We start from the raw sequence: 48923 nt of genomic DNA, 5'->3' as shown, positions 1-48923 counted from the left end.
GGTCTCCGTTTCCGGAGACCGGGCCTTCGACTCTTGGTAGCGGGGACAGGATTTGAACCTGCGACCTCTGGGTTATGAGCCCAGCGAGCTACCGAGCTGCTCCACCCCGCGTCGGCTCTTCGAGGTTATCCCGGTATCGGGCGGGAGGCAAACCGGAGCCCCGCGCCCGTGAGGACGCGGGGCTCCGGACGGGCTCAGCCGCTCGGTGCGGGGCTGGGAGTCGCACTGGCCGGTGGACTCCCGCTCGCACTCGGACTGGCGCTCGCACTCGGACTTGCGCTCGGGGCCGGGGACGCCGTGGAGGCGGGCGTCCCGCCCTTCAGCTTGGCCAGGTCGTCCAGCGCCTTCTTGAGCGAGGTCTGCGCGTCGCCGTACGCCTTCCAGTCGGGCGGGTCCGCCGACAGCGCCTCCTGCGAGTCGTCGTACGCCCGCTGGGCCCGGTCGAGCGCCGACGTCAGCGCCGTGGAGTTCTCCGGCGGGGTGACCTGACCGGGCGGCTGGTTCGGCGTCTGCTCCGGCGGTGTGGCCACGGTGCCGCCGAACACCTGCTCCAGCGCGTTGCCGAGCGTGGGACCGAAGCCGACCTTCTCGCCGTACAGCACGAGCACCCGGCGGAGGGTCGGATACTTGCCCGATGTCTCCGCGCGCGGCTGGATGTAGACCGGCTCGACGTACAGGAGGCCGCCGCCGAAGGGCAGCGTGAGCAGGTTGCCGTACAGCACGTCGGTGCCGCCGCCGCGCAGCAGGTTGAGCTCGGTCGACACCGTGGTGTTCGACTCGAACAGGTTCTGCGCCTGTGGCGGACCCTGGATCGCGGTCGTGCTCGGCAACTGCAGGATCTCCAGTGGCGGGTTCGGCGTGGCCGCCGTGGCGTCGACCGCCATGAACGCCGCCATGTTCTGCCGCTGGTTGGGCACGAACGTGCTCGTCAGCGAGAAGCGCTCGGTGTCGCTGCCCGGCATCTTCATCGTGACGTAGTACGGCGGCTGCTTGCTCTTGCCGGTCGCCGGGTCCTCGGGGACCTTCCAGAAGTCCTGGCCGCTGAAGAACGCGTTGGCGTCGGTGACGTGGTAGGAGGTGAGGATCTCCCGCTGGGCCTTGAACAGGTCGGCCGGGTAGCGCAGGTGGCTGCGCAGCGCCGGGCTGATCTGCGAGGCCGGCTTGACGACCCCGCCGAAGGCCTTCTGCCAGGTCTTGAGCACCGGGTCGGACTCGTCCCAGGCGTACAGGGTCACCGTGCCGTCGTAGGCGTCCACGGTCGCCTTGACCGAGTTGCGGATGTAGTTGATCTCATCCCTGGGCACCTGCGGGACGCCGAGCCGGCTGCTCTGGACGTCGGTGGTCAGCGACTCCAGGCTCTTGCGCTCGGAGTAGGGGTAGGAGTTGGAGGTCGTGTACGCGTCCACGATCCACACGATCCGCCCGTTCACCACGGCCGGGTACGGGTCGCGGTCCAGCGTGAGGAACGGCGCGACCTGCTGGATGCGCTCCACCGGCTCGCGGTTGTAGAGGATCCGGGACTCGGAGTTGATGTTCGAGTTCAGCAGCAGGTTGGTCTCGCCGTACTTCACCGTGTAGAGCAGCCGGCGGAAGAAGTTCCCGATCGAGACTCCGCCCTTGCCCTCGTAGGTGTTGTTGACCTGGCCGGTGTTGTTCTGCTGGTCGGCGCCCGCCTGTCCCTGCTGGGGGTAGTCCAGCTCGATCGGCTTGGCCGAGTCGGGCCCTCCGACGATCGAGTAGTCGGGCGAGTTCTCGCCGAAGTAGATGCGGGGCTCGTAGTCGCCGAGGTCGCCGACCGGCGGGATGTCGCGCTCGCTGAACTCCGGCAGGCCGCTGCTGTCCACCTTGTTGCCGGGCGCGGCGACGAAGCCGAAACCGTGCGTGTAGACCAGGTGATCGTTGATCCAGTTGCGCTGCCCGTCCGGGGGGCGGCCGATCTCGCGGACCGCCACCACCGTGTCGCGCGGCTTGCCGTCGACGGGATACCTGTCGATGTCGAGCTGCTCGGGGAACTGGTAGTAACCGCGGATCTGCTGCTTCTGCTGGAACGTCGGCGACAGCAGGCTCGGGTCGAGCAGGCGCATGCCGGGGATGGCCGACGCCTCGGTCTGCAGTACGGACGCGTCGGTGTCGGTCTTGGCGCTGTACTCCGTGACCTTCGCCGTGTCGACTCCGTAGGCTTTTCGGGTCGCGTCGATGTTGCGCTGGATGTACGCCTGCTCCTTGCTCTGCTGGTTCGGCTTGACCTGGAACTGCTCGACCAGCGAGGGGTAGACGGTGCCGATCAGGACCGCCGACAGCACGAGCAGCCCGAACGCCACACCCGGGAACATCCCGCCCGGCCTGATGACGCCGGCGAAGAAGATCAGCGCGCAGATGAGGGAGATGACCGCGAGGATCCCCTTGGCCGGGAGCACCGCGTGCACGTCGGTGTACGACGCGCCGAAGACCTTGCCGCGGTCGGAGAAGACCAGGCTGTACCTGTCGAGCCAGTAGGCCGCGGCCTTGAGCAGCACGAACACGCCGAGCAGCACCGACAGGTGCGACCGGGCGGCCCGGGTGGCGTGCACCCCTCCGGGCGAGGAGATCCGGAACCCGCCGTAGAGGTAGTGCACGATCACGGCCGCGATGATCGACAGGACCACGGCCGTGAACAGGAAGTTCAGCAGCATCCGCAGGAACGGAATCGTGAACACGAAGAACGACAGGTCGAGGCCGAACTGCGCGTCCTTCTGGCCGAAGGGCGTGCGGTTCGCGAACTCCAGCCAGGTCCTCCACTGCCCGGCCGTGGACGAGCCCGTGAACAGGGCCAGGACGCCCAAGCCGACCAGGAAGACCAGCCGCCGGTGCGGGTCGAGGGCCACCCGGTAGCGGTCGGCGCCCTGTGGCGCCCCGAACATCCCCGGCCCGAACATCGGACGGGTGCGGTGCGCGAGCACCATGTTGCCGCCCACGACGGCGATCATCAGGGCGGCGCCCACGACGAACAGCACCACCTGGGTGAGCAACATCGTGGAGAACACCGAGGAGAAGTTCACCGAGTCGTACCAGAGGTAGTCGGTGTAGATCCCCGAGAAGATCAGCAGTAACACGACGATCGCCACGACGGCGATCAGAACGGGTATCAGAAGGCGCGGCCGTCGGGGCAAGCGCACCGCCCGTCCGGCTCCGGGGCTCCGGAAGCTCAACGCTCAACCCCTTGTCTCAGATTGGCAGGGCCATGATTGTCAGAGGGCAACGGTCCGTGCTTGGAAACCTACACTGCGACCGGCGTGGTCGTGGTAACAGATCTGATCGTTCTCGTGACGCCCTCCGCCTCAAGACAGGCAGGTCACGGCCCCCGCGCGCACGGCGTACGCTCAGCCGGCCGGGCAGGCGGGAACCTCGCCCGAGTGGTCGCGCAGGGCGTCGATCGCCTTGATCGCGCCGTCCAGGGTCTCGACCCGCACCAGGCGCAGCCCCGCGGGCGCGGCCTTGACGGCGTCGGCGCAGTTGCCGGCGGGTGTGAGGAAGACCGTCGCGCCGGCCCGGCGCGCGCCGACCATCTTCTGCTCGATCCCGCCGATCGGGCCGACCTGGCCGGCCGGGTCGATCGTCCCGGTGCCCGCGATCGACATGCCTCCGGTGAGCGCCCCCGGCGTCAGCTTGTCGTAGATGCCCAGCGAGAACATCAGGCCCGCGCTCGGCCCCCCGACCTCGCCGACGCTGATGTCGACCTTGAACGGGAACCGGTAGCCCGACCGCATCTGGACGCCGACCTTGGACTTGCCGTCCTTGCCCGCCACGGTGCCGACCGGCACCTGCGTCGTGGCGCCGTCGCGCCTGACCGCGAACGTCACCTGCTCGCCCGGCTTGTGGCGCTGCACGGACGACGCGACGGACTCGAGCTCGCCCACCGCGGTGCCGTCCACCGCCGTGATCTCGTCGCCCGGCTTGAGCTTCCCGTCGGCCGGCGCCCCCTTGTCGGTCTTCGCCACGGTCACCACCTTCTCGATGGGGATCTTCAGCGCGTTCAGCGCGGCGGCGGTGGCCGACTGCTGCGAGTCGGTCATCTCCTGCGTGTTCTGCTCCTCGACCTGCTGGGCGGAGGTGGACTTCGGGAACAGCGTCTCCTCCGGCACCACGGCGACCGTCGGATCGAGCCAGCCGCGCAGCGCGGTGAGCAGGTCGAGACGGTTGTCCGGCCCGCCCCGGTACGCGACGGTGACCAGGCTCAGCCTGCCCTGCGTGGGATAGGTCTCACGGCCCGAGATCGTGATAACCGGTTTGCCCTTGACGTCCCCGATCGTGTTCTCCGTGGGACCGGGGCTCAGCACGACGTACGGCACCGGCAGCATGGCGCCGATCACGGCCAACGCGAGCGCGAGGAAGCCCGCGACCAGCAGGGTCAGAGCGCGTCGGGACATGGACGAACTCTATGCGTTCCGGGCTCCGGGCATTTCGCGGGCGCTAGTCGCAGGCGCCGACCCACTCGGCGTCTCCGTCGGCGAACACCTGGTGCTTCCAGATAGGCACCTCGTGCTTGAGGTCGTCGATCAGCCTGCGGCAGGCCTCGAACGCCTCGCCCCGGTGAGGGCAGGCGGCCGCGACGACGACGGCGATCTCCCCCAGGCGCAGGTCGCCCACCCGGTGGACGGCCGCCAGCGCCGTCACCCGATGGTCGGCCGCCACCTTCTCGGCGACCCTGCGCAGGTGCTCCTCGGCGGACGGGTGCGCCGAGTACGACAGGAGCGTCACCGGCCTGCCGCCGTCCTGCTCGCGTACGGTGCCGACGAAGACCGCCGTGCCCCCGGCGGCGTGGTCCTCCACCGCGCCCAGCACCTCGTCCACGGACAGCGGGGTGTCGCGAATGCCCAGCAATCGGATGACGTCCACGTCCCCGAGGTTAGTGCCTGAGCCCGATCAGGTGCGGCGCTTGCGGCGGGCGGCGCGGACGATCGCGGCCGTGCCGATGACCGCGACGGTCGCGCCCGCGGCGGTGATCGTGGCCTCCTTGCCCGACAGGCGGCGGCCGACGACCGCGTGCCTGCCCTCGCACAGTTCGAGCAGCTCCCGCAGGGCGGCCTCGTTGGTCCAGGCCGGCTTCCAGCCCGCCTCCCGCAGCGCCACGCCGTCGACCACCCAGGGATAGACCACGTAGTGCAGGTCGGTCGCGGCGGTCGGCGTGATGCCGAGCCGGTGCAGGCGCTGCGCGGTGCCGAACGTCACACCCGCCGGCAGCTCGAACCGCTTCAGGCCTGAGATCTCCTCCACCTGCTCCATCTCCAGCCAGCCCTCGGAGCCGACCGCCACGACCCCGCCGACCCTGCCCAGGGCGGCGGCCTCCAGCGCGGACACCAGGTCGTCGACGTGGCAGAACTGCCAGCGCGGCAGGCACCCCTTCACCACCAGCAGCCGCGGCGCCTCGAAGTGGCGGGTGATGACGGTGTCGACGCCCGGCCCGACCAGGGCGGCCGGCCGCAGCACGGTCACCTCCAGGCCGGGGTGCGCCCGCAGCGACCGCCGCACCAGGGCCTCGATCTCCAGGTGGTCGCCCACCAGGCCGGTGTCGGGCTCGGCCGCGACCGGGGCGTCCTCGGGCAGGGGCACCGGGTTGTCGGCGGCGGCGCCGTACACCATCGCGCTCGTCACCAGCACGACCCGCCGCACCCGGGCCGCGGCGCAGGCCGTGAGCACGGTCTGGGCGGCGCGCAGGTTGTAGCGGCGGCGCTCGGCGGGATCGGTGTCGAGCGACTCGTCCGTCCCGAGATGCACCAGGACATCCACATCGGAGATCCGGTTCGCCAAGAGCGGATCACGAATGTCCAGGACCCGCCAGGTGACGTCCGGAATGTCGCCGCGCTGCTCGTCGATGGCCACCACGCGGCGGAAATCCGCAGACGAGGCCACCTTCGCGAGGAACGCCCGGCCGAGACCGGAGGCGGCGCCGGTGACGGCGACGACGGGGGGACGCAGGCGTTTCGAGGTAGGCACGAGGTCCTCACTTTGCACTGATCCGCCCCACGGCGGATAACGTGGCGGATGTGGACTCCTCCATCCTGCACGAGGTGGCGCGGTGACTGACCTGCCAGGTCGCGAAAACGACCCCAACGACAACCCGTTCGCCATGTTCGGCAGCCCGGAGCAGATCGCCGCGGCCATGCGGCAGTTCGCCGACATGCTGTCCGCCTCACCGGAGGCCGGGCCCGTCAACTGGGACATGGCGAAGAACATCGCACGGCACGCCGTGGTCGCCGAGGGCGATCCGAGCGTTATGGAGGGCGAGCGACGCCAGATCGTCGAGGCCCTCAACCTGGCCGACCTGTGGCTCAACGAGGTGACCACGCTGCCGAGCGGCGTGACCACCCCGCAGGCCTGGAGCCGGTCGGAGTGGATCGAGAAGACGATCCCGGTCTGGAAGCAGCTGTGCGATCCCGTCGCCGCCCAGATGGTGGAGACGATGGGTGGCACGCTCGGCGCGTCGGGCCTGCCGCCCGAGGCGCAGGCCATGGCCGGGCCGCTCATGGGCATGCTCAAGCAGATGGGCAGCATGATGGTCGGCCAGCAGATCGGCCAGGCCCTCGGCTCGCTCGCCCGCGAGGTGGTCGGCTCCTCCGACATCGGCCTGCCCCTGTCGGACACCGCCGCTCTGCTGCCCGGAGGCGTCGCCGCCTTCAGCAGCGGCCTGGAGACGCCCTCGGACGAGATCCGCCTCTACCTCGCGCTGCGCGAGGCGGCGCACCACCGGCTCTTCCAGCACGTCCCGTGGCTGCGGGCGCACCTGCTCGGCGCGGTCGAGGAGTACGCCCAGGGCATCACGGTGGACGTGTCCGCGCTGCAGGACAAGCTCCAGGGGCTCGACCTCAGCGACCCGGAGCGGATCCAGGAGGTCCTGGGCGGCGGCGAGCTGCTCAAGCCCGAGGAGACCGAGCGGCAGAAGGCCGCGCTCACCCGTCTGGAGACCGCGCTCGCGCTGGTCGAGGGCTGGGTGGCCACGGTGGTCGACGCCGCCGCCGAGGGCAAGCTCCCGTCCGCCGCGGCACTGGCCGAGACCGTACGGCGCCGCCGGGCCACGGGCGGCCCGGCCGAGCGGACCTTCGCCACGCTGGTGGGCCTGGAGCTGCGCCCGAGACGGCTGCGTGAGGCGGCCGCCCTGTGGAAGGCGCTGGGCGACGAGCGCGGGATCGACGGCAGGGACGCCGTCTGGGGTCACCCCGACCTGATGCCCACCGCGGACGACCTGGACAACCCGGGGCCGTTCGTTAAGGGCGAGGCCGAGTTCGACCTGTCCGCGCTGGAAGAGCCCAAGGAACCGGGCTCCGACGGGGAGAGCGGCGAGTAGGGCCACTCACACGGACTCCGGCCGGGGCCGCCGCCCCGCGACACGCGCTTTTGTGTGCCGGTTTGTTTGCCGGGCCTCCTTCCGTCGTCGGAACGCGCGTGTCCGCGGGTTCGCCGGCTGTCGGTAGGCTGCGCCGGTGAGCCTGCATCGTGACGCGCAAGCCGTACTGGCCGGATGGGTCGCGCCCACCCCCGAGGAGGAGCGGCTCCGCGAGGAGTTCCTGACGCACCTGCGCGGCCACGAGGACGCGATGTGGCGCGAGTGCGCTCCCGGCCATCTCACGGCGACGACGGCCGTCCTGTCGCACGACGGCGAACGGGTGCTGCTGACCCTGCATCCCAAGGCCGGGATGTGGCTGCCCATGGGCGGGCACTGCGAGGCGTCCGACACCACGCTCGCGCAGGTCGCCCTGCGCGAGGCCACCGAGGAGTCGGGCATTTCCGGGCTGGTCCTGCTGGACGGCCCGCTCGCCCTCGACCGGCACAAGGTCTGGTGCCACCCGCCGCACAGCTGGCATCTGGACGTCGAGTACGGCGCGGTCGCGCCGCCGGGGGCCGAGGCGGTGATCAGCGACGAGTCCCTCGACCTGCGCTGGTTCCCGGTGGAGGAGATCCCGGAGCTGAGCGACGAGGCCACCAGGCGGCTGGCCCGCCGCGCCCGGTCCCTGTGCCGCGCCTGACATCTCAGGAGGGCGCGCCATCTGACCCTGGCCTATGGTCGGCCTGACTTCTGCACGGTTTGTGCACGTCACCCTTACACCCCCTTTCGCGACCGGTGGCTAGGGTCGGGTCGTGACCAAGGTTGACGTGGGCGGCGAGATCGTCTCTCCCCCACGCCGGAGGCTCCGGGTCTCCCCGCTCCTGGCGTGGATCGCGGTGGCGCCGTTCGCGGTCTGGGCGGTGGCCCGGCTCGCCGGCGTCGAAAGGGGCCCGGGCATCGCGTTGATGACCGGCACGCCGTACGTCGCGGCCGCGTCGCTCCTGGCGGTGCTGATCGCTCTGGCCGCCCGCCGCGCGGCGGTGATCGCGGTGGCGGTGGCGGCGTCGGTCCTCCTGGCGGCCGTGGTGCTGCCCCGCGCGGCCGGCTCGGCCCCCACGGCCTCCGGGCCGACGCTCCGGATCCTCACGGTCAACCTCTTCTTCGGCGCGGGCGACGCCGCGACCGTGGTGGACCTCGTACGCAGGCTCGATCCGGACGTGCTCAACACCCAGGAGCTCACCCCCGAGGCCGTCCGGGCGCTGGACGCGGCGGGCGTGGGGAGGCTGCTGCCGTACCGGCACCTGGAGGACGGGCCGGGGCCCTCGGGCAGCGGGATCTACGCGCGCCACCCCCTGACCGAGGCGCCCGACTTCGCGCCCGAGGGCGGCCACAACATGCCGAGGGCCCGGCTCACCCTGCCGTCGGGGCCGCCCGTCGAGATCGTCGACGTGCACACCCTCGCCCCGCTGGGCCGCGACGTGACCCAGTGGACCGCCGACCTGGCGGCGCTCCCGGCGGCGTCCCCCGGCGTCGTACGCGTCCTGGCCGGCGACTTCAACGCGAGCCTCGATCACGCCGCCCTGCGCGCGGTGCTCGGGCGGGGCTACGCGGACGCGGCCGACGCGACCGGCGACGGCCTGACCACCACCTGGCCGGCCGACAGGCGCTTCCCGCCGTTGATCACGATCGACCACGTGCTGTACGACCAGCGGGCGTCGGCGGTGAGCACAAGCGTTCACCGGGTCCCGGGCAGCGACCACCGGGCGTTCTTCGCCGAGCTTCGCCTGCCAGAACGGCTGTGACTCAGGTCAGCAGGGCCCGGGTGTTGTCCCAGCCTTCGAGGCCGGGGTCGAGACGGGCCACGTCCTGCGGTTTCCTGAGCCGGTGCCAGCCGGGGCCGGTGGCGACCATGCGGCGGCCCGGCGCCCGGCGGCGCATCGCCGCGACCACATCGGGCTCGTCGAGATCGGGCGCGGCCCACTCGGGGACCGGCAGGCGCGCCGCCACGGCGACGGCGCCGCCGCCCTCGGCCGGGCAGACCGCGAGGTGCGCCCGGCCGAGCTCCCGGAAGAGCTTTCCGATCAGCAGGGGCGGCAGGTCGGGCGCGTCGGCGCTGACGACCACCGCCTCCCCCTCCTGAGGCAGCGCCGCGAAGGCGTCGGCGGGTGAGGCGATCGGCAGGACGGGCGTGCCCGGCCAGGCGATGTCCTCGAGCCCCGGCACTCCGGCGGACAGGATCACCGGCCGCACCAGTTCGAGCCCGGCGACCATCTCGTAGGTGTCCTCGGCCATCGCCGTCAGGAACTCCGCCGGGTCGACGCCGGGCGGAGCCGCGTCGGCCATGCCCGGCGTGACCAGCACCGCGACGACCCGGCTCAACACTCCTCCGGGGCGCCGTTGGCCGCCATCGAGAAGCCCTCCAGGAAGCCCCTGGCACGTTCCGCCCGAGGGTAGCGCTCCACGAGTGCCCAGAAACGCGGGCCGTGACTCGGCACGAGCAGGTGGACGAGCTCGTGCATGATGACGTAGTCGACGACCCAGGCCGGCATGCCCCGCAGCCGGGCCGACAGCCTGATCGTGCCGTGGTCGGGCGTGCACGAACCCCACCTGTGGAGCTGGTTCTCCACCCACCGCACACTGGCCGGCAGGGCCTTGCCGTCCAGGTAGCGCGCCGACAGCTCCGCCGCCCGTTCGAGCAGGTCGTCGTCGCTCGGGCGTCTTCGCTGCTCCTTGGCCGCAAGGCGGTCGAGCATGCGGCGTACCCACTGCTCCTCGTCGGTCGTGCTCAGACCAGCCGGAAGCAACACGATGGTCTTGTCTCCATCGCGGTACGCGGAAACGGTTCGCCGCCGTCGTGCGCTCCGACGAACCTCGACTGTCTCGGGGGGCACATATGAAAGGTAGCCGACACGCGCCGAATTCCACAGGGGGTGGTACACGTTCTCCCTGGTCAATCGGGCGAACGTGACCTTGCGGGCGTGAAAACTACGGGGTTGCGGATATTCACCAACCACGATCACCCCGGTAATTATCCACAGCCCCGCTGGTTCCGACGCCGGGCCATCCCGGCGTATGGCAAGGTCTGGCGACTATGAGACCTCGCCTCAAGCCCGTCCTGCGCCGGGTCGAACGGGACGGCCGCACGCTGCAGTTCGGTGTCCATCCGCTGCGGGCCGTCGTGCTGACCGGCGTCGAGCCCCCCGTACGCCGCCTGATCGACGGCCTGGACGGCACCCGCACGCTCCGGCAGGCGGTGGCCGGCAGCGGCCTCGACGAGGCGTCCGCCCAGGAGGTGGTCGCCCGGCTCGCCGCGCACGGCCTGATCGAGGACGCCGCGGCCCGGCCGGAACCCCTCGCCGGCCTGCCGCTGGCCGAGCGGGACCGCCTCCGCCCCGAACTGGACAGGCTGTCGCTGACCTCCACCGACGGCGGCATGAGCGCCCTGTCGGCGCGCAGGGCGGCGCGGGTCCGCGTGTACGGCGCCGGCCGGGTCGGGGCGCGGGTCGTCACCCTGCTCGCGGCGGCCGGAGTGGGCCACATCTGCGTGGTCGATCCCGGCACGGCCACCGCCGCGGACGTGGTCCCGGGCGGGCTCGGCCACGCGGAGGCGGGGATGACCCGCGAGGAGGCCGCCGTGCTCGCGGCCCGGCGCGTCTCCCCCGCCGTCAACGCCTGGCCCGGCCGGGCCGCCTCCCGCCTGTCCGACGGCGGGGTGCGCCCGGACCTCGTGATCCTCGCGCCCGCCGCCCCGCTCGACGCCACGCTGGTCCACGAGATCGTCACCGAGGGCGTGGCACACCTGCTCGTCTGCGCCTTCGAGGGACACGGCTCGGTTGGGCCCTTCGTCGTCCCCGGGCTCACCCCCTGCCTGCGCTGCCTCGATCTCACCCGGCGCGACCGGGACCCTTCCTGGCCGATCGTGGGCGCCCGGCTCGGGGGTTACCCGGCGGGTGAGATCGCCTGCGACGTGGTGCTGTCCTGCCTGGTCGCCGCGCAGGCCGCCGGTCAGGCTCTGGCCTATCTCGACGAGGGACGCGTGCCGGACGGCCTGCTGGAGGTGTCGCCCGGCTGGCGCTGGCGGCACCGCCGCCTGGACGCGCACGACCGGTGCGGATGCCTGCGCTGCGACGTCGCCGGCCGCACCGCGTGACGGCGCCGGGGACGGCCCCTCACACGGCGCAGACGTCCCGGACCACCTCCAGGAAGTTGCGGATCACGGCGGTGCGACGCTCTCCGTTCCACACGACGCCGATCCGCCAGACCGCGGCCGGGTGGTCGATCGGGGTGATCGCCACCGTCGGCGGCGCGATTCGGACGGCGCCGGCCGGCACGAACGCCACGCCGACTCCCGCCGCGACCAGGGCCAGCACGGTCTGCAGGTCGTGCGCCTCCTGCACCGCGTCCGGGAGGGCGCCCACGGCGGTGCGGAGCCGGTCGACCTGCCGATCGAGCCCCGGCCCCCTGGCCGCGGCCAGCCGCACGACGCCGTGCGTCGCGGCCCACCCCGGGAGATCCGCCGCGGTGGCAGGCGGAGGACCGTGCCGCTCGGTCGCGGCGAGCGCGAGCCGGTCGGTGCCGATCGCCAGGTGCTCCCACTCGTCGCCGACGGGGAGCCGGACGAAGCCGACGTCGAGCTCGCCCGTTTCGAGCCGCTCGATCTGGGCCTGCGAGGACATGTCGTCCAGGGTCACGCTCACCTGAGGGTGACGGCGCCGGAAGTCCGCCACGGCGCGAGGGGCCAGGTCGATGCTCGACAGGCCGAAGCCGACCGCCAGCCTCCCAAGCTCACCACGAGCCATGCCGGCCATCCGCGCGGACAGGGCGTCGGCCCGGCGCAGCAGATCGTGCGCGTCCGGCAGCAGGAGGACGCCGAGATCGGTCAGCATGGCCCCGTGCCGCCCCCGGTGGAACAGCCTGCCGCCGACCCGCGCCTCCAGCGCCTGGATCTGCTTCGTCAAGGTGGGCTGCGTCACCGAGAGATCCCGCGCCGCGCGGCCGTAGTTGCGGTGCGCGGCGAGTGTGACGAACGCGCGGAGCAGGCCCAGATCCATTCCTGGATTCTATGGAAGTGCGATGAACATTCATTGGACGAATCGAAGCGGCCTGGGATGTCCTGGTGGTCCCGAAAGACGATCAGGAGGACGAGATGAGACAGGTCAGGGAGGACGGCGCGGCCGCGAAGGCGGTGCGGTGCGCGACCGTGCAGTTCGAGCACCGGCCCGACGACAAGGCCTACAACCTGAGCAGGATCGAGCACTTCGTCCGCGCAGCCGCGGCCGACGGGGTGAGGATCACCGCCTTCCCGGAGATGTGCGTGCTCGGCTACTGGCACCTGCGCCGGCACACCGCCGAGCGGCTGCGGGAGCTGGCCGAGCCCCTGACAGGACCGTCGATCGGTTTCGTGCGCGACCTGGCGGTCGAGCACGGCATGGCGGTGGGTGCGGGCTTCCTGGAGATCGACGAGGAGGGCCGGCTGTTCAACAGCTACGCGGTCTGCCTGCCGGACGGTCGCGTCCATCGCCACCGGAAGCTGCATGCGTTCGAGCACGAGGCCATCGGCAGCGGTGACTCCTACACCGTCTTCGACACGCCCTGGGGCTTCCGCGCGGGCGTCCTCATCTGCTGGGACAACAACCTCGTGGAGAACGTCCGGGCGACCGCGCTGATGGGCGCCTCGGTGCTGCTCGCGCCGCACCAGACCGGCGGCACCGCCTCCCGCAGCCCCCACGGCATGCGGCCGATCCCAGCGGAGCTGTGGCGGCGCAGACTCAGCGATCCGGAGGCGATCGGCGCCGAGTTGCGCGGGCCGAACGGACGCGGGTGGCTGATGCGGTGGCTTCCCGCGCGCGCCCACGACAACGGCCTGTTCATCCTGTTCAGCAACGGGATCGGCCAGGACGACGACGAGGTCCGCACGGGCAACGCCATGATCCTCGACCCGTACGGCAGGGTCGTCGAGGAGACCTGTGCCGCCGACGACGACATGGTCGTCGCCGATCTCGATCTCGAGTCGCTGCCGCTGTCGACCGGTCGTCGATGGCTGCAGGGACGGCGGCCGGAGCTGTACGGCATCCTCACCCAGCGCTTCGGGGACGAGCGGGACCCCCGAACCGCCCGGTTCGCCGTGGAGCCCGTGCCGGTCACACGGGTCCCCGGACATACGGACCGGCCCGGTTCCGGCTGACCCGGCTCGCGCGTCGAGCAGGCCGCCGTACGGCCCTCAAGCCTCTCACCAGCGGAAACTCCCGCAACGACAGCGGCGGTGTGACCAACGTCATAAACGGCCTATTTCCCCGAGAGGCTCGCGACCGCCGGAGCCGGGGCGGGCAGCCGATCGGAAATTGTGGTCGAAAGCACCCTTCATCGCCGACAATGGTCGTGTGAGTGACCTTCCCCACCGCGCCATGACCCGCTCGGCAAAGCTCGCGACACTCCCCCTCGGGTTCGCCGGCCGCACCGCGCTCGGACTGGGCAGGCGGCTCGGTGGCGCCTCCGCGGAGATCGTCGCCCAGGAGATCCAGCAGCGTACGGCCGACCAGATCTTCAAGGTGCTCGGCGAGCTCAAGGGCGGGGCCATGAAGCTCGGCCAGGCCCTGTCGATCTTCGAGGCCGCGCTGCCGCCCGAGATCGCCGGGCCCTACCGGGCGACGCTGACGCGCCTGCAGGACGCCGCGCCGCCGCTTCCTGCCGCCACCGTCCACCGGGTGCTGACTGAGCAGCTGGGCGACGACTGGCGGGAGAACTTCCTGGAGTTCGACGACCGGCCGAGCGCCGCGGCGTCCATCGGGCAGGTGCACCGCGCCGTGTGGCACGACGGCCGCCCGGTCGCCGTGAAGATCCAGTATCCGGGGGCGGGCAAGGCCCTCATCTCCGACTTCAACCAGCTCGCGCGGCTCGGCAAGCTCTTCGGCGCGCTGCTGCCCGGCCTGGACATCAAGCCGGTCCTGGCCGAGCTGAAGGAGCGGGTGTCCGAGGAGCTCGACTACCTCAAGGAGGCCGAGGCCCAGCACGCGTTCGCGCAGGAGTTCCGCGACGATCCGGACTTCCACGTGCCCGCCGTGATCGCGGCCAACGAGCAGATCCTCGTCACGGAGTGGATGACGGGAACTCCGCTATCCAAGATCATCACAGCCGGCACCCAGGAGGAGCGCAACCACGTCGGACTGCTGTTCGTCCGCTTCCTGTTCTGCTCCCCGGCCCGGGTCGGGATGCTGCACGCCGACCCGCACCCGGGCAACTTCTGGCTGACGCAGGACGGGCGGCTCGGCGTGCTGGACTTCGGGGCGGTCAACCGCATGCCCGGCGGCTACCCCGTCGCCTTCGGCAGGCTCACGCGCATCTTCAACCAGGGCGACATGGACACCGTCGTGCGCGGGCTGCGCGCGGAGGGGTTCATCCGCCCGCACATCGAGGTCGACGTCGACGCCCTGCGGGCCTTCCTCGCGCCGTACGTCGAGCCGACCCGGGTCGAGGAGTTCGCCTTCAGCAGGGAGTGGCTGCGAGAGCAGGCGGCGACCGTGGCCGACCTGCGGCCGAACAACGTGGTCCGCCAGCTCAACCTGCCCGCGTCGTACGTGCTGATCCACCGTGTGCACGCGGCCGGCGTCGGCGTGTTGTGCCAGCTCGGCGCCACCGCCCGCTTCCGCGACGAGGTGGTGCGCTGGGTCCCCGGCTTCGCCGACGAGACGGGTGAGTCCGAGGACAGCGCGCTCGCCCTCACCTGAGCCGGCCGCGCCCGGCTATCGGCCGCCGCCCCGGCTCTCGACCGTCCGCAGGTTCTGGTTGATGACGCAGCGGTTGATCCCTCTCTTGCAGTTGCCGTTGAGGGTGTTGGTGAAGACGCTGACGCTCGACACCTGCTGGATGCCCACGAAGGTGACCGCGCTGTTGGCCGCGGGGGCGTTCACGTTGCGGCGGCCCGCCGATATCTGCTTGGGCGGGCTCTTGATGGTGGGCGAGTTCGAGGTGTTGGTGCCCCCGGTGACCTGGGTCGCTCCGTCACCGTCGCCGTGGCCGTGGCCGCCGGCATGGCGGGCCGCCCGGAACGCTCCGGGAATGGGCGCGGCCCCGGCCTCCGGCATGACCGAACCCCACAGTCCGATGACGATCGCGGCGACGGCGAGCCGTCGCGCACCCGCCGCGAGATCAAGCGCGCCTGACGTCCGGTCGCCCATCGAAGTCCCACCCACTGCTCACGTATCGCTCCGCCTGCCACCCGTGTGGCCGGCCGGCCGGGGGGCGCTCCGGCTCATACCCCGTGATCCCGGTCGTCTCCCGCCGCAGGCGATCTTCTTCCTGTCGGGTGATCTCTTCTTTGCACAGGCCGAAGGCCCGGGCCGTTCGCCGGGCCCGGGCCTTCGGATCGCACCTTCGCTGTCGCGTCAGGCTCGCGTCATATGCGCGCCAGCGCGGAACTCAGCCGCCGGGACGCGCGCTCGGCCTGCCGGCGTGCCTTCTGCACGCTCCTGATCCGGCCGGCCAGCCGCTCCTGCGCAGCCTCCTCATGGAGGGTCCGTATTCGCTCGTGCGCCAGTTCTTGATGCAGATACAGGGTGGTGATCGGGGAGATGCTCATCTGGATCGGTTCCTTCCGGAATTGGTGTGGTTTGCTGGTCAGGCGGCGACAGGAGACTTGCGCGGGCGCCCACGGGGACGCTTGCGGGGCACGACGACCCCCCGCAGGATGAGCTCCCCGCCCCAGACGCCCCACGGCTCCTCGCGCTCCAGCGCGCGGGCCAGGCAGGCCTTCTGGATCGGGCAGCCGCCGCAGAGCGCCTTGGCGAACTCCACGTCCTCGGGAGACTCGGCGAACCACAGGTCGGGGTCGGTACGACAGGGGATCTCGGCTTCGATCAGGTCCATGACCGGGGCCGCCATCTGCGTCACCTCTTTGAATGGATTGGTCTGGGTGTCCTCGTTGTGGGGTGTGGATTCGTGGCCGACAAACAAGAAGGCCGCGGATCCTGGTGCGGATCCGCGGCCCGGAGGTGGAGACCGGTCAGGGTATGACTGGTCCTCTCCAGGCATCGTGCGGACCCTGCGCACCGCCGCGAGCGGCGGTGCGGATCTGCTCATCGCTCATCGGCCGGTTGACATAGACCGGCAGGTGGGCGGGGTTGCGGTGGCTGGCCAGGCGGGCGAACGCGCCGAAGGCGGCCGAGCCCGCGACTCCGGCGACCGGAGCCAGGGCAGGGGCGGCCTCGCCACGCCGCAGTTTCGTCGGCATGACAATGGCGGCCGGGGATGCGGAGGCGAGCCACAGCGCGCGGGACGTCGTCATGTTCCTCACTGGACTCACCTCCATTTCAGTGCGATCGCGCCGGACGGAAGCGTCCGGCTGACATGTCCAAGACCCTAAACCGCCGCGGCAGGGCGGGCAACCTATTTTCTACCTGCGATTTTCACGACTTCGTGACATCGGGATGCAGCGCGGGCGACACCCGGATGAGGCATTCCTGAACCACTGAGACGGCGAGTTCCCCCGAGGCGGTGAACATCTGCCCGCGGGCGAGCCCGCGCGCCGCCCCGGACCAGGGCGACTCCTGGGCGTAGAGCAGCCATTCGTCGGCCCGGAAGGGCCGGTGGAACCACATCGCGTGGTCCAGCGACGCGCCGGACACCGCCGAGGACCCCCAGGCCAGCCCGTGGGCCAGCAGCACGGTGTCCACCAGCGTGAAGTCGCTGGCGTAGGCCGCGAGCACGACGTGCAGCAGCGGGTCGTCGGGCAGGTCGGCGTCGTACCGGAACCAGACGTTGTTCTCCGGGGTGACCAGGGCGTGGTCGTGGGCGGCCTCCCACGTCAGCGCGTTCACATACCGCGCGTCCACCGGGCGCGGCCTGGCCAGCAGCTCGCGCCAGCCCGGCTCGTCGCCCACGACGTCGAGCATCCGCTCCTGGAAGGTCGGCAGGGTCTCGGGGTCCGGCACCTGCGGCATGCGCGCGGCCTGATGGCTCACGCCCGGCTCCTGGATGTGGAACGACGCCGACATCGAGAAGATCGCCTTGCCGTGCTGGATGGCCGTGATGCGCCGGGTGGTGAACGACCGGCCGTCACGCACCCGCTCCACGTTGTAGACGATCGGGACGGCGGGGTCCCCCGGCCGGATGAAGTAGGCGTGCAGCGAGTGGACCATCCGGTCGGACGGCACCGTACGGCCGGCCGCCACGAGCGCCTGCGCCGCCACCTGGCCACCGAAGACCCGCTGGATGCGCTCCTCGGGGCTGCGCCCCCGGAAGATGTCGAGCTCGATCGGTTCGAGGTCGAGCAGGTCCAGCAGCTCCTTCAGGGCCGAGTTCACAGGGGGCCTCCAGCGCACGCGGGTATTACTCGTCGGTAACACTATCGGCGCCGCGGCAGAGCTCGAGGACCGCGTCGCCGTACCGCTCAAGTTTGACGCGTCCGATTCCGGCGATCGCGAGCAGGTCCTCCTCAGAGGTGGGCACCCGCTCGGCGATGGCCTGGAGGGTGACGTCGGTGAAGACGACGTACGCCGGCACCTTGGCCTCCTTCGCCGCCCCCGTGCGCCACACCTTGAGCCGTTCGAGCAGGGCCTCGTCGTAGTCCGCCGGGCAGGTCGCGCAGCGGCCCAGCTTCTGCTCGGCCGCGGCCGAGAGCGTCTTGCCGCAGATCCGGCAGTGCAGCGGCGCCGCCGACCGCTTCGCCCGCCCGCCCGGGCCTCCCGGCCGCTCGGCCCTGGCCGGGCTCGCCGTACGAGGGGACAGCCCGTCGAGGAAGCGCGACGGCCTGCGGGCGCGGCGGCCTCCCGGCGAGCGGGCGAGCGCCCACGACAGATGCAGATGCTCGCGGGCCCGGGTGATCCCGACGTACAGCAGCCGCCGTTCCTCCTCGACCTGGTCCGGCGTCTCCGCGTAGACGATCGGGACCATGCCGTCGGTGAGCCCGACGAGGAAGACCACGTCCCACTCCAGGCCCTTGGCGGCGTGCAGGGAGGCGAGCGTCACGCCCTCGACCGGCGGCGCGTGCTGCTCCATCGCCCTGCGCTCCAGCTCGCCGACGAACCGGGGCAGGTCGGCGCCCTCGGCCGCCATGTCCTCGGCCAGGTCGGCGAGCGCCTTGAGCGACTCCCACTTCTCCCTGGCCTTGCCGCCGCCGGGCGGCTCGGCGGTCAGCCCGATGCCCGAGAGGATCGCGTGCACGGCGGGCGCGAGCGGTTCGTCGGCCGACGACCGCGCCGCGCCGCGCAGCAGCACCACGGCCTGCCGCACCTCGGGGCGCTCGAAGAACCGCTCCGCCCCGCGCAGCAGGTAGGGCACGCCGGCGTCGGTGAACGCCTGCTCGTACGCCTCCGACTGGGCGTTGACCCGGAAAAGCACCGCGATCTCGCGGGTGGGCACGCCGTCGGCCATCAGCTTCTTGACCGTGAGCGCGACGCCGAGCGCCTCGGCCTGCTCGTCGTCGTATTCCGTGAAGACCGGTTCGGGTCCGTCCGGCCGCTGGGCGACCAGTTCCAGCCGGTGGGGCGAGCGCGCCATGACGCGGTTGGCCAGTGTGACCACCTGCGGGGTCGAGCGGTAGTCGCGCACCAGCCTGATCACGGCCGCCGAGGGATGCTCGACGGCGAAGTTGGTCAGGTAGTGGGGCGTCGCGCCGGTGAACGAGTAGATGGTCTGGTTGGGGTCGCCCACCACGCACACGTCGTCACGCCCGCCGAGCCAGGTGTCGAGCAGCAGCTTCTGCAGCGGGTTGACGTCCTGGAACTCGTCGACCACGAAATAGCGGTACTGCTGGCGGATCTGCGCCGCGACCTCGCGGTGCTCCGTCATCACGGCCGCCGTGAGCTCCAGGATCGTCTCGAAGTCGATCAGGTTGCGCTGGCGGCGCAGGCTCTCGTACCCCTCGTACAGCCGCGCCACCTCCTCCGGAGCGATCGGCGGGGTGCGGCGGGCCTTGGCGGCGGCGGCCGGGTAGTCCTCGGGGCCGATCTGGGTGACCTTCGCCCACTCGATCTCGCTCGCGACGTCGCGCAGCTCGCCGCGGTCGGGGTTCCTGCGCAGGCGGCGGGCCGCCTCCACGAGCAGCGGCAGCTTCGACTCGACCACCTGCGGCGGATCGCCGCCGATCACTCGCGGCCAGAAGTAGCTGAGCTGGCGCAGGGCCGCCGCGTGGAACGTGCGGGCCTGCACGCCGGGCGCCCCGAGGCCGCGCAGGCGCTGCTTCAGCTCGGCCGCGGCGCGGGTCGTGAAGGTCACGGCGAGCACGCCCTGCGGCTCGACGACCCCGGTGTGCACGGCGTACGCGATGCGGTGCGTGATGGCGCGGGTCTTTCCGGTCCCCGCGCCGGCGAGCACGCACACCGGTCCGCGCACCGCCTGGGCGACCTCGCGCTGCTCGGGATCCAGACCGTCGAGGACGTCCAAGGAGCGGCTCCCAACATGCGTTGCGGACGTTGTTACTGGCATCATCCTTCCAGCAGCCGACCGAGCGTGTCCCGGGGACCGGTCGGCGCACGACGCGACATCGGGGAGGAACACGCCGTGGCCACCGCGGTCCGAACTGCTTTGGGCATGGGCACCGCCGCCCTCGCCGCCCTCATGCTCGCCCCGCCCGACGCCCGGGCGGCCACCTCGGCGGGCGACCCCGTCCATCACCCCTCCGCCTCCCCGGCTCCGTCCGCGACGCCCTCCGCGAGCCCGTCCCCGTCCTCCTCGCCGTCCGTGTCGCCCTCGCCGTCCCCTTCGGCCTCGCCCTCGCCGGCGCTCACGCCGTCCGACGTGCGGATCCGCACCTACGCGTACGGCTCGCACGCGCGCCAGATCATGGACGTGTGGTGGCACACCGCCGGCCCGCGCCGCCCGGCCGTCTTCGTCATCCACGGCGGCTGGTGGTCCGGCGGCGACAAGAAGTACATGACATCGGTCAGTCGCAGCTACTCCCAGCTCGGCTACACGGTGGTGAACCTCGACTACCGGCTGTCCGGCGACGCGGCCTGGCCCGCCCAGCGCACCGACGTGCTGACCGCCGTCAACGCCGTGCGCAGGCACGCGGCGACGTTCAACACCGACCCCAACCGCTACGTCCTGGTCGGGTTCTCCGCCGGCGGCCACCTCGCCGCCGCCGTCGGCGCGTACGGCGACGGCCGGCCGGGCCTGCGCGGGGTCGTCGGGATCTCCCCGCCCGTCTCGCCGCTGTCGGCGTTCACGGACGGCAGCGCGTTCGGCAGCAAGGAGCAGCAGAAGCTGCGCAAGGCCGCCATCAAGCTGGCCGGCGGCTGCACTCCCGCCAAGTGCCCGCGCGTCTGGGCGAGCATGGAGGTGCCGTTCCACGCCTCGGCCGGCGACCCGCCGATGCTCGCCTTCCACTCCTCCGAGGAGTTCGTCCCGCCGTACCAGAGCGAGATGCTCAAGGAGTCGCTGGAGAGCGTCGGGGTCCGGATGATCGTCAAGACGATGGCCGGCACCCAGCACAGCGCCCCGCTGTACCGGGAGCCGGGAGTCGCCGAGACCGTCCAGGCCTGGATCACCGCCCGGCTGGGGAGCGTCCAGCCTTCAGGGAGTGTCGCGGGGTAGGCGGGAACAGCCGGCGCGCTCGCGATGTTGCCATGACTGCTCTCGGCAACAGTGATGCGCACGGAAGGGACGACAGATGGCGCTGACGGTTTACACCACGAGCTGGTGCGGCCCCTGTAAGCGGTTGAAGAGCCAGCTCACCCGGGAGGGCATCGTCTTCAGCGAGGTCGACATCGAGCGCCACCCGGACGCCGCCGATTTCGTCGCGAGCGTGAACAACGGCAACCAGGTCGTCCCCACGGTGGTCGCGGACTGCCACACCATGACCAACCCCTCGGTGGCCGAGGTGAAGCGGCACCTCGAAGGCGCCTGCTGAACTACCAGCCGGTGTCGGGGATCGGCGCTCCGTACCAGGTCTCGATCAGCCGCCGGGCGATCGAGACCTGGCCGGGCAGCACCAGGTCGCCCGAGCGCACCGCGGTCTCCAGCTCCTCCCGGGACAGCCAGCGGGCCTCGGCGATCTCCTCCAGGTCGGGACGCAGGTCGGTGGTGACGGCGCGGGCGAAGAAGCCGAGCATCAGGCTGCGCGGGAACGGCCAGGGCTGGCTGCCGAGATAACGCGGCGCGGTGACGGCGACGCCCACCTCTTCCAGGACCTCGCGGACCACCGCGTGCTCCAGCGACTCCCCCGGCTCGACGAACCCGGCGAGCACCGACATCCGGCCCCGCGGCCACTCCGGGCCGCGGGCGAGCAGGACGCGGCCCTCGTCGTCGTGCACCAGCATGATCACCGCGGGGTCGACGCGCGGGAAGTGCTGGCTGCCGTCGCGCGGGCACACCCGCATGTGACCCGACGCCGTGACGTCGGTGACGCTGCCGCACCTCGGGCAGTACTCGTGCGTCGCGTGCCACGCCTCCAGGGCCACCGCGTAGACGAGCAGCCCGGCGTCGCGGTCGTCCAGCAGCACCGCGGCCTCCCTGAGGCCCGCCACATCGCCCTCAGGCAGTGGCGCGTTGACCGCGAAGTACGGCACGCCGTCCTCGTCCACGCCCAGCAGGTAACGCGTCCCCTCCGGCGCCTCGGCCGGCGAGGTGAGCACCAGGGCCGCGCCGTCGGTGAAGCGGCGGACCAGCGTGCGGCCGTCGTGGATGAGGAGGACTCTCGTCTTCTCCGCCTCCCACGCGCGCCGCAGCCATTCCTCGTCGCCGCGCAGGGCCGCCGATCTGTCGATGGCGCTCCTCGCCAGGAGCAGGGGGCCGAGCAGTCCGTCCGCGATTTCCACGCCGTCATCCTTCCACTGCCGCCGCCCCGGCAATCTCCCCGCCCTTTCCCGTTCTCCGGTCAAAAGATCGCGGTCCCGGCTAGGATGCGGTCACTTAGGTTAGCCTTACCTATGGAGGGCCGGTGCGGCTGTACCTCACCACGCTCAACCCGACCGATTCGGTGACCGGCGGGTTCCTCCCCGCCGCGGCCGCGCTGGGCTGGGACGTGACGATACTCACCGACCAGCCTGATCGGTATCCCGGGTACGACGTCGTGGCGGCGGACGTCCGCGATCCCCGGGCCGTGATCGACGCGGTGGCCGCCCGCCACCGGCCCGATGTGATCTTCTCCAACTCCGACCATCTCCAGGCCGCCACCGCGCTCGCCGCCGAGTATTTCGGCCTGCCCGGCAAGGACTGGCGGGCCTGCGTCACCGCCAAGAACAAGGCGCTCACCCGCCGCGCCCTCGCCGCCGTCGAACCGGTCAGGTCCGTACGGCTGCCGCCCGGCGCCGACCTGCCCGAGGGCCTGCCGTACCCGGTCGTGGTCAAGCCCGCGCTGGGCGTGGCCAGCGAGGACGTCGTGCTGGTGGACAACCCGGACGTGCTGGCCTCCGCCGTCGCGGCGATCAGGGAACGGCGCCCGGAGGAGGTCCTGGTCGCGGAGGAGTTCCTCGAAGGACCGGTCCGCACGCTGGAGACGCTGGGCGACGGCGCCTCCCGGCGGGTCGTCGGCGGGTTCGCCACCACGCTCGGCCCGCTTCCGCACTTCGTGGAGGAGCGCCTGGACTGGCGGCCCCCGGACGCCGGCCACCTGCCTCACCTGAGCGCGGCGCTCGACGCGGCGGGGATCGGCTTCGGGGTGTGCCACACCGAGTACGCCGTCACGCGGGACGGCCCCCGCGTCATCGAGATCAACTATCGGCTGATCGGCGACAACTGCGACTTCCTGCTGGCCGACCTCCTCGGTGTGCCCCTGCACGAATGGATCCTGCGCGTCCACGCGGGCGAGCCGCTGTCCGCGTTCCCTCTGGACGGCCTTCGCGCGGCGTACGGGTCCGTGGTCAGCCTGGTGGCCGAGCGCTCCGGCACGGTCACCGCCGCGCCGCCGGACCTGTCCGCGCCGGACCCGTCGGCCACGGAGTCGGCGAACGGCGTGCGGCTGTGGCACCGGGCACTGCGCGAGATCGGCGATCATGTCGAGGTGACGGGCACCAACCGCGACTACCTCGGCCTGCTCCGCGCCGTCGGCCCGGACCGCGCGAGCGTCGACACCGCCATCGACACCTTCAGGAAGGAGCACCCTTGGGTGCTCGCATGATCCCCGCGGCCCCCGGCCGCCGCGAGGCCACGAGCCGGGAGCACTACCTGGCCGTGCGGGTGCTGAACGCGCTGCTGCGGGAGGACTACGCCGGGATCTCCGCCAGGGTCACCCACGACAAGGACGGGGTCGCCATCGTCCTCGCCTCCGGACGGCGGGTCGGGCTCGCCGCGGGCAACCCGTTCCAGGACTTCGCGACGGCCCCGTACGAGCGCCTGGGCCTGGCGGAGGTGCTGGAGACGCTGGAGGCCGTCGCCCATCCCGCCGACGCCGAGGGGGTCTCCGCATTCGAGCGGGAGTGCCACGAGACGCTCGCGGCCCTGGAGACCCACCACCGGATGCGCGGCGAGGTGGCCCGGAGGCTGCGCGGGCGGCACGGCCTCATCCGCTACGAGTCGCTGGCCGCCGCAGTGGACCATCCGCTCTACCCGACGGCCCGGTGCCGCCTCGGGATCTCGACCGCCGACCTGGCGGCCTACGCCCCGGAGTTCGCCCCGGAGTTCGCCATGCGGTGGGCGGCGGCGCCGCGCGAGCGGGTGATGCTCTCCCGGCCGGACCTCCCCGGCTGGTGGCCCGCGCCCGAAGACGTCGGGCTGCCGCCCGGCCTGGCCCGCACGCACGTGCTCCTCCCCGTCCATCCGCTGACGGAGCCGCTGACGGCCGGGCTTCCCGGGCTGGTCACGGGTCCGCAGCCGTACCTGCCCGTGCGGCCGACCCTGTCGACTCGTACGGTCGAGGTCTCCGAGCGCGTCCATCTCAAGGTGCCGCTCCCGGTCAGCACGCTGGGCCTGCGCAACCGCCGGTCGATCAAGCCGGGCACCCTGCGGGACGGCGCGCTGGCCGAGTCGCTGCTGCGCGAGATCCTGGCGCGCGAGCCCGGCCTGCGCGTCCGGCTCGCGGACGAGCAGACCTACGGGCACGCGGAGCACGAATACCTGGGCTGGCTCGTCCGCGACCTGCCCGAGGGCGAGATCGTGCCGGTCGCGGCCCTGCTCGCGCCGCGTCCCGACTCCGGCGGGCGGCTCGTCCTGCACGAGGTGGCCGAGCGCCACCACGGCGGCGACGCGGAGGCGTTGCTGCGCGACTACCTCGCGGCGCTGTTCGCCTGGAACGTCACGCTGTTCGTCCGGTACGGCGTCGCGCTGGAGGCCCACCAGCAGAACCTCGCGCTGGTGTTCGGCGACGGGCCCACGCGGCTGCTGGTCAAGGACAACGACGGGCTGCTGGCCTCGCCCCGGCGGCTGCACACGGCGGGGATCGAGGCGCCGGACTTCGGCGACGAGCGCATGCTGACCGACGACCCCTACGCGCTCGCCGACGTCTTCGTGACGATCACGCTGCACCTGGCCGCCATGGCAATAGCCCACGGCGCACTGCCCGGCTCCGGCGCCACGCTCGTCGCACGGGCGCTGAGGGCCGCGCTGGAGCCGTACGGGGACGACCCGATGGCCCGGCTGCTGCGGGCCCGCACCCTGGAGGCCGCCCGTCTCACCGGCAAGTCGATGGTCGTCGCCGGCACGCTCGTGGCCAAGGACCGCACCGGGGCCAGGGACGTCAACAAGTTCTACGGCACGACCGGCCCCAACTACCTGAGGGGTGCCTGAGCCATGGACCGCCTTCTCCTCGGCTCGCACGCCCCGGACCCGCACACTCTGGACCCGCACGCCCTGGACCCGCACGCCGCCCCGGCCGAGGAGGCGGCGCTCGGGGCGCTGCTGCGCTGCTGGCTGCGCGAGGTCGGCGGCCCCCGCGGCCACGTGCACGGCGCCGGGCCTCACCTGACGCTCCGCGTGGCCGGCACGCCGGTGCGCGTGCGCGTCCGCGGCGGCATCGCGCTGCGCTTCGACGGCCCGCCCGAGCACCTCGTCACCGTTCAGGGGGCGGAGGGGCGCTGGCGGCCCCTGGACCTGCCCTCGCTCGTGGCGCTGGTGGAACGGGAGCTGGATGGGGGGAACGAGGAGTTCGCCGCCCAGGTGCAGGCCGGGCGGGAGGCGGTCGCCGCGATCCTGGCCGCCCGCGCGCGGGCCGTCCCGCCCGCCGATCCGTGGCTCGCCTCCGAGCAGGCCCTCGTGGCCGGGCACCCGTTCCACCCCGCTCCCAAGGCGCGCTCCGGTGACGGCTGGCTGGACTACGCGCCCGAGACGCACGCGCGGTTCGCGCCGCGCCTGCTCGGGGTGCGCGCCGACCTGGTGGTCCAGGAGGGCGACACGGCGGCGCTCGACGCGTTCGGCGGCGCGCCGCCCGGATACGTCCCGCTGCCCGCCCATCCCTGGCAGCTCGACCTGCTGGCCGCCGAGCTGCGCGGGCCGCTCGCGGACGGGCGCCTGGTCGACCTCGGGCCCGGCCCCCGCGCGGTCGTGCCCACGTCCTCGGTCCGGACGGTGTACGACCCCGGCACCGGCATGTGCCTGAAGTTCAGCCTGGACGTGCGGATCACCAACTGCGTGCGGAAGAACGCATGGTACGAGCTGTCCGGCGCGGTCGAGCTGACCCGGCGGCTCGCCCCCGTCTTCGCGCGGCTGGCTCGGCGTTTCCCCGGCACGCGGTGGCTGTCCGAGCCCGGCTACCGCTCGGCAGCCCTGGGCACCCGGCTGCTCGAAGGGCTGGGGGTGATCGTCCGTACCGGCCCGTGGGCGGTCTGCGGGCCGGGGACCACGCCGGTCCTCGCCGGCGCCCTGGCCGCCGGTGCGGACGGGGTTCCCGAGGCCGTCCTGGCCCGCCGGGCGGCCGACCCGGTCGCGTGGTGGGAGGCGTACGTCGAGCGCGTGGCGTTCCCGGTGCTCGACGCCTTCTTCCGGCACGGCGTCGTGCTCGAAGCGCACGTGCAGAACGTGCTCGTCGGGTTCGACGCCTCCGGATGGCCGGTCGAGGCGGTCTTCCGCGACCTGGAGGGCACCAAGCTGGTCACCGGCCGGCACGACCTGACCGGCCTGCCGGGCGAGGTGGCGGGTCCCCTGTCGTACGACGCCGCACGTGGCTGGGACCGGGTCGCCTACTGCCTGTTCGTCAACCACCTGGCGGAGGTGGCCGCGACGGTGTCCTCGACGGTGGCGGGCACGGCCGACGGCGTCCTGCGGGCGTTGTGGGCGGTCGCCCGGGAGTCCCTGGAGCGCTATGCCGCGGAGCACACAACCGACTCGGCCGAGCCGCTGACGCGGCTGCTGGCCGGGGCGCCGCTGCCGGCCAAGGCCAACCTCGGCGTGCGCTGGGCGAGGGCGGCCGACCGGACCGCCGGATACGTGCCCGTCCCGAACCCGCTTCGTGTGGCGGAAGGAGAGCGCCGATGAGCATCGAGGTTCCGGCGGGCGTGCGGACGGCCGCCGAGTCGCTGGACGACGTCCCCGCCTACGTCTACGACCTGGCCGGGCTCGCCCGCCACGCGGCCGCTGTGCGGGCCGCCCTGGCGGGGACGGAGATCTGCTACGCCGTCAAGGCCAACCCCGACCCGGAGGTGCTGCACGCGCTCGCCCCGCATGTGGACGGCTTCGAGGTCTCCTCGGGCGGCGAGTTCGCGCACGTCAGGGCGGTGCTGCCGGAGGTCCCGCTGAGCTTCGGCGGCCCGGGGAAGACCGGCGCGGAGCTGACCCTCGCCCCTTCGGCGTACCGCTGGCACGTCGAGAGCCCGGCCGAGCTGCGGCGCCTGCGTGAACCGGCGGACGTGCTGCTGCGGGTCAACCTCGACGTGCCCGTCACCGGCGCGGCCCTCGCGATGGGCGGCGGCGCCACGCCGTTCGGCATGGACCCGGGCGGGGTCGCCGAGTGCCTGGCCCTGCTCGGGACCTCGCCGGTGCGGCTGCGCGGCGTCCACGCCCACCTCGCGAGCGGCCTGGCCGCCGCCGACCTGCTCGCGCTCGCCGAGGCCGTCCTTTCGTACGGCAGGAGCCTCGGCCTGCGCGAGTTCAACCTGGGCGGCGGCATGGCCGTCTCCTACACCCGCCCGGACGAACGGTTCGACTGGGCGGCGTACGGCGCGGGCCTGCGGGCGCTGGCCCTGCCGGGCGAGACGCTGCGCGTGGAGCCGGGACGCGCCCTGACGGCCTACTGCGGCTGGTATCTCACCACCGTGCTCGACGTGAAGCGCGTCCACGGGGAGCGCTTCGCCGTGCTCTCCGGCGGCACGCACCACCTGCGGACGCCGGTGACGAAGGGACACGACCAGCCGTTCGCCGTGCTCCCGAGGGGTGAGGAGGGCGAGGACGGTCCGGTGACCCTCGTCGGCCGGCTCTGCACCCCCAAGGACGTCTTCGCCCGCCGCGTCACCGCCTCACTCGCCGTCGGCGACGTCGTGGCCTTCGCCATGGCCGGTGCGTACGCGTGGAACATCTCCCACCACGACTTCCTCATGCATCCGAAGCCCACGTTCCACTACCTGCGGTGAATCTCGTCGAGGACCTCGACGGGATTGGCGGCTCTCGGGGAAAAGTCACATACCGTCGCGGGATATTCGCGGCAGGTACGTCACGCATGACCGATTCGCAGATCCGGGTTTTCTCCTCCCGGTAGGGCTTTCCTTCACCTCGTCGCCCTTTCCGAAGAATCTTCCCGCCGGCGCTTCCCTGTTACTTTCCGTGGCGATCCGGAAACCTTCCGTACCATCAGTGGAGGAGCACGAGAGGATGGCGGCATGGCCCTCACGAAGCCGACCAAGCGCGGCAGGCACGACCACCCCGTCCCGCACAAGCAGGACGACCTCGCCACAGACGAGCACGAGCCCCAGGAGGCCAGGAAGCCCGAGCCCGAGCCCGAGGAGCCGCAGGAGCTCCCAGACGAGGTGCTGCACCTGTGCATGCAACTCAACGACGCCGGTTACCGGGCGGAAATTCGTCTCGGGCAGGTCATCGTGAGCCCATGGATGAGCGAGGAGAGCAACGAGATCATCGACCGGGTCTCAAAGCTCTTGTTTCCCCTGGGCATGGCGAAAGGCTGGCGCTTCTTCTGCAACTGGGCGGTCCACATCCCGCCGTTGCTCGACCACCGACTGCCCGACCTACTCGTCCTGCCCAAGAAGGCCGAGCGGCTCGATCGGATGCGGGTGCACGGGCACAGCGTCCTGCTGGTCGTGGAGGTGTGCTCGCCTGGCACACAAGTGGTCGACTGGCAGGAGAAGCCGCTCGACTACGCGCGGGCGGGCGTGCCGCTCTACCTCATCGTGGACCCTGTCACGTCTCCGCGCAGGGTGACGCTGATGAGCGATCCTCTCTCCGACCTGAAGCCCCTCGACTACCACCGGCAGCCGTACCGGCAGATCGTCACCGCCGAGGAGGGCCAGGTCCTGGAGTTGCCAGAGCCGTTCGGAATCAAGATCGAGACGAGCGCGCTCTTCGACCAGGTGCTCAGTCCTCAGGAACCCGCTGAATGAGCGTGGTGAGGCCGTCCGCGTCGAGGAGGTCCACGGGACGGACGGTCTCGTTCGAGCGGACGTAGTGGAAGGCCGCCCCGACCTTCTCCAGCGGCACCCCGGCCAGCGCGGCCCAGGCCACCCGGTAGGCCGCGAGCTGGACCGACGCGGTCTCGGCGGCCCTGCCCTGCGGCCGTTCCCCGGTCTTCCAGTCGACCACCACGTAGCCGTCGCCCTCGCGGAAGACCGCGTCCATCCGCCCGCGCAGCAGGCGGTCGCCGATCATGGTCTCGAACGGGATCTCCAGGTCGACCGGCTCACGCGCGGCCCACTCGCTCTCCTCGAACCGCTCCTGCAGCTCGGCGAGCTGGACGTCGGTCTCCGACATCTCGTCGGCGGCGCCGGGCAGCTCCAGGTCGTCGATCAGGCGCTGCTGGCCCCACCGCGACTCCAGCCACCGGTGGAAGGTGGTGCCCCTGCGCGCCAGCGGGGCGGGCCTGCGCGGCACCGGCCGGCGAACCTGCCGGGCGAACGCCGCCGGGTCCTGGGCCAGCGTGACCAGCGATGACACCGACAGCCGCGACGGCAGCTCCACGACCGCCCCGGCCCGCCGGCGGTTCGTCTCCCGCTCGCGCAGCAGCAGGTCGGTGTCGCGCGCCCAGGCCCGCATCCGCTCCCGGTCCCGGTCCCTGAGGAACGCGTGACCGTCGGCCGCCGCGGGCGGGGCGTCGCCCATCATCGCCTCCTCGACGAGGCGGGCGCCGTCGAGGATCGCGTCGCGCACCGTGACGGACGGCCACTCGGCCACCGGCGGCTCGGCGAGCAGCGGGTTGTCCGAACTCTCCGGATCCTCGGTCCAGCGGACGACGCCGGCGCCCGCCTCCCGGATCTCCCGCAGAAACTCCGACGGTTCAAGCGGCCGGGACGAGGTGCCCCAGCGGTAGCCGGAGGCGATCAGCAGGTAGTGCGCCCTCGTGACGGCGACGTACGCCAGCCGCCGTTCCTCCATCAGGTCGCGGTCGCGGCAGCGCTCGTCGAACGCGCCCAGCGCCTCCCGGTCCAGCCCGGCCAGCTCGGGCAGGTCCGCGCTGTCCCCCCGCAGCGGGTACGGCAGCTTGCGCGGGTTCTCCGTCCACCGTGAGTTGGTGACCGGGGTCGCGGGGAAGATGCTGCCCTTGATCAGCCCGCCCTTCTGGGAGGTGAGCTGCGACAGGCCCGGCACCACCACGACCGGCCACTCCAGCCCCTTGGACGCGTGGACGGTCATCAGCTTGACCGTGTTGCTGTCGCCGACGCGCCCGGCCTCCAGCCCGAACTCCTCGCTCTCCGCCGCCTTCAGGTAGGCCAGGAACGCGCCGAGCGTCGGGTCCTCCGAGTCTCCGGCGAACCGCGAGGCGGAGTCGAGGAAGGCGTCGAGGTCGGCGCGGGCGGCCAGCGGGCTGCCTCCCCTGGCGGCGACCTCGACGTCGAGCCCGAGCCGGCGTTCGATCTCGCTGATCAGGTCGGGCAGCGGCTGTCCCGCGTGGGCGCGCAACTGGCGCAGCTCGCGGGCGGCGGCGGGCAGCCGCACCCGCGCGAGCGGGGAGAACCTCTCCAGCCAGTCGGGCCGGTCGGGCAGCTCGTCGAGCGCGTCGATCAGGCTGCCGCGCTCCTCGGCGAGGTCGGCGACGACCTGGTCGAGCGGGTCCTCCGGGCGCGGCCCTCCCCTGGCCGCCCTGATCTCCTTGTTGAGCTCGCGGGCCAGGTCGCCGAGCACCTTCAGGTCGGCCGGGCCGATCCGCCAGCGCGGCCCGGCGAGCAGCCGGACCAGCGCGTCCCCGGCGGTCGGGTCGTACAGCGCCCGCAGCGTCGCCACGATGTCGGCCACCTCGGGCACGGTGAGCAGCCCGCCGAGCCCCACGACCTCCACCGGGACGCCCCGGGCCTCCAGAGCCCGGCGCAGAGCCGGGAACTGCGACCGCTTGCGAGCGAGGATCGCCACGTCCTGCGGCTGCAGGGCGGGGCCGCGCTTGGCCCGCTCACCCTCGCCCCAGGGCAGGCCGTCCGGGGCGCCCTCGCCGTGCAGCATCCGCGCAAGGCCTTCGGCGATCCACTCCGCCTCGTCCTCGGCCGTCTCGTGGAAGGCGCACAGCACCCGCCCCCGGCCCGCCCGGTTGCCACCCGGCACCAGCACCGGCACCTCGCGGGCCTCCCGGCGCAGGGGCGCCTGGATCCTGGCCGCGACGCCGAGCACGTGCTCGCCGTTGCGGAAGCTGACCGACAGCCGCCGCACCTGCGCCGGATCTCCGGAGGCCGCCGGGAAGTCCCGGAGGAACCGCGACAGGTTGCCCGCCGACGCGCCGCGCCAGCCGTAGATCGACTGGCAGGGGTCGCCGACCGCCGTGACCGGATGGCCCCCGCCGTACAGCGAACGCAGCAGCACGAGCTGGGCGTGGCTGGTGTCCTGGTACTCGTCGAGCAGCACGACCGAGAACCGGGACCGCTCGGACGCGCCGACCTCCGGGTGCCGCGAGGCGATCCGCGCGGCCAGCGCCATCTGGTCGCCGTAGTCGATGACCTCCCGGCCGCGCTTGAGCCGTTCGTACGCCTCGACCATCGGCAGCAGCTGCTCGCGGACGGCCTGGGTCTCCACCGGCTTGCGCTGGTCCTTCACGATGCGCCCGGTGAGCGAGGCCAGACGCTCGCGCAGCCAGTCGCCGACCTCGCGCACGTCCGCCGGGTCGCGCAGGTGCTCGGCCAGCTCTCCGGCCAGTTCCAGCACGGCGGCGGTGACGCTGGGCGGGGACAGGTCCACCCGGTCCATCGGCCCGTCGTACTGGCCGACCACCCGGGCCGCCATCTGCCAGGCGACGGCGGGCGTGACGAGCCGCATGGTGGGCTCCAGCCCCTCCCGCAGCGCGTGGTCGGTCACCAGCCGGGCGGCGTACGCGTGGTAGGTGGAGACGGTCGGCTCGGAGTCGAGCAGCTCGGGCTCGACCAGTCCGGCCGCCGCCAGCCCGGCCAGCCGCCCGCGCACCCGCTCGGCCAGCTCGGCGGCGGCCTTGCGGGTGAAGGTGAGGCCGAGGATCTGCTCTGGCCTGGCCAGGCCGTTGGCGACCAGCCAGACCACCCGCCCGGCCATGGTCTCGCTCTTGCCGGATCCCGCCCCCGCCACGACCACCATCGGCTCCAGGGGCGCCTCGATGACGGCCTCCTGCTCGGGGGTGGGCGGGAGGATCCCGAGCCGGCCGGCCAGCTCACCGGGCGTCAGCACACCTGTCCTCCGTTGTCGTTCACAGGGCAGGCGATTTTAGCGGCACAGGTGCGGCAGCCGTCGTTGACCGTGGCGACGAACACGTTGGCGGACATGCCGGTCGCCACCGTCTTGACCAGGTTCTCCGCCCAGTCGGGCTCGGGGTCGTCGGCGAGCGCCCGCTGCGCCTGCTCCCTGGCATCGGCCGACTGGCCCGCCGCCTTGCCCAGGTGCAGCAGGGACGCGCCGCCCGGCTGGACGAGGCCGTGCCGCTCGAACGCCCCGAGCGTCGTCGCGAGCTGGTACACCCCGAGCTGCGGATGCCGGTCGATCTCGGTGTCCTTGGGCCTGCCGCTGCCGGTCTTGATGTCGATGATCACGGCGCGGCCGGCCTCGTCCCGCTCGACCCGGTCCACCCGGCCGGTGATCTGGATGTCGTGACCCGGCACCCGTACGGTGAACGCCTCCTCCACCGCGACCAGATCGCGGGGTTTGTCCTTCTGCCAGCGGACGAACCTGTCGACCATCTGCTCGGCGACGCGGCGCTGCTTGCGGTTGAACCACAGCCCGCCGAAGTCGAACTGGTCCCAGATGTCGTCGAGCCGCTTGACGTAGTCGGTGCCGTCCTCGGTGGCCATCGCGGCGATCGCGTGGACGACCGTGCCGAGGCTCTGGGTGACGTTGCTGGACCCGGCCCCCACCGCGGTCTCCAGCATCCAGCGCAGCCCGCACTTGGTGAAGCTCTCCACCGACGACGGCGAGATCTGGACGACGTCGTCGGGCCAGCCGAGCGGCCGGTCGTCGGAGATCGGGGTCAGCGCGTACCATTCGCCGGGATTGGCGCCGGGTACCCCAGCCTGGGCGAGCCTGGCGAGGTGCGCGGCGGCCTCGCGGCGCAGCGCCTCGGACTTGCTCGTGTCGCACACGGCCGCGCGCAGGTCCGCGACCAGCGCGGGCATGCTGAGCCACCGGGCCCGATCGTCCACGGTCGCCGCCTCCACGCCGCCGGGCAGCAGCTCGGTGAGGAACCGGGAGGGCCGTTCGTCGGTGTCCTCTCCGCCGACGGCGGTGACGACGAGCTTCCTGCGGGCGCGGGTGGCCGCGACATAGAACAGCCGGCGTTCCTCGGCGAGCAGCTTGGACGCCAGCGCGGCCGTCGCGGCCTGCGTGGTGTCGAGCGCCGAGCCGCCCGCGAACTCCACCAGCGCCTCGGTGCCGAGGAGCGAGCCGCGCAGGCGCAGGTCGGGCCACAGGCCCTCCTGCACGCCCGCGACCACCACCACGTCCCATTCCAGGCCCTTCGACCGGTGCGCGGTCAGGATCCGTACGGCGTCACCCTCGGGGGCGGACTCGGCCAGGGAATCGCCGGCGATCTCCTGGGAGGTCAGGTCGTCGAGGAACACCGCGACCCCGGCCTTGGGCAGCCGGTCGGTGAAGCGGGCCACGTGGTCGAACAGGGCGACGACGGCGTCGAGGTCGCGGTCGGCCTGGGCGCCCCGCGCCCCGCCCGCGAGGCTGGCCTCCGTCCAGCGCTCAGCGAGCCCGCTCGCCTGCCAGATCTCCCACAGCGTCTCCTCCGCCCCCTGGCCGTGCCGTACGGCCTCGCGGGCGGTCGTGATGAGCCGCGCGAGGCGTTCGGCCGGCGCCGCGACGTGCGGTTCGACCCCGCCCAGCTCCCGGGCATCGCGCAGCGCCGCGACCAGCAGCTCGTCCGACGAGCGCGGGGTGAAGGGCAGCGCCGGCTGGCCCGCCTCCTCCGCGGCGCTCGCCTCCGCGGCGACCGCCTCGTGCTCGGCGATCCGCAGGGCGCGGCGCAGCCGGCGTACGCCGATCATGTCGGTGCCGCCGAGCGGGCCGGTCAGCAGCTCCTCGGCGGTCGCCACGTCGAGCGTGGCCGGTGCGACGGCGATCCGCAGCAACGTGATCAGCGGCCGGACGCCGGGCTCCTGCACCAGCGGCAGTTCGTCGCCCGCGACCACGACGGGCACCCCGGCGGTGACCAGCGCCCGCCGCAGTAGCGGCACATGCCGGACCGCGCTGCGCACCAGCACCGCCATGCGCGACCACGGCACCCCGTCGAGCAGGTGCGCCCGGCGCAGCGTGTCGGCCACCACCGCGGCCTCCTGGCTGGCACTGTCGGCCAGCAGGACCTTCACCTCGCCCGGATCCGCGTCCCCGACCGGGATCAGGTCGCGGTGGCCGCCGGTCCTGTTCTCGTGACCCGGTACAGCGGGAAGGCGGAAGGCGACGCGGCGGGAGGCCTCCAGCAGGGCCGGGCCGCTGCGGCGGCACACGCGCAGCGCCACCACCGGCGCGTCCCGTCCGTCCCGGGCCGGGAACCGCTCGGGGAACCGCAGGATGCCCTGCACGTCGGCGCCCCGGAAGCCGTAGATGGACTGGTCGGGATCGCCCACGGCGATCAGGTCGCGGCCGTCTCCCGCGAGCTGCCTGAGCAGGAACTCCTGCGCCGGGTCGGTGTCCTGATATTCGTCGACCAGCACCAGGTCGTACGCGTCCCGCTCGCGCCGCCGCACCTCTCCGTCGGCAAGCAGGCCTGCCGCCTCGCGGATCAGCTCCGAGTAGTCCAGCGCGGGCACCGGATCGAGGTCGAACCGGTCCTGGTAGCGGTAGGAGAACAGCCCGGCGGCCTCCCAGTCGGGCCTGCCGTGCTCGCGGCCCAGCTGCACCAGCGCGTCGCCGTACAGGCCGCGCTCGGCCGCCCGCGACAGGAAGTCGCGCAGCTCCTCGGCGAACCCCCGGGTCTTGAGCAGCTCGCGCATGTCCGGGGGCCAGTGCCGCGCGCCGTCCTCCAGCTCGCCGTGCAGCAGCCGCCGGATCTCCAGCAGCTGCTCCGGCCCGGTGAGCAGGCGCGGCGGCGGCTCACCGGCCAGCACCGCCTCCCGGCGCAGCAGCGCGTACGCGTAGCTGTGGAAGGTGAGGGCCAGCGGGGTCCTGGTGGTCCTGCGCATCCGGGCGGTGATGCGCTCGCGCAGTTCGCCGGCCGCCTTGCGGCTGAAGGTGAGGACAAGCACGCGCTCGGGGTCCACGCCGCGGCGCTCGACCCGGTCGACGACGGTCTCCACGATCGTGGTGGTCTTGCCGGTGCCCGGCCCGGCGAGCACGAGCAGGGGCCCGCTCTCGTGCTCGACGACAGCGCGCTGATGTTCGTCCAGCACGGGAGCCGCGCGGCGTCCCACGCCCCCGCGCCGCACCAGCCGGTAGTTCTGACCACTCACAACACAGCATTCCACCAGATCACTGGGGCAGATCGTGCCCGAATGCCCACTCCGTGTCCCAGTCAGATGGATCAGCCGGGGTGGATCAGCCGGCCGCGGTCACCCGTACGCCCGGCTCGTCGAGATCGCCGCGTTGGGCCCGCCAGAGCCGGGCCAGCGTGCGGCCGGTCGGGGAGGCCGGATCGGCGGTGTACATGACGACCAGCAGGTCGGGTTCCCCGGGCAGGGCCATGGTTTCGTACGCGAAGTCCAGGTCGCCGAGCTCCGGGTGCCGCAGCAGCTTGACCCCGAAGGTCTTCTCGGCGACCCGGTGCTCCTCCCACAGACGGGCGAAATCCGCATCGGCGGACAGGTCGGCGACGAGCGGAGCCAGCAGCGGGTCGTCGGGGTGTCTCCCGGCGTACAGGCGCAGATGGGCGATGGTCTCGGCGGCCACGGTCGCCCAGTCGCGGTAGAACGAGCGCGCCCGCGGCGACAGGAACGTCTGGCGGGCCATGTTGCGCTCACCGGCGGGCATGGCAGAGAAACCGTTGATCCGGTCGCCGAGCGTGTTCCAGGCGAGCACGTCCATCCGGGGCCCCACGACGCACGCCGGCACGGAGTCGGCCGCGTCCAGGAGCATCCGGACCCCGGGCCGGATGTGAGCGACGGGAGCGTGCCGGTCGTGCGGCGGGCGGAGGAGGCGGCGCAGGTGCGCCCGCTCGGTGCCGTCCATGCGCAGCACCCGGGCGACCGCGTCGAGCACCTCGTCGGAGACGTTGCGTACGCGCTGCTGCTCCAGGCGGATGTAGTACTCGGCGCTCACACCCGCGAGCAGCGCGACCTCCTCGCGCCGCAGCCCGCTGACACGCCGCCGGCCGTGTGCCGGGAGCCCGGCGTCCTCGGGCCGGATCCGGGCCCGGCGAGAGCGCAGGAACCGTCCCAGATCACCATCCATGGAGCCCAAGCCTAGTACCGCCATTACCAGTAAAAGGCGTGCGCTGGGTAGGCCCGGCCCGCCCGGCCAGAGTGGCTCTCGTCAACCTCGATTTTCGAAGGAGTCACGATGAGCTACGAGAGCCTGGCCGGACGCGTCGCCGTGGTCACCGGGGCCGCCAGCGGCATGGGAGAGGCGACGGCGCGGCTGCTCGCCGCCTCCGGCGCGAAGGTCGCACTGCTCGCCCGCCGCGCCGACCGGCTGGAGGAGCTGGCCCGGAAGATCGCCGTGGACGGCGGCGCCGCGCTGGCCGTGACCGCGGACGTCACCCGGGACGACAGCGTGGCCGCCGCCGTGGACCGGATCCACGCCGAACTCGGCCGTGCCGACCTGGTGGTGAACGCCGCGGGCGTGATGCTGCCCAACCCGATCGACGACGGCCGTATCGACGAGTGGACGCGGATGCTGGACACGAACATCGCGGGCGTCCTGCGGATGACGCGGGCCTTCACACCCGACCTGCTCGCGGCGGCGGCGGAGGGACGGGCAGCCGACCTCGTCAACATCTCGTCGATCGGCTCCCACGTCGTCTTCCCCGGCTACGCCGTCTATGGGGCGACCAAGGCGGCCCTCACCCACCTGTCCGCGAGCCTGCGCGCGGAGTTCGGCCCGCGGGGCGTGCGGGTGACCAACATCGAGCCGGGCCTGACCGCGACGGAGCTGGGCGACCACGTCGACAACCCCGAGCTCGCGGCGCAACTGGCCGGGATGTCCCAGGTCATCACTCCCATGACCGCCGAGGAGATCGCCGACCTGATCGCGTACGCGGTCAGCCGGGCCAGGCACGTCAACCTCCGTCAGGTCGTCGTGCTGCCGACCGACCAGGCCTGAGCAGGCCGGCCGGTCACGGGGTGTGAGGCCGGGCGACTCGGGCCCGGACAAGGCTGATGAGCGAGGGACCGCCCCAGAAGCACCACAGGGCGATGACGGGATCGCAGATGGCGCAGCCGAAGGACGAGTCATGGGCGAAAGGAATGATCGGGCTGCCCTTGAGGTGGTGGAGGATGTCCCATCCGGTGTGCAACAGCCACGCGATCCCGATGAACGTCCACGACTCCAAACCCCGGTAGGCGCAGTACGCGACGAGGGCGGTGAAGGGGAACTCCCAGCCGCCGAGGCCCCCGCCGCTGAGGTAGGCGGCCCCCGCTCCGCCCACCATGATGGCGTTGAAGCGACGGCGGTGCGGTTCGGGGATCAGCGACATCAGCACGGCGTAGGCGAGGCCGATCAGGATCGGCATGACAAGACTCATGATCGTGCGGCTCTCTCAGATGGCTGTCGTGATGGCGCGAGCAGACGGCCGGCACCGCGGATGGTGACGGCGAACCCGCGTCAGAAAGCCAACCAGCCGGTCGGCACGCCTTCCCAGGGGCATTGGCGACAGATGCCGACGGGATTCCGCCAGGCGTCGGGACGAAATGCCGCGCCCCGGGCCGCATGGAGACGGCCCGGGGGCGCAGAAGGCTTACCGGTCAGGAGGAGAACCGCCGGGACGGTCCGCCTACGCGGATGAACGTCCCTTGTCGGCTACCTCCCCGAGGGGGACATCGCGCAGGCTGAGCAGCAGGAGGAGGGCGCAGCCCCCCACGAGCGCGATGTCGGCGACATTGCCGACGAACAGGCCGCCGTAGTCGATGAAGTCCACGACATGGCCCTGGGCGAAGGCGGGCGGGCGGAAGAGGCGGTCGAGCAGATGGGATGTGGCGCCCCCGAGCAACACGCCCAGCACGAAGGTCCAGGCCGACGAACGCAGCCGCCGCCCGATGTACAGGATGCCGGCGACCGCGGCGGCCGCCGCCAGGGTGAACACCCACGTCGCCCCCTCGCCGATCGAGAAGGCGGCACCAGGGTTCAGCAACAGCCGCAACCGGATCAGCCGCGGGATCACCGTGATGCCCTCACCGTCCGAAAGCGCGGAGATCGCCCAGAACTTGGAGGCCTGGTCCACGAGAAGAACCACCGCGGCCAGTACGAGCATCCGCCCATATGGCCGCATTCCTGGTCTCGTCCCCTGCGAGCCTCGTCCGTCCGACACCCCTACCTCGCATTCCCCGACGTTCTCGGTTCCGGTCAAGAGGAGAAGACGCGGTCGATGACGCGGGCGGTGGCCTTGCCGTTGTCGTGCGGCGCGTAGGTCCGCACGAAGGCCGCGTAACGGTCGGCCAGCTTGGCGGTCACGGCGTCGATGTTCCGCAGGGCCTCCACGACCTCGGGCGAGCTCTCCAGCCGCGGCCCCGGACGCTGGGACTCCAGGTCGAGGTACAGCCCTCGGGACGAGCGATACTTGGCCAGGTCCGGCGTGAACAGCACCACCGGCCGCCCGGTCGCCACGAAGTCGAACATGACCGACGAGTAGTCGGTGACGAGCACGTCGGCGATCACCAGCAGATCCGTGATGTCGGGGTAGGTCGTCACGTCGATCGCGAACCCGTCGTGGGAGTTCACGTGCGGGAAGGCCTGCATCATGTGGCCGCGGACCAGCACGACGTGGTCGGCGCCGAGCGCCCGCTTCGCGTCGGCCAGGTCGAGCTTGACCGCGGCGTTCCTGCGGTCGTAGTCGCGGTAGGTCGGCGCGTACAGGACGACCCGCTTGCCCTCGGGGATGCCGATCCGGCGCCGGATCTCCGCCGCCAGCACGTCACGGTCGCCGGAGACGAGGACGTCGTTGCGCGGGTAGCCCGACTCCAGGATCTCGCCCTCGTAGCCGAAGGCCTTGCGCAGCACGGACGACGCCCATGGGCTCTGCGACAGCAGCAGGTCCCAGCCGCGGACCTCCACAGCCTGGCGGTGCCACACCGGGGGCCGCGGCTCGCGCTTCATGTGGGCCTGGTCGCGGCCGATGTGCTTGACCGGCGTGCCGTGCCAGGTCTGCACGCACACCTGGTCCTCACGGGTGCGGAACCACTGCGGCATGAAGTTGTTGGAGACGATGTAGCGGGCGCGGGCCAGCGCCTCGTAGTGCTCCCGGCTGCCCTCGCGGACGACCGTGGGCGCCACACCGTCGCCGAGGCCCAGCTCACGTGAGCCCGGCGGCACGAACGCGCCGTCCCTGACGACCCAGATGTGCTCGCCCTCGTCGCCGCGCCGCAACCGCTCCTCGTAGACGGCCCGCGGGTTGTCCGAGTACGCGCGGCCGTCGTAGGAGACGTAGACGGTGGCCTCGCGCAGGGGCCGGGCGCGCTCGGCGGGGTAGAAGGTGCGGCTGAGCGCCCACACACCCGCCGCGCTCCGCTCGTCGCCGGGCCGGTCCTCGGCCGCCACCAGCACCGGCACGTCGTAGCGGGTGGCCACGAAGCGGTACGCCCGGCCGCCGATGGCCCGGGGACCCTCGTCCAGCGCGTCGAGAGCCGCGTGGTCGAACCGGGCGGGCACCATGGCGGGGCCGTATCTGCCGGGCGGGGCCACCGAGACGTTCCAGGTGCCCTCCGCCAGCGGCACGGCCGACCCGAAGCGCGGCATCGCACCGGGCGACAGCCGTACGGTGAACCGCTCGCCGTCGCGCTCGAGCGGCACGCGGATCGTGAGCCCGCCCCGGTGCCGCAGCACGAGGTCGCGCGGGCCCTGGTCGGGGTCGGGGTAGCGGCCGGTGAGCGTGATCGACTCGTCGTGCCACTCGGCCGAGGTGATCACCGGCAAGATCTTGTGGCCGGAGATGACCACCCGGTCGCGCCGGTCGCCCTGCACCGTGACCTCGCGCTCGCCGATGAGGAGGCGGGTCTCCTCCGCGCCCTCCAGCATGACGGCCGCGGCCGGGTCTCCCTTGGGCTCGACCCACAGCCGCCGGGACTCCGCGTTGAGCAGGGTGCCGACCGCGAGCGACAGCGAGAAACGGCTGCCGCCCTCGGCCGGGGTGAAGTCGGCCGACATGCGGTGCCCGCCGACGCGGGCCTTGCCCTTGGTGACGGGCCGGCCCGGCAGGAAGCCGGTGAGCTCGATGTTGTCGCCGTTCAGCCGCACACCGGTGAGCTGGGCGCGAGTCGGCTGGTAGACCACCTGCAGCGCCTTGTCGGAGGTCCACACGGGCCGCACCCACCAGCGGGGGCGCACCTGCAGCCCGGCCGGGCGCTCGGTGCGGCCGATCACCGGACCGCGCAGCACACCCTTGGCGCGGGCGGCGCGGCTCCAGATCACGATCTCGGCCCGCCAGGTGGTGGTGTCCTGGACGGTGTGGCGGCGGCGCAGCACCCGCTTCGCGCCGCGCACCAGGGCCCGCACGGCGGCACGCCAGCGCAGGGCGAACGGATGCAGCTCGGCCGTGAAGCCCGCCCAGTCGTAGTTGCATCCGGGTTCGCGGGCGGCGTGGGTGGCCTCGGGGCGGTAGGTCCTGCGGGTCTTCATCGTGACCCGGGGCAGCCAGCGGGGGCCGTGCAGCACGACGGTGGCGCGGTTGAACCGCCCGCTGCGGACCGACAGGCCCGCGATGTAGGCGTGCCCGGTCACCCTCAGGCGGTTGCCCACCCAGGTGATGTCGTCGATCTGCGTGACCGGCACGAGGTCGGCCGCCCGCAGGCGCAGCAGCGACGGGTCGCCGACCTCCACCGGCAGGTCGGCGTACCACCGCAGGCCCCGCCGGACCCGGCGGGAGGGCTCGGCCGCGGCGGCGGCGAGCTTGGCCAGCGCGTCGCCCTCGGCGAGCTCGCCCGGGTCCTGCGTCTCGATCAGGTGGCAGGCGACCCGGCGCCCGACCGGCAGCTCCCGCTTGACCTTCGGGTCGACCTCCGCGAGGTACGGCCGGAGCGCGTCGATGGTCTGGCGGCGGCGGGCGGGCCCGCGCTTGGCTGCGGCGTCGAGGCGCAGACCGAGGGGACCGACGATCGCCTCGCGGTCGACCTCCCGGCGCTGCGCGGGGCTCAGCCCCTCCGCGCGCACGAGCGCCACAAGCGCGTCGATGGGCTCGCCCCGGTCGTAAAGCTCCTGGACAGCCCGCAGTCGTTCGGCGACGGCGTCGCTCGTGGGTGCGGGTGTCATTCGGGAGGCACCACCCTTCGCCAGACCTGTGTTCAGAAAATGGTAATGCCCTCGGAACACTGCCAGGCCTGACTCGCGGAAGCCTGTGGATTTCCTGTGAATCGCCGGGTGACGCCCCTGTGGCACCGGGTGACGAGCGGCACTACGCCGGGGGGAAGGGCGCCGATCCGACCGCCCGGGGCGCGGTTCGTCAGCCGCCGAGTCAGGGCCTGGAGCAGGCTACTGTGATCACCACGCCGGTCAGGCCCGGCCGTCCCAGCGGGCCGCGCGCATGTCGGCCCGGGCGCCGCGGACCGGAGTGCCCTCCTCGCGCCACCGGGCCAGGCATTCGGGTTCCAGACCGGCCGCGGGGGTGCCGTTGGCGTGGATCACCCGCCACCACGGCACGGCTCCGCCCCACAGGGACATCACGCGGCCGACCTGCCGGGGTCCGCCCTCGCCGAGGTACTCGGCGACGTCTCCGTACGACATCACCTTGCCGGGTGGGATCCGCTCGACCAGGTCGAGCACCCGCTCCGCATACGGCGGCGGCTGGCCGCGACCGTCTCTCAAGCGCTCCACTCGGTCGGCCCGGCCGCGATGATCTCTTCGAGCTTGCCGAACTCATAGGTGGACGACCCGTTGATCTGCTCGACGACGCCGTTCCTGATGCCGTACGCCTCGCCGTCCTCCCCCACGAGCCGGGCCCCCATGAGATCGGTGAGACGGGCCAGCTGGGCGACCTGCCAGTCCGACCCGGGCTGGCCGAAGAGCCGTCCCGACCAGGTCGCGATCTGGTGCACGGAGTCGCCGTGGCGCGCGACGACCTCGCCCGCCTCGTGCGACCCGCGCAGCTCGAATCCGGCCTGCGCCGAGACGCTCGCGAGTTCGGCGTAGGCGAGCGGTGCATCCCGCTCTACGCGCAGCTCGTACCCCATGAGCCGCGACCTTAGCGAAACTTGACCTGGCCTTGTGACCGGAAACACCAACATCGGGAGTACCGCGTCCGAAATGCTGCAGAACGGCGGCCAACATGTGATCACCGGCGACATCCGGTCACCGGCGGCGCAGCGCGACGGCCGCGGCGCAGAAGCCGCCGATTCCGAGGGCGACGGCGATGCCGTAGATCCAGAGCCTAACCGGATCCGGCCCCGGGCGCGCGGGCCCCTGCGAGACCGGGCCCTTGCCGAAATGCGCGTCGTCCTGGACGGACGGCGCGCGGCCGTATCCGGTCAGCTCCGCGGCCTTCCGCAGGGCCGCCGCCGCGTCCACCACTCCGAATCCGACTTTGTCGTCATAACCCGCGGACGGGTGAGGACGGGAGGTGACCGTCAGAGCACGCGACACCAATTCCGGCGGCAAATCCGGATATTTCGCCTTTATTAGCGCGATCGTGCCCGCGACGATCGCGCTGGCCACACCGGTCCCCGACACGGTTCCCCGCCGGCCCCCGGCGAGGGTGACGGGCACGCGGTCGCCCGGCGCGGCGACCAGGACCGAGAGGTTGTCGCTGCTGCCCGGGGTCTTGGCGCCCTTGCGGTCGACCGCGGCGACACCCACGACCCCGGGGTAGCCCGCGGGGAACGCCCAGTAGGAGGTGCCGTTCTGCCGGGCGTACGGCGACTGGCCGGCGTCCCCCACGGCCGCGACCAGCACGACGCCCCTCGCCAGCGCGAAGGAGATGGCGTCCCGCTCCACGCGGTCCACGGCGTACGCGGGGACGGGCAGGCAGATGACCTTGGCGCCCCGGCCCGTCGCGTAGCGGATGCCGCGCGCGAGCGGGCTGTCCTGTGTTTCCCCCGCAGGGCCCTCCGGCTCGACGGAGCCGCCCTCGGGCCGGCTCCGGACCACGGGGAGCGACAGCACCCGCGCCTCCGGCGCGATCCCGGACGTCCCCCCGCCACGCCCGCTCCCGGCGATCGCCGAGGCCAGCGCGGTCACGTCGTCACCCGGGCGCACCGTCTCGTCGCCGAACATCGGGCCCGTCATGTCCGGCCCGCGCTCGACCCGGCCGCTCAACTCGGGCACGCCGGTGTCGGGCTGCCCGCCGCCGAGCAGGGCGACGGTCACGCCCGCGCCCCTGCTGACCTTCCAGGCGGCGGCGGCGTTGACGGCGTCGAGCGCCCACCGCGAGTCCCCGCGGCCGGGCGCCGATGCCGCCGCCCAGGCCGCCGGTCCGGTCCCCAGGAGAACCAGGAGGACGGCCGTCAGCGCGGCGCTGAGGGAGGCCGGCCTCAGCACACGTTCCCCTGGGTGCACCGGGGGACGTCCGGGGGCTCTCCGAGGGCGCGCGCGATGCGCCCGGCCACGGTCTCGGCCACGGGCCACATCTCGCTGTTCACCTGTTCCTCCAGGGGGACTGAGGCACGAGTCCTTCCGTCGGTGTACCCCACGGTGGAGAAGACGATGTACGGCCCGGCTCCCGCCCATCCCGTGCGCTGGCGCTGGGCCGCGCCGAAGGTGTCGGTGACCGTGCCGGGGAAGGCCACGGGCCGTACGCCCACCCGGTCGTCCACGGGCAGTTCGCCCGCCGCGTCGGCGCGGGCCTGCTCGCTCGGCAGCACGGCGACGCCCACGGTGACGGCGAACGTCGAGGTCTGGTCGACATAGGTGGCGCGCAGCATGGCCTGGCAGCCGTACTTGCGCAGGACCGACGCCACCGGCGCGTCGACCGCCGCGGCGCACGCGGCCTCGGGAGCGATGCCCACCCTGCGCGCGTACTGCTGGGCGCGGCCGAGCGCCGTGTACGGAAGCTCCTCGGGGAAGACCATGCCGGCGGGCCAGGCACGCCACCGCCGGGCCACGTCCTCGGCCACGTAGCGGGCGCGCTCGGCGTCGGTGAGCGGCCGGGACCTGTTCTCCTGGATCAGCCCGACCGACCCCAGCAGCACGTTCACGGCGGCGACGGCGAGGACGACGCCCATGATCGTCAGGTAGAGCGAGCGGAACCGGAGTCCGCGCTCGAGCTCGGCCCGTTCCCTGGCCGCCTGGGCGGCGGCGGCCCGTCCCCTCGACGCCGTCCAGGGCCGCGCGCGGGGGCGGCGGGCGGACGCGCCGAGCGGCAGTGCCCGCGGACCCGCCCGCCGGAGGCCGGACGGCGTCCGCGCCGTCTGCGGGATGCGGGACTGCTCGGGCGGCATACCTCGATGCTACGTCGGCAGGCCCGTCGGCCAAGGAGCCGGCGGCAGCGCGTCGTCTTCCTCCCGCTGCCGTCTGCGCGCCCGCCGCGTGAGCACGAGCAGGACGGCCACGCCCGCGCCGGAGCCGGCGAAGGCGCCGAGCGCGACGCCGCCGTAGAGGAGGATCGCCCCCGTGTCGCGCCGTACGACCACGATCGGGTCGTGGTCGTTCGCGGCCGAGCGGACGGGACGCGAGGGGTTCTGCACGCCCGTCCCCGACGCCGTGGCGCGGTGGCGGGCGAGGGTGGCCGCGACGCTCAGCGCCCGGTACGCGTTGACCACCCCGAACCCGGTGCCGGTGTTGTACGGCCCCCGGCGGGCGGGCGACGACGCGAGCGCCTGCGCGACGAGGGCGGGCGACATGCGGGGGTGACGCGACTTGATCAGCGCGGCGACGCCGGAGACGAGCGCGGTCGCCTGTGAGGTCCCCCGGCCGACCCAGTACTCGTCGCCGGGACCCGCCCCGAGGACGTCGACGCCCGGCGCGGCCACCATCACCGAGGAGTTGCGGTTGGAGAACGAGGCCCGCCGCAGCGTGGACGTGACGGCGGCCACCGAGATCACGCCGGGGATCGCCGCCGGGTAGGAGTACGGCGCGGTCCGCTTGCCCGCCCCGTCGTTGCCCGCCGCGGCGACCAGGACGACGCCCTTGGAGATCGCGTACTTGATCGCCGCACGCTCGTCCTTCGTCGGCATGTCCTTGGACAGCGACAGGTTGATGACCTCGGCGCCGTGGTCCACCGCGTACCGGATGCCCTTGGCGACCACGGCCTCGTACCGCGCGTCGGAGTTGAACGTGCGGAACCCGGGCTCCTCGTCCTCCAGGATCACCCGCACGGACAGCACCCTGGCCTCCGGCGCGATGCCGATGATGCCGTCGGCGCCGCCGGGACCGTGCCCGTGCCCGGCGATGAGCGAGGCCATGTACGTGCCGTGCAGGCGCACCGGCTGCACCCCGCGCGGGTTGGCCCCGGCCGTGTAGTCCCTCCCGGTGACGACCGATCCGGCGAGGTCGCGATGATCGGGGTCGACTCCCGAGTCCAGGACCGCGACGGTCACGCCCCTGCCCTTCGTCAGCCGCCAGGCGTCGTCGACATCGAGCGTGCGCAGCACGTCCTGCTGGCTGAGCCGTACGTCGTCGGCCCTGGCCGGGCCGGGCACGAGGAACGCGCCGCCCGACAGGGCGAGCGCGGCGGCGGACGCCGCGAGGAGCCTGCGGCGCAGCGCGGTCAGCACTGCCACTCCTTGGCCGCGCAGTCCGGGGACGCCGGCGCGGTGAGGATGGCGCCGACCTCCTCGGCCAGTTCCTCCGTGAACGAGAACATGGTCTCCCGCTGCTCCCCGAGCGCACGGGCCGGACGCCCGTCGACCTGCCCCGCCGTCGTCATCACGAGGTACGGCCCGGCCGCGCGCAGGATCAGCGATTGGCGCCCGCTCGCGGTGAAGCGGTCGGTCACGGTGCCGGGGAACGCGAGGGCCCGCAGCCCCGGGGCGGCCGACCCGACGCCGGGGAATATGGGGATGGCCGAGCGCGCCCTGAGCTCGTCGGGGAAGGCCGCCACGCCGATCGTCACCACGATGCCCTGGAGGGCGTCGAGGTAGGTGGCCCGCAGGATCGCCCGGCAGCCGGCGTCCTTCATCTGGCCGGCGATGGCCGCGTCGACGGCGCCGCGGCAGTCGGTGCGCGAGGAGATGCCCACCCGCCGCGCCTGCTCACGCCCGCCCTGCTCGCTCGTGTAGGCCAGGGTGGCGGGGAAGATCCGGCCGGCCGGCCAGCGCTCCCACCGCAGCGCCGTCTCGGCCGCCTGGGCCTCGCGCAGCTCCGCGGCGCTCGGTCCTCTGGTCAGCTCGGCGACGGCGGCACTGGCCGCGATCCCGCCGACGATCGCGCAGACGAGGGTGATCGCGGAGGCCACGGCCACGGCCGGCCAGGTCCGCGTCTCGCCCACTGCGCCTCCGTTCCCGTCGCGGCCTCCCTCCTTCAGTGACCTTAACGCGACCTACCGACCGCCATCCCCACAAATGTCCCCGGAAAGTACTTGACGGTTCGGAAAGTGAAAAGTACTTTCCGATGTGGAAAGAGGTGGTGACGCGGATGAACCCCGAGGAAGCGGCGCGCAGCCTGGCGACGATCCGGCAGACGCAGGCGAAGGCCATGAGAGCGCAACCCTGGCTGTCCACCTGGTTCATCACGAGCCTGGGGTTGCTGATCACCGGGATCCTGGCCGTCGCCGAGCCCGGACGGCTGCCGGTCCCGGCGATCGTCGGATGCGTGCTCCTGCTCGCCGCGGCGATGGTGGCCCTGGGCACCGTCTACGGGAAGACGCGGCCGATGAGCGTCAAGGACCCCGCGCTCCGGCGGGACTTCTCGGCCGTCTACCTGCCGTGGCTCGCCGGCGGCATCCTGCTGAGCTACGCGGTGTCGTTCCCCCTCGCGGCGGCGCACGTGCCGTACGGCATGGCCTGCGGAGGCCTCGCGATGACTCTGTACTTCGCCCTGGGCAGCCGGGCGGTCTCCCGCGCCATCGCGCGCCGGACGGCCCGCAGGTTCGAAGAGAACCGCTGATGGAGCTCGACCCCGTGATCCACGCGCCCACCCGCCTGCAGATCGTCTCGCTGCTCGCCGCGGCCGAGGAGGCGGAGTTCGGGTTCGTCCGCGACACCGTCGGCGTCAGCGACTCCGTCCTGTCCAAGCACGGCAGCGCGCTGGAAAGCGCCGGATACGTCGCCGTACGCAAGGGATACGTGGGCAAGCGGCCCAAGACGTGGTTCTCGCTCACGGCCAGGGGACGGGCGGCGTTCACCGCGTACGTCGAGAACCTGCAGCGCATCGTCGCGCCCAGCGGCCTCAGCGTGGTGCCGGACAAACACGTTTAGAGCGTGGACGGCGACGGCCGCCGCCTCGTCGGGAGGCGGCGGCCGTCAACGGTCGCGCGTCAGTAGGTCGGCAGGCTGGGGTCGACCGTCTTGATCCAGCTCAGCACGCCGCCGCCCACGTGGACGGCGTCGGAGAAGCCGGCGTTCTTGAGGACCGCGAGAACCTCGGCCGAGCGGGCGCCCGACTTGCAGTGCAGCACGATCTTCTTGTCCTGCGGCAGCTTCTCCAGGGCCGAGCCGTTGAGGAACTCGCCCTTGGGGATCAGCACGGCGCCCGGGATGCTGACGATCTCGTACTCGTTCGGCTCGCGGACGTCGATGATCATGATGTCCTCGCCCCGCTCGCGCATCGCCTCGAGCTCGGCCGCGGTGATCGTGCTGCCCGCGGCGGCCTGCTGCGCCTCGTCGGACAGCGTGCCGCAGAACGCCTCGTAGTCGATCAGCTCGGTGATCGAGGGGTTCTTGCCGCACAGCGGGCACTCGGGGTCCTTGCGGACCTTGACGTCGCGGTACTTCATCTCGAGCGCGTCGTAGATCATCAGGCGGCCGACGAGCGGCTCGCCGACGCCGGTGATGACCTTGATGGCCTCGTTCACCTGGATGGAGCCGATCGACGCGCACAGCACGCCGAGGACGCCGCCCTCGGCGCAGCTCGGAACCATGCCGGGCGGCGGGGGCTCGGGGTAGAGGCAGCGGTAGCACGGCCCGTGCTCGGCCCAGAAGACGCTCGCCTGCCCGTCGAACCGGTAGATGGACCCCCACACGTACGGCTTGCCGAGCAGCACTGCCGCGTCGTTGACCATGTAGCGGGTGGCGAAGTTGTCCGTGCCGTCCACGATGAGGTCGTAGCCGGAGAAGATGTCCATCACGTTGTCGGTCGTGAGAGCGACGTTGTGAATGACGACGTTGACCAGCGGGTTGATCTCGCGCACGGACGCGGCGGCCGACTCGGCCTTCAGGCGGCCCACGTCCGACTGCCCGTGGATCACCTGGCGCTGCAGGTTCGACTCGTCCACGACGTCGAAGTCGATGATGCCGAGCGTCCCGACCCCGGCCGCGGCCAGGTACAGCAGCGCGGGAGAGCCCAGGCCGCCCGCGCCCACACACAGCACCTTGGCGTTCTTGAGGCGCTTCTGACCCGCCATGCCGACATCGGGGATGATCAGATGGCGCGAGTAGCGGCGCACCTCGTCAACCGTCAGCTCTGCTGCCGGCTCTACCAGCGGTGGCAACGACACAGTTCCACTCCCGTTTTCGTGCCAATGGTCGCGCTCGGCTCCATGGGCCCATCACAAGCTCTTCTCACAACTTAACCGGGGTGGCCCCGCATTCCCCAATCACGCTGTTCGGCGCAGGGGCGTCCTGGTGTAGGCCAGCAGGCGCCGCGCCTCCCGGGCCACGAGCTCGGGATACTCCATCTGCGCCACGTGACCGGCGTGCGGAAGTGTGACCAGGCGCACGTCGCGGAAGACCCGTCCGGCCCGGTGCGCCATGCGGGCGTGGACCAGCCGGTCGCGCAGGCCGTACACGACGAGGGTGGGCGCGGAGACCCGCTCGGCCTGCCGCCAGAGGTTGTCGGGCCCGACGCGGAAGTATTCGCGCACGATCGCGCGGGCGCAGCCGACCATGGCCGCCCCGGCGTGCGGCAGGCCGTCACGGCGGCGCAGCTCCTCCACCGCCTCGCGTAGCCGCTCCGGGTGGACCCGCCCGGCGTCGGCGTAGCACATGCTGAGCGTCGCCTGGATGCGCCGCTCAGGCGGCAGCGCACTGAGCCAGCGGACGGCCAG

Annotated in this window: 44 protein-coding genes and 1 tRNA gene (1 of these 45 only partly in view); 16 read left to right on the top strand and 29 right to left on the bottom strand. The window is 72.5% G+C overall.

Annotated elements, in window-relative coordinates; translation table 11 throughout:
- Positions 1 to 34 precede the first annotated feature (34 nt).
- The 5 genes from ABZ857_RS33945 to ABZ857_RS33925 all read right to left on the bottom strand — a co-directional run bounded on the left by ABZ857_RS33945 (position 35) and on the right by ABZ857_RS33925 (position 5973).
- Positions 35 to 111 (bottom strand) — tRNA-Met (locus tag ABZ857_RS33945).
- 83 nt (positions 112 to 194) lie between these two features.
- Complete coding sequence (locus tag ABZ857_RS33940; protein WP_357051429.1) at positions 195 to 3155, bottom strand: UPF0182 family protein; 2961 nt, start codon at positions 3153 to 3155, stop codon at positions 195 to 197.
- 204 nt (positions 3156 to 3359) lie between these two features.
- Complete coding sequence (locus ABZ857_RS33935) at positions 3360 to 4406, bottom strand: PDZ domain-containing protein (RefSeq protein WP_357051426.1); 1047 nt, start codon at positions 4404 to 4406, stop codon at positions 3360 to 3362.
- A gap of 43 nt (positions 4407 to 4449) precedes the next feature.
- The gene (locus tag ABZ857_RS33930) at positions 4450 to 4875 is read right to left on the bottom strand and encodes a molybdenum cofactor biosynthesis protein MoaE (RefSeq protein ID WP_142564616.1); all 426 of its coding nucleotides are present in this window, start codon (positions 4873 to 4875) and stop codon (positions 4450 to 4452) included.
- A 27-nt stretch (positions 4876 to 4902) separates the two neighbouring features.
- The gene (locus ABZ857_RS33925) at positions 4903 to 5973 is read right to left on the bottom strand and encodes an NAD-dependent epimerase/dehydratase family protein (protein ID WP_319018672.1); all 1071 of its coding nucleotides are present in this window, start codon (positions 5971 to 5973) and stop codon (positions 4903 to 4905) included.
- A 133-nt stretch (positions 5974 to 6106) separates the two neighbouring features.
- On the opposite strand from ABZ857_RS33925, the gene ABZ857_RS33920 reads away from it, so the two are divergent.
- The 3 genes from ABZ857_RS33920 to ABZ857_RS33910 all read left to right on the top strand — a co-directional run bounded on the left by ABZ857_RS33920 (position 6107) and on the right by ABZ857_RS33910 (position 9102).
- On the top strand, positions 6107 to 7321 hold the full coding sequence (locus ABZ857_RS33920; protein WP_357051439.1) for a zinc-dependent metalloprotease: 1215 nt from the start codon (positions 6107 to 6109) through the stop codon (positions 7319 to 7321).
- Between the two features lie 136 nt (positions 7322 to 7457).
- Positions 7458 to 8000, top strand: a complete 543-nt coding sequence (locus ABZ857_RS33915) for an NUDIX domain-containing protein (RefSeq protein ID WP_357051421.1) — start codon at positions 7458 to 7460, stop codon at positions 7998 to 8000.
- Positions 8001 to 8112: 112 nt separating this feature from the next.
- The gene (locus tag ABZ857_RS33910) at positions 8113 to 9102 is read left to right on the top strand and encodes an endonuclease/exonuclease/phosphatase family protein (RefSeq protein ID WP_357051418.1); all 990 of its coding nucleotides are present in this window, start codon (positions 8113 to 8115) and stop codon (positions 9100 to 9102) included.
- A 1-nt stretch (position 9103) separates the two neighbouring features.
- On the opposite strand, the gene ABZ857_RS33905 is transcribed toward ABZ857_RS33910, so the two are convergent.
- On the bottom strand, positions 9104 to 9679 hold the full coding sequence (locus ABZ857_RS33905; RefSeq protein WP_357051415.1) for a hypothetical protein: 576 nt from the start codon (positions 9677 to 9679) through the stop codon (positions 9104 to 9106).
- On the bottom strand, positions 9676 to 10191 hold the full coding sequence (locus ABZ857_RS33900) for a M48 family metallopeptidase (protein WP_357051412.1): 516 nt from the start codon (positions 10189 to 10191) through the stop codon (positions 9676 to 9678). Before ABZ857_RS33900 ends, ABZ857_RS33905 begins: the two co-directional genes overlap by 4 nt.
- 200 nt (positions 10192 to 10391) lie before the next feature.
- Between ABZ857_RS33900 and ABZ857_RS33895 the strand changes: the two genes are divergently transcribed.
- Positions 10392 to 11450 (top strand): ThiF family adenylyltransferase, encoded by a 1059-nt coding sequence (locus tag ABZ857_RS33895; protein ID WP_357051408.1) that lies wholly within the window; start codon positions 10392 to 10394, stop codon positions 11448 to 11450.
- Positions 11451 to 11469: 19 nt separating this feature from the next.
- On the opposite strand, the gene ABZ857_RS33890 is transcribed toward ABZ857_RS33895, so the two are convergent.
- Positions 11470 to 12351 (bottom strand): LysR substrate-binding domain-containing protein, encoded by an 882-nt coding sequence (locus tag ABZ857_RS33890; RefSeq protein ID WP_357051405.1) that lies wholly within the window; start codon positions 12349 to 12351, stop codon positions 11470 to 11472.
- A 95-nt stretch (positions 12352 to 12446) separates the two neighbouring features.
- Between ABZ857_RS33890 and ABZ857_RS33885 the strand changes: the two genes are divergently transcribed.
- Both ABZ857_RS33885 and ABZ857_RS33880 read left to right on the top strand, forming a co-directional pair.
- Positions 12447 to 13484 carry a nitrilase family protein gene (locus ABZ857_RS33885; protein WP_357051402.1) on the top strand — a complete coding sequence of 346 codons (1038 nt, stop codon included), beginning with the start codon at positions 12447 to 12449 and terminating at the stop codon, positions 13482 to 13484.
- A 196-nt stretch (positions 13485 to 13680) separates the two neighbouring features.
- Positions 13681 to 15024 (top strand): AarF/ABC1/UbiB kinase family protein, encoded by a 1344-nt coding sequence (locus ABZ857_RS33880; RefSeq protein WP_357051399.1) that lies wholly within the window; start codon positions 13681 to 13683, stop codon positions 15022 to 15024.
- Positions 15025 to 15039: 15 nt separating this feature from the next.
- On the opposite strand, the gene ABZ857_RS33875 is transcribed toward ABZ857_RS33880, so the two are convergent.
- The 6 genes from ABZ857_RS33875 to ABZ857_RS33850 form a co-directional block, all read right to left on the bottom strand.
- Entirely contained in the window at positions 15040 to 15474 is a 435-nt protein-coding gene (locus ABZ857_RS33875) for a hypothetical protein (RefSeq protein WP_357051396.1), read from the bottom strand.
- Positions 15475 to 15692: 218 nt separating this feature from the next.
- On the bottom strand, positions 15693 to 15875 hold the full coding sequence (locus ABZ857_RS33870; RefSeq protein ID WP_079315453.1) for a hypothetical protein: 183 nt from the start codon (positions 15873 to 15875) through the stop codon (positions 15693 to 15695).
- 38 nt (positions 15876 to 15913) lie between these two features.
- On the bottom strand, positions 15914 to 16177 hold the full coding sequence (locus ABZ857_RS33865; RefSeq protein ID WP_079315495.1) for a WhiB family transcriptional regulator: 264 nt from the start codon (positions 16175 to 16177) through the stop codon (positions 15914 to 15916).
- A gap of 121 nt (positions 16178 to 16298) precedes the next feature.
- Entirely contained in the window at positions 16299 to 16580 is a 282-nt protein-coding gene (locus ABZ857_RS33860) for a hypothetical protein (RefSeq protein ID WP_357051393.1), read from the bottom strand.
- 121 nt (positions 16581 to 16701) lie between these two features.
- Positions 16702 to 17598 carry an acyl-CoA thioesterase II gene (locus ABZ857_RS33855; RefSeq protein WP_357051390.1) on the bottom strand — a complete coding sequence of 299 codons (897 nt, stop codon included), beginning with the start codon at positions 17596 to 17598 and terminating at the stop codon, positions 16702 to 16704.
- Positions 17599 to 17623: 25 nt separating this feature from the next.
- The gene (locus ABZ857_RS33850; protein WP_357051436.1) at positions 17624 to 19720 is read right to left on the bottom strand and encodes an ATP-dependent DNA helicase UvrD2; all 2097 of its coding nucleotides are present in this window, start codon (positions 19718 to 19720) and stop codon (positions 17624 to 17626) included.
- Between the two features lie 75 nt (positions 19721 to 19795).
- Between ABZ857_RS33850 and ABZ857_RS33845 the strand changes: the two genes are divergently transcribed.
- Both ABZ857_RS33845 and ABZ857_RS33840 read left to right on the top strand, forming a co-directional pair.
- Positions 19796 to 20827, top strand: a complete 1032-nt coding sequence (locus ABZ857_RS33845; RefSeq protein ID WP_357051387.1) for an alpha/beta hydrolase — start codon at positions 19796 to 19798, stop codon at positions 20825 to 20827.
- Between the two features lie 76 nt (positions 20828 to 20903).
- Entirely contained in the window at positions 20904 to 21143 is a 240-nt protein-coding gene (locus ABZ857_RS33840) for a mycoredoxin (protein ID WP_030507399.1), read from the top strand.
- A 1-nt stretch (position 21144) separates the two neighbouring features.
- Here ABZ857_RS33840 and nudC read toward each other — a convergent pair whose 3' ends face one another.
- Positions 21145 to 22050 (bottom strand): NAD(+) diphosphatase, encoded by a 906-nt coding sequence (nudC, locus tag ABZ857_RS33835; RefSeq protein ID WP_357051383.1) that lies wholly within the window; start codon positions 22048 to 22050, stop codon positions 21145 to 21147.
- A gap of 122 nt (positions 22051 to 22172) precedes the next feature.
- Between nudC and ABZ857_RS33830 the strand changes: the two genes are divergently transcribed.
- From ABZ857_RS33830 to ABZ857_RS33810, 5 genes are all read left to right on the top strand, one after another.
- Positions 22173 to 23351, top strand: coding sequence for a siderophore biosynthesis protein (locus tag ABZ857_RS33830; RefSeq protein WP_357051380.1), 1179 nt, complete (start codon positions 22173 to 22175; stop codon positions 23349 to 23351).
- Positions 23336 to 24955, top strand: a complete 1620-nt coding sequence (locus ABZ857_RS33825) for an IucA/IucC family protein (RefSeq protein ID WP_357051377.1) — start codon at positions 23336 to 23338, stop codon at positions 24953 to 24955. Before ABZ857_RS33830 ends, ABZ857_RS33825 begins: the two co-directional genes overlap by 16 nt.
- Positions 24956 to 24958: 3 nt before the next feature.
- Positions 24959 to 26638: an IucA/IucC family protein gene (locus tag ABZ857_RS33820; RefSeq protein ID WP_357051374.1), complete on the top strand. Its 1680-nt coding sequence runs from the start codon at positions 24959 to 24961 to the stop codon at positions 26636 to 26638.
- Positions 26635 to 27729 carry a type III PLP-dependent enzyme gene (locus tag ABZ857_RS33815; RefSeq protein ID WP_357051371.1) on the top strand — a complete coding sequence of 365 codons (1095 nt, stop codon included), beginning with the start codon at positions 26635 to 26637 and terminating at the stop codon, positions 27727 to 27729. Before ABZ857_RS33820 ends, ABZ857_RS33815 begins: the two co-directional genes overlap by 4 nt.
- Before the next feature lie 246 nt (positions 27730 to 27975).
- A complete protein-coding gene (locus ABZ857_RS33810; RefSeq protein ID WP_357051368.1) occupies positions 27976 to 28710 on the top strand; it encodes a Uma2 family endonuclease in 735 nt (244 codons plus the stop codon).
- On the opposite strand, the gene ABZ857_RS33805 is transcribed toward ABZ857_RS33810, so the two are convergent.
- The 3 genes from ABZ857_RS33805 to ABZ857_RS33795 all read right to left on the bottom strand — a co-directional run bounded on the left by ABZ857_RS33805 (position 28685) and on the right by ABZ857_RS33795 (position 36094).
- Positions 28685 to 31942, bottom strand: coding sequence for an ATP-dependent DNA helicase (locus tag ABZ857_RS33805; RefSeq protein WP_357051365.1), 3258 nt, complete (start codon positions 31940 to 31942; stop codon positions 28685 to 28687). The two genes, ABZ857_RS33810 and ABZ857_RS33805, sit on opposite strands and share 26 nt — an antisense overlap.
- Entirely contained in the window at positions 31936 to 35157 is a 3222-nt protein-coding gene (locus ABZ857_RS33800) for an ATP-dependent DNA helicase (protein ID WP_357051363.1), read from the bottom strand. The genes ABZ857_RS33805 and ABZ857_RS33800 overlap by 7 nt, the downstream gene beginning before the upstream one ends.
- An 85-nt stretch (positions 35158 to 35242) precedes the next feature.
- Positions 35243 to 36094 (bottom strand): helix-turn-helix transcriptional regulator, encoded by an 852-nt coding sequence (locus ABZ857_RS33795; RefSeq protein ID WP_357051360.1) that lies wholly within the window; start codon positions 36092 to 36094, stop codon positions 35243 to 35245.
- 108 nt (positions 36095 to 36202) lie between these two features.
- Here ABZ857_RS33795 and ABZ857_RS33790 point away from each other — a divergent pair, with 108 nt between their 5' ends.
- A complete protein-coding gene (locus tag ABZ857_RS33790) occupies positions 36203 to 36964 on the top strand; it encodes an SDR family oxidoreductase (protein WP_357051358.1) in 762 nt (253 codons plus the stop codon).
- Between the two features lie 13 nt (positions 36965 to 36977).
- Here ABZ857_RS33790 and ABZ857_RS33785 read toward each other — a convergent pair whose 3' ends face one another.
- The 9 genes from ABZ857_RS33785 to ABZ857_RS33745 form a co-directional block, all read right to left on the bottom strand.
- Positions 36978 to 37373, bottom strand: coding sequence for a DUF6010 family protein (locus tag ABZ857_RS33785; protein WP_357051355.1), 396 nt, complete (start codon positions 37371 to 37373; stop codon positions 36978 to 36980).
- A 261-nt stretch (positions 37374 to 37634) separates the two neighbouring features.
- Entirely contained in the window at positions 37635 to 38129 is a 495-nt protein-coding gene (locus ABZ857_RS33780; RefSeq protein WP_357051352.1) for a signal peptidase II, read from the bottom strand.
- Between the two features lie 74 nt (positions 38130 to 38203).
- Complete coding sequence (locus ABZ857_RS33775) at positions 38204 to 41101, bottom strand: CDP-glycerol glycerophosphotransferase family protein (protein ID WP_357051349.1); 2898 nt, start codon at positions 41099 to 41101, stop codon at positions 38204 to 38206.
- 240 nt (positions 41102 to 41341) lie between these two features.
- Positions 41342 to 41662, bottom strand: a complete 321-nt coding sequence (locus ABZ857_RS33770) for an MGMT family protein (protein ID WP_357051346.1) — start codon at positions 41660 to 41662, stop codon at positions 41342 to 41344.
- Positions 41650 to 42018 (bottom strand): hypothetical protein, encoded by a 369-nt coding sequence (locus ABZ857_RS33765; protein WP_357051343.1) that lies wholly within the window; start codon positions 42016 to 42018, stop codon positions 41650 to 41652. Before ABZ857_RS33765 ends, ABZ857_RS33770 begins: the two co-directional genes overlap by 13 nt.
- Positions 42019 to 42136: 118 nt before the next feature.
- The gene (locus ABZ857_RS33760) at positions 42137 to 43321 is read right to left on the bottom strand and encodes a S8 family serine peptidase (protein WP_357051340.1); all 1185 of its coding nucleotides are present in this window, start codon (positions 43319 to 43321) and stop codon (positions 42137 to 42139) included.
- Positions 43315 to 44220: a hypothetical protein gene (locus tag ABZ857_RS33755; protein WP_357051337.1), complete on the bottom strand. Its 906-nt coding sequence runs from the start codon at positions 44218 to 44220 to the stop codon at positions 43315 to 43317. Before ABZ857_RS33755 ends, ABZ857_RS33760 begins: the two co-directional genes overlap by 7 nt.
- Before the next feature lie 9 nt (positions 44221 to 44229).
- Positions 44230 to 45495, bottom strand: coding sequence for a S8 family serine peptidase (locus ABZ857_RS33750; protein ID WP_357051334.1), 1266 nt, complete (start codon positions 45493 to 45495; stop codon positions 44230 to 44232).
- Positions 45489 to 46208, bottom strand: coding sequence for a hypothetical protein (locus ABZ857_RS33745; protein ID WP_357051331.1), 720 nt, complete (start codon positions 46206 to 46208; stop codon positions 45489 to 45491). The genes ABZ857_RS33750 and ABZ857_RS33745 overlap by 7 nt, the downstream gene beginning before the upstream one ends.
- A 146-nt stretch (positions 46209 to 46354) precedes the next feature.
- Here ABZ857_RS33745 and ABZ857_RS33740 point away from each other — a divergent pair, with 146 nt between their 5' ends.
- On the top strand, positions 46355 to 46825 hold the full coding sequence (locus ABZ857_RS33740; RefSeq protein ID WP_357051327.1) for a hypothetical protein: 471 nt from the start codon (positions 46355 to 46357) through the stop codon (positions 46823 to 46825).
- Positions 46825 to 47136, top strand: coding sequence for a transcriptional regulator (locus tag ABZ857_RS33735; RefSeq protein ID WP_357051325.1), 312 nt, complete (start codon positions 46825 to 46827; stop codon positions 47134 to 47136). Before ABZ857_RS33740 ends, ABZ857_RS33735 begins: the two co-directional genes overlap by 1 nt.
- Before the next feature lie 59 nt (positions 47137 to 47195).
- Here ABZ857_RS33735 and moeZ read toward each other — a convergent pair whose 3' ends face one another.
- On the bottom strand, positions 47196 to 48374 hold the full coding sequence (gene moeZ / locus ABZ857_RS33730; protein WP_357051322.1) for an adenylyltransferase/sulfurtransferase MoeZ: 1179 nt from the start codon (positions 48372 to 48374) through the stop codon (positions 47196 to 47198).
- 99 nt (positions 48375 to 48473) lie between these two features.
- Positions 48474 to 48923: the 3' portion of an alpha/beta fold hydrolase gene (locus tag ABZ857_RS33725; RefSeq protein WP_357051319.1), read on the bottom strand. Its footprint extends 465 nt past the window's final position; 450 of the gene's 915 nt are visible here — the last part of the coding sequence; its start codon lies beyond the right edge, outside the window; it ends in the stop codon at positions 48474 to 48476.

This window comes from Microbispora sp. NPDC046933 (assembly GCF_040644635.1).
Classification (GTDB): Bacteria; Actinomycetota; Actinomycetes; order Streptosporangiales; family Streptosporangiaceae; genus Microbispora.
Note: the sequence above shows the minus strand (reverse complement) of the source record. Positions and strands in the feature narration are given on the sequence as shown.

What these genes read in the sequence shown, in the direction of transcription:
- ABZ857_RS33755 (WP_357051337.1), bottom strand. Translation starts at nt 44,220, where the DNA reads ATGCCGCCCGAGCAGTCCCGCATCCCGCAGACGGCGCGGACGCCGTCC.
- ABZ857_RS33735 (WP_357051325.1), top strand. Translation starts at nt 46,825, where the DNA reads ATGGAGCTCGACCCCGTGATCCACGCGCCCACCCGCCTGCAGATCGTC.
- ABZ857_RS33840 (WP_030507399.1), top strand. Translation starts at nt 20,904, where the DNA reads ATGGCGCTGACGGTTTACACCACGAGCTGGTGCGGCCCCTGTAAGCGG.
- ABZ857_RS33785 (WP_357051355.1), bottom strand. Translation starts at nt 37,373, where the DNA reads ATGCCGATCCTGATCGGCCTCGCCTACGCCGTGCTGATGTCGCTGATC.
- ABZ857_RS33820 (WP_357051374.1), top strand. Translation starts at nt 24,959, where the DNA reads ATGGACCGCCTTCTCCTCGGCTCGCACGCCCCGGACCCGCACACTCTG.
- ABZ857_RS33795 (WP_357051360.1), bottom strand. Translation starts at nt 36,094, where the DNA reads ATGGATGGTGATCTGGGACGGTTCCTGCGCTCTCGCCGGGCCCGGATC.
- ABZ857_RS33935 (WP_357051426.1), bottom strand. Translation starts at nt 4,406, where the DNA reads ATGTCCCGACGCGCTCTGACCCTGCTGGTCGCGGGCTTCCTCGCGCTC.
- ABZ857_RS33765 (WP_357051343.1), bottom strand. Translation starts at nt 42,018, where the DNA reads ATGGGGTACGAGCTGCGCGTAGAGCGGGATGCACCGCTCGCCTACGCC.
- ABZ857_RS33815 (WP_357051371.1), top strand. Translation starts at nt 26,635, where the DNA reads ATGAGCATCGAGGTTCCGGCGGGCGTGCGGACGGCCGCCGAGTCGCTG.
- ABZ857_RS33890 (WP_357051405.1), bottom strand. Translation starts at nt 12,351, where the DNA reads ATGGATCTGGGCCTGCTCCGCGCGTTCGTCACACTCGCCGCGCACCGC.
- ABZ857_RS33860 (WP_357051393.1), bottom strand. Translation starts at nt 16,580, where the DNA reads ATGACGACGTCCCGCGCGCTGTGGCTCGCCTCCGCATCCCCGGCCGCC.
- ABZ857_RS33895 (WP_357051408.1), top strand. Translation starts at nt 10,392, where the DNA reads ATGAGACCTCGCCTCAAGCCCGTCCTGCGCCGGGTCGAACGGGACGGC.
- ABZ857_RS33920 (WP_357051439.1), top strand. Translation starts at nt 6,107, where the DNA reads ATGTTCGGCAGCCCGGAGCAGATCGCCGCGGCCATGCGGCAGTTCGCC.
- ABZ857_RS33875 (WP_357051396.1), bottom strand. Translation starts at nt 15,474, where the DNA reads ATGGGCGACCGGACGTCAGGCGCGCTTGATCTCGCGGCGGGTGCGCGA.
- ABZ857_RS33775 (WP_357051349.1), bottom strand. Translation starts at nt 41,101, where the DNA reads ATGACACCCGCACCCACGAGCGACGCCGTCGCCGAACGACTGCGGGCT.
- ABZ857_RS33810 (WP_357051368.1), top strand. Translation starts at nt 27,976, where the DNA reads ATGGCCCTCACGAAGCCGACCAAGCGCGGCAGGCACGACCACCCCGTC.
- ABZ857_RS33865 (WP_079315495.1), bottom strand. Translation starts at nt 16,177, where the DNA reads ATGGCGGCCCCGGTCATGGACCTGATCGAAGCCGAGATCCCCTGTCGT.
- ABZ857_RS33850 (WP_357051436.1), bottom strand. Translation starts at nt 19,720, where the DNA reads ATGCCAGTAACAACGTCCGCAACGCATGTTGGGAGCCGCTCCTTGGAC.
- ABZ857_RS33885 (WP_357051402.1), top strand. Translation starts at nt 12,447, where the DNA reads ATGAGACAGGTCAGGGAGGACGGCGCGGCCGCGAAGGCGGTGCGGTGC.
- ABZ857_RS33740 (WP_357051327.1), top strand. Translation starts at nt 46,355, where the DNA reads ATGAACCCCGAGGAAGCGGCGCGCAGCCTGGCGACGATCCGGCAGACG.
- ABZ857_RS33780 (WP_357051352.1), bottom strand. Translation starts at nt 38,129, where the DNA reads ATGCGGCCATATGGGCGGATGCTCGTACTGGCCGCGGTGGTTCTTCTC.
- ABZ857_RS33870 (WP_079315453.1), bottom strand. Translation starts at nt 15,875, where the DNA reads ATGAGCATCTCCCCGATCACCACCCTGTATCTGCATCAAGAACTGGCG.
- ABZ857_RS33790 (WP_357051358.1), top strand. Translation starts at nt 36,203, where the DNA reads ATGAGCTACGAGAGCCTGGCCGGACGCGTCGCCGTGGTCACCGGGGCC.